Annotated in this window: 44 protein-coding genes and 2 pseudogenes (1 of these 46 cut by a window edge); 20 read left to right on the forward strand and 26 right to left on the reverse strand. The window is 73.2% G+C overall.

Features of this window, described 5'->3' with window-relative positions; genetic code table 11:
* Nucleotides 1-942, reverse strand: the 5' portion of a protein-coding gene (locus tag QA634_RS09085) for an ABC transporter substrate-binding protein (protein WP_043701007.1). 273 nt of this gene lie to the left of the window's left edge; 942 of the gene's 1,215 nt are visible here — the first part of the coding sequence; the start codon lies at nt 940-942; its stop codon lies beyond the left edge, outside the window.
* A gap of 299 nt (nt 943-1,241) precedes the next feature.
* Here QA634_RS09085 and QA634_RS09090 point away from each other — a divergent pair, with 299 nt between their 5' ends.
* Nucleotides 1,242-2,054, forward strand: a complete 813-nt coding sequence (locus QA634_RS09090) for an ArsR/SmtB family transcription factor (protein WP_012331695.1) — start codon at nt 1,242-1,244, stop codon at nt 2,052-2,054.
* Between the two features lie 258 nt (nt 2,055-2,312).
* Here the strand turns inward: QA634_RS09090 and QA634_RS09095 are convergent, their stop codons facing one another.
* Both QA634_RS09095 and QA634_RS09100 read right to left on the reverse strand, forming a co-directional pair.
* On the reverse strand, nt 2,313-3,194 hold the full coding sequence (locus QA634_RS09095) for a hypothetical protein (protein ID WP_265576566.1): 882 nt from the start codon (nt 3,192-3,194) through the stop codon (nt 2,313-2,315).
* A 184-nt stretch (nt 3,195-3,378) separates the two neighbouring features.
* Nucleotides 3,379-3,879, reverse strand: a complete 501-nt coding sequence (locus QA634_RS09100; protein WP_012331697.1) for a hypothetical protein — start codon at nt 3,877-3,879, stop codon at nt 3,379-3,381.
* A 433-nt stretch (nt 3,880-4,312) separates the two neighbouring features.
* Here QA634_RS09100 and QA634_RS09105 point away from each other — a divergent pair, with 433 nt between their 5' ends.
* Complete coding sequence (locus QA634_RS09105) at nt 4,313-4,633, forward strand: hypothetical protein (protein ID WP_018261954.1); 321 nt, start codon at nt 4,313-4,315, stop codon at nt 4,631-4,633.
* Between the two features lie 151 nt (nt 4,634-4,784).
* Here the strand turns inward: QA634_RS09105 and QA634_RS09110 are convergent, their stop codons facing one another.
* From QA634_RS09110 to galU, 3 genes are all read right to left on the reverse strand, one after another.
* Nucleotides 4,785-5,573, reverse strand: a complete 789-nt coding sequence (locus QA634_RS09110) for an SDR family NAD(P)-dependent oxidoreductase (RefSeq protein ID WP_012331699.1) — start codon at nt 5,571-5,573, stop codon at nt 4,785-4,787.
* A complete protein-coding gene (locus tag QA634_RS09115) occupies nt 5,570-6,016 on the reverse strand; it encodes a cupin domain-containing protein (protein ID WP_012331700.1) in 447 nt (148 codons plus the stop codon). Before QA634_RS09115 ends, QA634_RS09110 begins: the two co-directional genes overlap by 4 nt.
* A gap of 257 nt (nt 6,017-6,273) precedes the next feature.
* A complete protein-coding gene (galU, locus tag QA634_RS09120; RefSeq protein WP_026190816.1) occupies nt 6,274-7,140 on the reverse strand; it encodes a UTP--glucose-1-phosphate uridylyltransferase GalU in 867 nt (288 codons plus the stop codon).
* A 147-nt stretch (nt 7,141-7,287) separates the two neighbouring features.
* On the opposite strand from galU, the gene galE reads away from it, so the two are divergent.
* The 3 genes from galE (at nt 7,288) to QA634_RS09135 (ending at nt 11,005) form a co-directional block, all read left to right on the forward strand.
* Nucleotides 7,288-8,280, forward strand: a complete 993-nt coding sequence (galE, locus tag QA634_RS09125; RefSeq protein WP_012331702.1) for a UDP-glucose 4-epimerase GalE — start codon at nt 7,288-7,290, stop codon at nt 8,278-8,280.
* Between the two features lie 4 nt (nt 8,281-8,284).
* On the forward strand, nt 8,285-9,460 hold the full coding sequence (locus tag QA634_RS09130) for a lytic murein transglycosylase (protein WP_012331703.1): 1,176 nt from the start codon (nt 8,285-8,287) through the stop codon (nt 9,458-9,460).
* Between the two features lie 99 nt (nt 9,461-9,559).
* The gene (locus QA634_RS09135; protein ID WP_012331704.1) at nt 9,560-11,005 is read left to right on the forward strand and encodes an SGNH/GDSL hydrolase family protein; all 1,446 of its coding nucleotides are present in this window, start codon (nt 9,560-9,562) and stop codon (nt 11,003-11,005) included.
* 192 nt (nt 11,006-11,197) lie between these two features.
* Here QA634_RS09135 and QA634_RS09140 read toward each other — a convergent pair whose 3' ends face one another.
* Nucleotides 11,198-13,981: a PAS domain-containing hybrid sensor histidine kinase/response regulator gene (locus QA634_RS09140; RefSeq protein ID WP_012331705.1), complete on the reverse strand. Its 2,784-nt coding sequence runs from the start codon at nt 13,979-13,981 to the stop codon at nt 11,198-11,200.
* A gap of 377 nt (nt 13,982-14,358) precedes the next feature.
* Between QA634_RS09140 and QA634_RS09145 the strand changes: the two genes are divergently transcribed.
* Nucleotides 14,359-15,039 (forward strand): DUF599 domain-containing protein, encoded by a 681-nt coding sequence (locus QA634_RS09145; RefSeq protein ID WP_026190815.1) that lies wholly within the window; start codon nt 14,359-14,361, stop codon nt 15,037-15,039.
* A 54-nt stretch (nt 15,040-15,093) separates the two neighbouring features.
* Here the strand turns inward: QA634_RS09145 and QA634_RS09150 are convergent, their stop codons facing one another.
* Together QA634_RS09150 and gltB are read right to left on the reverse strand one after the other, a co-directional pair.
* Nucleotides 15,094-16,524, reverse strand: a complete 1,431-nt coding sequence (locus QA634_RS09150) for a glutamate synthase subunit beta (RefSeq protein ID WP_012331707.1) — start codon at nt 16,522-16,524, stop codon at nt 15,094-15,096.
* A 316-nt stretch (nt 16,525-16,840) separates the two neighbouring features.
* Nucleotides 16,841-21,535 (reverse strand): glutamate synthase large subunit, encoded by a 4,695-nt coding sequence (gltB, locus tag QA634_RS09155; RefSeq protein WP_012331708.1) that lies wholly within the window; start codon nt 21,533-21,535, stop codon nt 16,841-16,843.
* A gap of 619 nt (nt 21,536-22,154) precedes the next feature.
* On the opposite strand from gltB, the gene QA634_RS09160 reads away from it, so the two are divergent.
* The 3 genes and pseudogenes from QA634_RS09160 to QA634_RS09170 all read left to right on the forward strand — a co-directional run bounded on the left by QA634_RS09160 (nt 22,155) and on the right by QA634_RS09170 (nt 26,348).
* Nucleotides 22,155-23,216, forward strand: coding sequence for a threonine aldolase family protein (locus tag QA634_RS09160; protein WP_012331709.1), 1,062 nt, complete (start codon nt 22,155-22,157; stop codon nt 23,214-23,216).
* Between the two features lie 151 nt (nt 23,217-23,367).
* Nucleotides 23,368-25,514, forward strand: a pseudogene (locus QA634_RS09165) (TonB-dependent receptor).
* A 69-nt stretch (nt 25,515-25,583) separates the two neighbouring features.
* Nucleotides 25,584-26,348 (forward strand): slipin family protein, encoded by a 765-nt coding sequence (locus QA634_RS09170; RefSeq protein ID WP_012331710.1) that lies wholly within the window; start codon nt 25,584-25,586, stop codon nt 26,346-26,348.
* Nucleotides 26,349-26,416: 68 nt separating this feature from the next.
* Here the strand turns inward: QA634_RS09170 and QA634_RS09175 are convergent, their stop codons facing one another.
* The 7 genes and pseudogenes from QA634_RS09175 to QA634_RS09205 all read right to left on the reverse strand — a co-directional run bounded on the left by QA634_RS09175 (nt 26,417) and on the right by QA634_RS09205 (nt 33,550).
* Complete coding sequence (locus QA634_RS09175) at nt 26,417-27,031, reverse strand: TetR/AcrR family transcriptional regulator (protein ID WP_012331711.1); 615 nt, start codon at nt 27,029-27,031, stop codon at nt 26,417-26,419.
* A gap of 201 nt (nt 27,032-27,232) precedes the next feature.
* Nucleotides 27,233-27,460, reverse strand: a complete 228-nt coding sequence (locus QA634_RS09180; RefSeq protein WP_012331712.1) for a hypothetical protein — start codon at nt 27,458-27,460, stop codon at nt 27,233-27,235.
* A gap of 4 nt (nt 27,461-27,464) precedes the next feature.
* Nucleotides 27,465-27,623, reverse strand: a complete 159-nt coding sequence (locus tag QA634_RS09185) for a hypothetical protein (RefSeq protein ID WP_012331713.1) — start codon at nt 27,621-27,623, stop codon at nt 27,465-27,467.
* An 81-nt stretch (nt 27,624-27,704) separates the two neighbouring features.
* Nucleotides 27,705-29,165 (reverse strand): methyl-accepting chemotaxis protein, encoded by a 1,461-nt coding sequence (locus QA634_RS09190; RefSeq protein WP_012331714.1) that lies wholly within the window; start codon nt 29,163-29,165, stop codon nt 27,705-27,707.
* Nucleotides 29,166-29,677: 512 nt separating this feature from the next.
* Nucleotides 29,678-30,925 (reverse strand): DUF305 domain-containing protein, encoded by a 1,248-nt coding sequence (locus QA634_RS09195; protein ID WP_012331715.1) that lies wholly within the window; start codon nt 30,923-30,925, stop codon nt 29,678-29,680.
* A 13-nt stretch (nt 30,926-30,938) separates the two neighbouring features.
* The gene (locus QA634_RS09200) at nt 30,939-31,826 is read right to left on the reverse strand and encodes a manganese catalase family protein (protein ID WP_012331716.1); all 888 of its coding nucleotides are present in this window, start codon (nt 31,824-31,826) and stop codon (nt 30,939-30,941) included.
* 377 nt (nt 31,827-32,203) lie between these two features.
* Nucleotides 32,204-33,550 (reverse strand): annotated as a pseudogene (locus QA634_RS09205) (NAD(P)/FAD-dependent oxidoreductase).
* Nucleotides 33,551-33,800: 250 nt separating this feature from the next.
* Between QA634_RS09205 and QA634_RS09210 the strand changes: the two are divergent.
* Nucleotides 33,801-34,163: a hypothetical protein gene (locus QA634_RS09210; protein WP_012331717.1), complete on the forward strand. Its 363-nt coding sequence runs from the start codon at nt 33,801-33,803 to the stop codon at nt 34,161-34,163.
* Between the two features lie 164 nt (nt 34,164-34,327).
* Here the strand turns inward: QA634_RS09210 and QA634_RS09215 are convergent, their stop codons facing one another.
* Nucleotides 34,328-34,765: an Lrp/AsnC family transcriptional regulator gene (locus QA634_RS09215; protein ID WP_012331718.1), complete on the reverse strand. Its 438-nt coding sequence runs from the start codon at nt 34,763-34,765 to the stop codon at nt 34,328-34,330.
* Nucleotides 34,766-34,887: 122 nt separating this feature from the next.
* Between QA634_RS09215 and rocF the strand changes: the two genes are divergently transcribed.
* The 4 genes from rocF (at nt 34,888) to QA634_RS09235 (ending at nt 39,959) form a co-directional block, all read left to right on the forward strand.
* The gene (gene rocF, locus QA634_RS09220; protein WP_012331719.1) at nt 34,888-35,817 is read left to right on the forward strand and encodes an arginase; all 930 of its coding nucleotides are present in this window, start codon (nt 34,888-34,890) and stop codon (nt 35,815-35,817) included.
* A 1-nt stretch (nt 35,818) separates the two neighbouring features.
* Nucleotides 35,819-36,865, forward strand: coding sequence for an ornithine cyclodeaminase (locus QA634_RS09225; RefSeq protein ID WP_012331720.1), 1,047 nt, complete (start codon nt 35,819-35,821; stop codon nt 36,863-36,865).
* Between the two features lie 475 nt (nt 36,866-37,340).
* Nucleotides 37,341-39,050, forward strand: a complete 1,710-nt coding sequence (locus QA634_RS09230) for a putative bifunctional diguanylate cyclase/phosphodiesterase (RefSeq protein ID WP_012331721.1) — start codon at nt 37,341-37,343, stop codon at nt 39,048-39,050.
* Nucleotides 39,051-39,068: 18 nt separating this feature from the next.
* Nucleotides 39,069-39,959, forward strand: coding sequence for a BLUF domain-containing protein (locus tag QA634_RS09235; protein ID WP_012331722.1), 891 nt, complete (start codon nt 39,069-39,071; stop codon nt 39,957-39,959).
* A gap of 476 nt (nt 39,960-40,435) precedes the next feature.
* Here QA634_RS09235 and QA634_RS09240 read toward each other — a convergent pair whose 3' ends face one another.
* Nucleotides 40,436-41,176, reverse strand: coding sequence for a sigma-70 family RNA polymerase sigma factor (locus QA634_RS09240; protein WP_012331723.1), 741 nt, complete (start codon nt 41,174-41,176; stop codon nt 40,436-40,438).
* A 218-nt stretch (nt 41,177-41,394) separates the two neighbouring features.
* Here QA634_RS09240 and QA634_RS09245 point away from each other — a divergent pair, with 218 nt between their 5' ends.
* The gene (locus QA634_RS09245; protein ID WP_012331724.1) at nt 41,395-44,892 is read left to right on the forward strand and encodes a PAS domain-containing protein; all 3,498 of its coding nucleotides are present in this window, start codon (nt 41,395-41,397) and stop codon (nt 44,890-44,892) included.
* Here QA634_RS09245 and QA634_RS09250 read toward each other — a convergent pair.
* Entirely contained in the window at nt 44,825-45,532 is a 708-nt protein-coding gene (locus tag QA634_RS09250; RefSeq protein ID WP_012331725.1) for a glutathione S-transferase family protein, read from the reverse strand. The two genes, QA634_RS09245 and QA634_RS09250, sit on opposite strands and share 68 nt — an antisense overlap.
* A 149-nt stretch (nt 45,533-45,681) precedes the next feature.
* Between QA634_RS09250 and QA634_RS09255 the strand changes: the two genes are divergently transcribed.
* Complete coding sequence (locus tag QA634_RS09255; RefSeq protein WP_043701015.1) at nt 45,682-46,017, forward strand: hypothetical protein; 336 nt, start codon at nt 45,682-45,684, stop codon at nt 46,015-46,017.
* Here the strand turns inward: QA634_RS09255 and QA634_RS09260 are convergent.
* Both QA634_RS09260 and QA634_RS09265 read right to left on the reverse strand, forming a co-directional pair.
* Nucleotides 45,969-46,682, reverse strand: a complete 714-nt coding sequence (locus QA634_RS09260) for a Crp/Fnr family transcriptional regulator (RefSeq protein WP_012331727.1) — start codon at nt 46,680-46,682, stop codon at nt 45,969-45,971. The genes QA634_RS09255 and QA634_RS09260 overlap by 49 nt on opposite strands.
* A 58-nt stretch (nt 46,683-46,740) precedes the next feature.
* Nucleotides 46,741-47,466 (reverse strand): Crp/Fnr family transcriptional regulator, encoded by a 726-nt coding sequence (locus QA634_RS09265; RefSeq protein WP_012331728.1) that lies wholly within the window; start codon nt 47,464-47,466, stop codon nt 46,741-46,743.
* Between the two features lie 437 nt (nt 47,467-47,903).
* On the opposite strand from QA634_RS09265, the gene QA634_RS09270 reads away from it, so the two are divergent.
* The gene (locus QA634_RS09270; RefSeq protein WP_018261935.1) at nt 47,904-48,674 is read left to right on the forward strand and encodes a Crp/Fnr family transcriptional regulator; all 771 of its coding nucleotides are present in this window, start codon (nt 47,904-47,906) and stop codon (nt 48,672-48,674) included.
* A 63-nt stretch (nt 48,675-48,737) separates the two neighbouring features.
* On the forward strand, nt 48,738-49,088 hold the full coding sequence (locus QA634_RS09275) for a hypothetical protein (RefSeq protein WP_012331730.1): 351 nt from the start codon (nt 48,738-48,740) through the stop codon (nt 49,086-49,088).
* A 61-nt stretch (nt 49,089-49,149) separates the two neighbouring features.
* On the opposite strand, the gene QA634_RS09280 is transcribed toward QA634_RS09275, so the two are convergent.
* Nucleotides 49,150-49,821, reverse strand: coding sequence for an RraA family protein (locus tag QA634_RS09280; RefSeq protein ID WP_012331731.1), 672 nt, complete (start codon nt 49,819-49,821; stop codon nt 49,150-49,152).
* 233 nt (nt 49,822-50,054) lie between these two features.
* Here QA634_RS09280 and QA634_RS09285 point away from each other — a divergent pair, with 233 nt between their 5' ends.
* The gene (locus QA634_RS09285) at nt 50,055-51,329 is read left to right on the forward strand and encodes an allantoate amidohydrolase (protein ID WP_012331732.1); all 1,275 of its coding nucleotides are present in this window, start codon (nt 50,055-50,057) and stop codon (nt 51,327-51,329) included.
* A 50-nt stretch (nt 51,330-51,379) separates the two neighbouring features.
* On the opposite strand, the gene QA634_RS09290 is transcribed toward QA634_RS09285, so the two are convergent.
* The 3 genes from QA634_RS09290 to oxlT form a co-directional block, all read right to left on the reverse strand.
* A complete protein-coding gene (locus tag QA634_RS09290) occupies nt 51,380-52,072 on the reverse strand; it encodes a GntR family transcriptional regulator (RefSeq protein ID WP_012331733.1) in 693 nt (230 codons plus the stop codon).
* A 279-nt stretch (nt 52,073-52,351) separates the two neighbouring features.
* On the reverse strand, nt 52,352-52,510 hold the full coding sequence (locus QA634_RS09295) for a hypothetical protein (RefSeq protein WP_168169146.1): 159 nt from the start codon (nt 52,508-52,510) through the stop codon (nt 52,352-52,354).
* Nucleotides 52,511-53,345: 835 nt separating this feature from the next.
* Entirely contained in the window at nt 53,346-54,620 is a 1,275-nt protein-coding gene (gene oxlT / locus QA634_RS09300; protein ID WP_012331735.1) for an oxalate/formate MFS antiporter, read from the reverse strand.
* Between the two features lie 494 nt (nt 54,621-55,114).
* Between oxlT and QA634_RS09305 the strand changes: the two genes are divergently transcribed.
* On the forward strand, nt 55,115-55,666 hold the full coding sequence (locus QA634_RS09305) for a L,D-transpeptidase (RefSeq protein WP_012331736.1): 552 nt from the start codon (nt 55,115-55,117) through the stop codon (nt 55,664-55,666).
* A 193-nt stretch (nt 55,667-55,859) separates the two neighbouring features.
* Here the strand turns inward: QA634_RS09305 and QA634_RS09310 are convergent, their stop codons facing one another.
* The gene (locus tag QA634_RS09310) at nt 55,860-56,822 is read right to left on the reverse strand and encodes an alpha/beta fold hydrolase (protein ID WP_012331737.1); all 963 of its coding nucleotides are present in this window, start codon (nt 56,820-56,822) and stop codon (nt 55,860-55,862) included.
* Nucleotides 56,823-57,150: the final 328 nt, after the last annotated feature.

The raw sequence follows: 57,150 nt of genomic DNA on the forward strand, positions 1-57,150 counted from the left end.
CTGCGCGCCCGCCACCGGGGTCGGGATCTTGGAGACCTTGTAGGTGGCGTAGTAGCCCTCGAGGAAGGCCTTGCGCCGGGGCAGGGTCTTATCCTCGATGAAGGTCTGGGGCATGGTCACGCCGTTGCCGTTCGGCCCGGCGATGTCGATGAAGCTCTGCATCGAGGACGGCCACGAGGTGATCATCGGCACCTTCCAGCCGAGCTTGGCCATGCCGTTGGCGATCTGGCCGAGTTCCGGCCCGATCCCGTAGGCCAGGATCACGTCCGCGCCCGCCGCCTGCGACTTCAGCAGCTGGGGCGTCATGTCGACGTCCTTGATGTTGAATTTCTCTACGGTGACCGGGGTCACGCCCTTGGTCTTGAGATATTTCTCCAGATCCTCGCGCCCGAGCTGGCCGTAATTGGTGGAATCGGCCAGGATCGCGATCTTCTTGAAGCCGCGGGTGATCGCCTCGTCGGCCATCATGCCGGCCTGCAGCACGTCGTAGGCCGAGGTCCGGAACACGTAATTGGCGTCGTAATCCGGCGGGTTGAACTGGTTGGTGATGATCGTGCCGGTCGCCACGTTGTTGATCACCGGGATCTCGGCTTCCTGGTAGAAGCGCTGGGCCGCGAGCGCCACGCCGGTGTTGATGAAGCCGAGCGTGGCGACGACCTTCTCCTTGTTGATCAGTTCCTGGGCGACCTGGGCCCCGACCTCGTTCTTGGCCTCGTCGTCGCGCTCGACGATCTGGAGCTGGCGGCCGAGCACGCCGCCCTTCTGGTTGATCTCCTGCACCGCGAGCCGCACGCCGTCGCGCATCGACACGCCCATCGACGAGGATCCGCCCGTGAAGGGCCCGGACACGCCGATCTTGATGGGGTCCGCGGCCCGGGCCGGGCCGGCGAGGATCGTCGCGCAGGCGAGCGCCGCCGCGAGGGCGGTGACGGGCAATCGCATGAGGGTCTCCTCCGAGGTCGCTTCTTTGCTTGCCGGCCCGTTGGGATCGGACCTTGGGGCCGGGATGAAACGGGAATTGGCAGCGCTTGTCGACTGCGTCTTTAGATGTAGACGCTGGGGCCCGAGGCGTCCCGCGCGCCCTCGCGGCGCGCGACAGCTTGCGGATGTCACGCGCCGCGATGCACGCCCGCGGCGAGAACTCCGCGGGCGCAAGCAAAGCCGCCGGCGGCGCGGCGCGGGGCCGGGCGGCCGACTCCCCGGCCTTGACAGGTGACCAAGAAGTCACATAACCACGCGGCATGGATCGGGTCTTCGAAGCTCTGGCGCATCCGGCCCGGCGGGCGCTGCTCGATCTCCTGGTCGCGCGCGACGGCCGGACGCTGGCCGACCTGCACCGGAACGGATCCGCCCCGATGACGCGGTTCGGGGTGATGAAGCACCTGCGCGTGCTGGAAGAGGCCGGCCTCGTGACGGCGCGGCGGCACGGGCGCGAGAAACTCCACTACCTCAACCCGGCTCCCATCCAGCAGGTCGCGGACCGCTGGATCAGCCGGTTCGCCGCGCCGTTCGTGCGCACCATGGTCGACATCAAGGATCGGCTCGAAGGCAGCGATCCGCAGCACGGGAGATCTCCTGCGATGACCGAAGCGGCCCCGCGCCACGTCTACGAACTCTACATCGCGGCGACGCCGCAGGCGGTGTGGGACGTGCTGACGGACGACGCCAAGACCCCGCTCTACCAGCACTTCAACATGACCTCGCGCACCCAGTGGCGGGTCGGGGGCGCCATCACCTTCCTGATGGGCGAGCGCCCGGTGATCGTCGGCGAGATCGTCGAATTGTCGCCGCCGGGGCGCCTCGTGATGAGCTTCCACGCCCGCTGGTCGCCGGAGGTCGCCGCCGACGCGCCCTCCCGCGTCACCTGGGAGATCACCCCGGCGGGGCCGAAGGCCTGCCGGCTGAGGCTGATCCATGACGGCTTCGCCGGGGACACCGCCACCGCGCGGGCGGTCACCGCGGGCTGGCCCGAGACGCTGTCGCGCCTCAAGACGCTGATCGAGACCGGCACGCCCCTGGAGGTCGAGGCCGCCTACGCGCCGGCCGCCGGGTAGCGGGCCGGCACGGCGCAGGCCCGCTCACCTCCACGCGCCCGCCTGGAGCAGCGCCCGGTCACGGTGCAATCGGGCGCAGGTCTCGATCTTCGATCCTGCCGCCTTGTCTTCGACGGACCGGCATCCGCTTCGTCGGACAATGCTCTCCGCATCATTCGCCGAAGCGGTCACCGGTTCGGCGGCGAACCGAAGGACCGCGTCGGCGAGAAACGCCGCGAAGCCAAGAGACCCAAGCAGAAGTGCCCCATGCCATTCTGCTCAGGGGGCGGCCTTGCCCGCCTCGTCCTTGGCCGGGACCTGGGTGATGCCGCCGATCACCCGGACCGGACGGTTGCCGGAATCCGGCGGGGTCTTCCAGCCGGGATCGGCGGCGGGCGCGTTCGCCGCGACCGCGGGCTTGGCGGGCTCGGGCGCGGCGTCGCGCTTCAGGGCCGGCCTCGGCTCGACGAGGGCGGCCGGGCTCTCGACGGGCTTCGGCGCCGGCTTGGCGGTCCTGCGCGGCGCCGCGGGGCGGCGGATTGCGGGATTGTCGGGATTGAGTCCGAGCGGGTTCGCGTCCCGCGCGGCGCTCGGGGTCGGCGCCGGGCGCGCGGCCTGGGGCAGGCTCCGCTCGGGCTGCGGCAGGGGCCGGGCGGCGAGGCGGGGCTCCTCCGGCAGCGGCCCGCCGCGGCCGTAGGACGGGATGCGGGGAAGCGGCACGACCTCGGGGTCCCGCGGCAGCGGCCGGCCGAGGTCGCCGGGCGGCGCGATGCGGGCCTCGGCCTCGGTCCAGCCGTAGCCGGGGCGGCGCGCGCCCGGGACGATGCCCGGCGGGTAGAGGGGCGCCTCGATCCGGTCGCGGTCGAGCACGCGGCCCGAGCGCGCATCGACCGTGAGCCGGACCCGGTTGCCCCAGGGCGAATCGGCATCGAGCGTGTAGGTGTCGCCGTCGAAGCGCGGATGCGTGAAGCCCCGGTAGCCCTCGCGGCCGAGCCGCGCCAGCACGGCGCGGGGCGCGAGCACCGCGTCCACCTGCTCGGCCTCGTAGGAGACCTGCGCGCGGGCGGGCGAGGGCGCCGCGACGCCGAGCAGGGCGATCAGGCCCGCGAAGGCGAGCGCGGCCGCGGGGGCCGCGCTCCGAGTCGACCGCAGAGCGATCATGTCCCGCATTCCCTTGGTTTCGGGGCGGTGGGGTTCTCTCCCCGCATCCCCTTGTGCTCGGACCCGGCGAGTTAGACCTGCCGATTGGGGCGGGAATGCGGGGAGATCGCGACGCGCGTCCTCCCGCGGTCCCGCGCGGGCGGGGCCGCGGGAGACGCATCGCGCGGGACCGCGCCGGACGGCGTCAGAAGGCGCCGTCGCCGAAGGGCCGGTAGCGGCGAATCCCGGGCGAGCGGCGCGGCCCGAACGGGCGCTCCGCCTCGGGCGGGCGGTAATCGGCGCCCGGATGTCCCCGGCCGGGCCGGTACTCGGCACCCGGATGGCCCGCGCGCGGCCGGTACTCGGCGCCGTGCCGGTGGCGCCCCCGGGAGCCCGCGGCGCCGTGCCCGCCGAACTCGCCCCGGCGGATCCCGCCGCGGCCCGGCGCCCGCGGGCCGCCGTGGTGGCCGCGGCGAAAGCCGCCGAATCCGCCGCGGAAACCGCCGAATCCCCCGTGATAGCCGCCGCGGAAGCCGCCCCAGCCGCCGTGGAAGCCGCCGCCGTGGAAGCCGCCGCCGTGGAAGCCGCCGCCGTGGAAGCCGCCGCCGTGGAAGCCGCCCCCGTGGAAGCCGCGCGCCTCCGCCGATGGCATCGCGGCGAGGCCGAGGCCGAGCACGGCGAGTGTGATGATGACCGATCGGATCATGCGCTGTTCCAGACGTCTCCCGGACTTCCGTGTTCTGTCAGGCTGGCATCTCGGACGGATCCGTCGAGCGTCTTCAGCTGGACTGGTTAACCGGGCGCCGGTCGCGCGCTCCCGGGCGATGCCCCGGTGATCGCTCCGGCGCCCGGCGCGGCGCCGCGCGTCGCCTCGATTGCGGTCGAGCGGCGTCGCGCGACGGCGCACGGTCGCGCCGCCCGCTCCATCCTGTCCGCGCGCCCGTCGCCGCGATCTCGCCCCGATACGCTGGGACATCTCCGGCGATGCCCTGACGGACTCCGTTATGATCCCCAATGACTCAATTTTACTGAAGTTTAAGGTTTCATTAACACATCGTCACCCGTTTGGATGATGGCAGAATTACCCTGCCGTGATTTGATCACACGAGGTGATCGCAAGTCTGGACCATGAAATGGGGATGAAACCGTCCATCTGCACTGCCGACGATCGGGCCGGCGCGGCGAAACGCTGGGGCGCTCCGGCCGGGTGGGGGCGGGGGAGCCTCACGCGCCTCGCGCCCGGCGTGATCGCGCTCAGCCTCTCGCTGCTGACCTCGCCGGTCTCCGAGATCGTGCGGGACCGCTCGCCGCGGCAGGGGGCGTGCGAGGCGGCCCTGCACGATGTCGGCCTGCGCGAGGAATACGCTCATACCGACCCGCTCCTGATCGAGCAGACGATCGGGGACGAGGACGCGCTCCAGAGGGACCTCGACGCCCTGACGGCCGGCTGCCAGTCCTAGCCGCCTCGCCTCGTCTGGCCGACGCGCGACCGGCAGCGCTCCCGCGACGCGTCGGGCCATCGCCGCCTTGAGGGCAGGCTCCGCCCGGACCGCGCCGCCCCGCTTGGGCCGGCTCCGGAGCCGGCGCGAGGGGGGCGCGCCGGAACCGCGCTCACTCCCGCGCGCCCGCCGCCCGCCTGAGCGTCGGCAGCCCGATCCCGGCGGCGTCGAACCCGCCATCCACCGCCAGGATCTGGCCGGTCACGTAGGCGGCCCGCGGACCGGCGAGGAACAGGATCGCCTCGGCGATCTCCTCCTCCAGCCCGTAGCGGTTGAGCGGCACCGCGTCGTGGTAGTCGGCGCGGATCGCCGGGCTGTGCACGGCCTTCGCCATGGCGGTGTCGACCGGGCCGGGGGCGACGGCGTTGACCCGGATGCCGAGCCCGGCGAGCTCGACTGCCTGCTGCTTGGTCAGGTGGGCGAGCCCCGCCTTGCTGGTTCCGTAGGCGACGCGCAGGGTCGAGGCGCGCAGCCCCGAGATCGACGTGATGTTGACGATCCCCCCGCCGCCCGTGCGGGCCATCACCGGCGCGGCGGCCCGGGCGCAGAGGAACGGCCCGGTGAGGTTCACCGCGAGCACGCGCGCCCACTCGGCCGGGCTCGTGTCGAGGAGCGGCTTGAACACCGCGACCCCGGCATTGTTCACCAGGGCGTCGAGCCGGCCGAAGCGGTCGGCCGTGGCCGCCACCGCCCGCTCGACCCCGGCCTCGTCGGAGACGTCGCAGGTGAGGGCGAGGACGCGCTCGGGCGCGTCGAGCCCCGACGCGGCCGCGGCCAAGCCCTCGGCGTCGATGTCGAGGAGCGCCACCCGCCAGCCGTCGCGCAGGAAGAGCCGCGCCGTCGCGAGCCCGATGCCGCGGGCGGCGCCGGTGACGAGGGCGGTGCGGGCGGGCTCGGTCATGCGGGATCTCCGGAGGGGGATGGCGGCGCGTTGCGCGCCATGAAGGTTTCGGGCGAGCCCTGCGCCGCGTCCACGAAGACGACGTCGGTCGGTGCCCGGCGCGGCGTGTCGATCGAGAGGAAGACCACGGGCTCGGCCAGGATGCGCGGCAGGGCGTGCACGGTGCCGCGCTCGAAGACCAGCAGGTGGCCGGGCCCGAACTCCGCCTCGGCCGCCGGGTCGCCGATCCAGAAGGTGCCCCGCCCCGAGACCACGTAGAGGTACTCGTCGCATTCCCGGTGGAAGTGCGGCGGCGTCGGCCGGTAGACGCGGAAGACCCGCGCGCTCGCCGCCTCGCGGTCGGTCAGGTAGGTGTCGGCCAGCATCGTCTCGGCGGTGGCCGGCAGCGCCAGCGCCTCCGCGATGATGTCGAACCGGCCCGTGGCGGGCGTCCTCTCGGCCATCGTCTCCTCCCGCGGCCAGAGTGGACGCTCGGCCGCCCGCGCACAACCGGGGCGCGCCGATGCCCGGCGGACCGGGTTGTGGAGCGGGCCAAAAAAAAGGCCGCTCTCGCGAACGGCCCGAAGTCTAGGGAGGAAACGCCCAAGGAGGGCTGCGAGACCGCGACGCCATCGCGATCTCGCAATGCAACATTTAAGGCGCGCTGCAAAAACCGCAAGCGGAATTTAATGCGCGCCCCCGCTTCGCGCGCATGGCCGCCTCACGCTGTGCGCAGCAGCTCGGCTATTTCGCGCTTGAGGTCGTCGCGCAGGTCGTCGCGCGCGAGGGCGTAGGCGAGGTTGGCGACCAGGAAGCCGAGCTTCGAGCCGGTGTCGTAGGTCTTGCCGCGGTAGCGCATCCCGTAGAAGGCCTGGGTCTCGGCCAGCCGCTTCATGCCGTCGGTGAGCTGGATCTCGCCGCCCGCGCCCTTCTCGCCCCGGCCGAGGATGTCGAAGATCTCCGGCTGCAGGATGTAGCGGCCCGAGATGATGAGGTTGGAAGGCGCGGTGCCCCTCGGCGGCTTCTCCACCATGCCGGTGATCTCGAACGTGTCGCCGAAATCCTCGCCCACGCTGACGATGCCGTACTGGTGGGTCTGGTCGTGGGGCACCTCCTCGACCGCGATGACGTTGCCGCCGTGGCGCTCGTAGGCGGCGAGCATCTGCCGCATCGAGTCGCGGCTCAGCATGTCGGGCAGGATCACCGCGAAGGGCTCGTCGCCGACGATCTCGCGGGCGCACCAGACCGCGTGACCGAGGCCGAGCGGCGCCTGCTGGCGGGTGAAGCTGGTCTGCCCGGCCTGCGGCAGGTCGCGCTTCAACTCCTCGTAGGCTGCCTGCTTGCCGCGCTCCTGCAGGGTGCGGTCGAGCTCGAAGGCGATGTCGAAATGGTCCTCGATCACGCCCTTGCCGCGGCCGGTCACGAAGATGAAGTGCTCGATTCCCGCCTCCCTCGCCTCGTCGACCACGTGCTGCACCACCGGCCGGTCCACGACCGTCAGCATCTCCTTGGGCACCGCCTTGGTCGCCGGGAGGAAGCGGGTGCCCAGACCCGCGACGGGCAGGACTGCTTTGCGAATGGGCTTCATCATGCGTGATCCGGTGAGACGAGGTGGGTCGGGCGAGGCCCCGCGCCGCTTAAGGCATAGCGCGCCGCGCCGCTACGGGACAGTTCATTGACGTGCGAGCGTCCGGCGTTAGTGATCGACCACGATGTGAAGCGGGGAGAGAGCGAGATGGCGGTTCTGGTGACGGGCGGCGCCGGCTACATCGGCAGCCACATGGTTCTGGCGCTGCTCGATGCGGGCCAGGACGAGGTCGTGGTGCTCGATGACCTCTCGACCGGCTTCGCCTGGGCGCTGCCGCCGGAGGTGACCCTCGTGCGGGGCGACATGGGCGACCAAGCCCTGGTTGCCGAGACGATCCGTCGCCACCGGGTCGACGCGATCGCGCATTTCGCCGCCAAGATCGTGGTGCCCGACTCGGTCGCCGATCCGCTCGGCTACTACCTCAACAACACGGTGAAATCGCGGGCGCTGATCGAGACCGCTCTGCGCGAGGGCGTGCGCCACATCATCTTCTCCTCCACGGCCGCCGTGTACGGCGAGCCCCCCATCGTGCCGGTGCCCGAGGACCTGGTCACCAACCCGATCAACCCCTACGGCCGCTCGAAGCTGATGACCGAGTGGATGCTGGCGGACGTGGCCAGGGCGCACGGGCTCACCTACGTGGCCCTGCGCTACTTCAACGTGGCGGGGGCCGATCCGCGCGGCCGCTCGGGCCAGTCGACGCCGAACGCCACCCACCTGATCAAGGTCGCCACCCAGGCCGCGCTCGGGCGCCGCAGCCACCTCGAGGTGTTCGGCACCGACTACCCGACGCCGGACGGCTCCTGCCTGCGGGACTACATCCAGGTGTCGGACCTCGCGGACGCGCATCTCGTGGCGCTGAACCACCTGCGCGGCGGCGGCGAGAGCCTGACCCTGAATTGCGGCTACGGGCGGGGCTACTCCGTCCTGGAGGTGATCCAGGTGGTCAAGGAGGTGTCGGGCAAGGATTTCGAGGTGCGGCTGTCGCCGCGCCGGCCGGGCGACCCCTCGCAGATCATCGCGGCGGCCGACCGCATCCGCGCGCGCCTCGGCTGGCAGCCCAAGCACGACGACCTGCGCGAGATCGTGTCGCAGGCCCTGGCCTGGGAAGAGGCGCTGGCGCGGCGCAACCAGTCCTGACCCGATGCGGCGCGCGCTCCCGGCGGCCCTCGCCCTCCTCCTCGGCCTCGCTGCCGCCCGGGCCGAGGACGGGTTCCGCGGCTTCATCGAGGGACTTCGGCCCCTCGCGACCGCCCGGGGCGTCGCGCGCGAGACCTTCGACGCCGCCTTCCGGGAGGTGACGGCGCCGGATCCGGCGGTGCTCGCGCGCCTGCGGCGCCAGGGCGAGTTCAGCCGCCCGGTCTGGGAGTACCTCGCCGGATCCGTCTCGACCGCGCGCGTGGCGCGCGGCCGGGCCGAGGCGGCGCGGCGGGCCGAGCTCCTCGCCGGCCTGGAGGCGCGCTACGGGGTGCCGGGGCCGGTCCTCCTCGCCGTCTGGGGCATGGAATCGGATTTCGGGACGGGGACGGGCAGCGTCCCGACGGTGCGCGCGCTCGCCACCCTGGCGCAGGCGGGGCATCGCGGCGACCTCTTCCGCGACGAGCTGCTGGCCGCCCTCGACATCCTGCAGCACCACGACGTCGGCCCCGAGGGGCTGAAGGGCTCCTGGGCGGGGGCGATGGGGCAGACGCAGTTCCTGCCCTCCGTGTACCTGCGGGCCGCGGTCGATTTCGACGGCGACGGGCGGCGGGACATCTGGAATTCGGCGCCGGACGCGCTCGCCTCGATCGCGAACTTCCTGCGCCAGGCGGGCTGGCAGCCGGGGCTGCCCTGGGGGCTGGAGGTGCGGCTGCCCGCGGGCTTCGACCTGTCGCGCCACCGCGGTTCCCTGGCGGAGTTCGCCGCCCGCGGCGTGGCGCGCGCGGACGGGGCGGCGCTGCCGGCCGCCGGCGAGGCGAGCCTGTTCCTGCCCGGCGGCCTCGGCGGGCCGGCCTTCCTGATCACCGTCAATTTCGAGGCGTTCCGCGCCTACAACACCTCGGACGCCTACGCGCTGGCGGTCGGCCACCTCGCCGACCGCATCGCCGGCGGGGGGCCGCTCGCGGCGCCCTGGCCGATCCGGGCGCCGCGCCTCGACGCGGCCGGCCTCGCGGCGCTCCAGCGGGGGCTCGCCGCGCGCGACCTCTACGCGGGTCCCCTCGACGGGCGGGCCGGGCCGAAGCTGCGCGAGGCCGTGCGCCGCTACCAGACCGCCGCCGGGCTCCCGGCGGACGGCTACGCCACGCCCGCCCTGCTCGACCACCTGCGGCGCGCGCCCTGACCCGGGCGCCCGTGCGGGCCCGGTCCGGCGGGTGCCAGTCCGGCCCTCATGCGTTATCGTGCGCGCTCACCGGTCGAGCGAGGCGGAGATGGTCGGCGCATGAGGTGGCGGAGGATCGCGGAACTCGGACTGCGCGGCCTCGTCTGCGGCGGGCTGCTCGCGGGCGCCGGTCCGGCCCGCGCGCAATGGTGGGGCGGCGACGAGGGCTACCCGCGCCAGGATCCTTACGGCGCCCGCTCCCGCGGCTACGACGACGGCTACGGGGGACGGCAGGGCTATGCGCGGCGCCCGCCCGCGCCGGCGCCGCAGCCGCAGCCGCAGCGCTACCGCTGGCCCTGGGAGGACGACCCGGCCCCGCAGGCCGCCCCGCCGCCGCCGCCCGCGCAGGGCGGCTATTACGGCGGTTACCGCACCCCGCGGCCGCGCTTGCGCGAGGCGCCCCGCGACGTGCGCGAGGCCCCGCGCGAGGCCCGTCGCAGCCGCGAGGGGCGCTCGGTCCAGCGGCCGAAACCCCGGCCCGCGCCGGTCGTGGCGGCGGCGCCCGCCCCGAAGCCCAAGACCAACCCGTCGGTGCAGATCGCGGTCTTCGGCGATTCCCTCGCCGACCTGCTCGGCAAGGGGCTGGAGGCGGCCTACGAGGCGAATCCCGACATCCTGGTGATCCGCAAGGCCAGGGGCGACAGTGGTCTCGTGCGCAAGGACGTGGTCGATTGGCCGAAGGCCGCCGAGGATTACCTCAAGGCCAACCCGAAGCTGACCTACGCGGTCGTCATGGTGGGCGCCAACGACCGCCAGTCCCTGCGCGACGGCGACGCCACGGTCGATCCGCTGAGCGATCGCTGGAGGGCGGTCTACCGCGACCGGGTCGACGCGCTGCTCAAGGTCTTCAGCGACGCCAAGGTGCCGGTGATCTGGGTCGGCGAGCCGCCGATGAAGAACGAGGGCCTGTCGGCCGACCTGATCTCCATCAACGAGATCGACCGCGACCGGGTGCAGCGGGCGGGCGGGGTCTACGTGGACATCTGGCCGGCCTTCGTGGACGACCAGAACCGCTACGCCGCGAGCGGGCCGGACCTGGAGGGCCAGACCGCGAAGCTGCGCACCGCGGACGGCGTGCACTTCACCCAGGCCGGCGCCCGCAAGGCGGCCCATTTCGCCGACGTCGAGATCAAGCGGCTGATGGAGCAGCGGGGCGGCGCCCCGAGCGTGCCGGACGCGGTCGCGGCCGCCCCCGCACCGGCTCCGGCGCCCGCCGACCCGGCGGCGGCGCGCCTCGACGACGACGCGGCGATCGACCGGCTGCTGACCGCGATGCTGCCGAGCCTGCCCGAGCCGCCGGGCATCCCGGCCCTGCCGGTCAAGCCGCCGGCCGGGCCGGTGGTCCCGCTCACCCGCAACGAGGTCTCGCCGGGCGGGCAGCTCGTCAGCGGGCGCCCGCGGATCGAGGGCGAGGCCGGCTACACGGTGGAACGCGCGCTCACCCGGGGCGCCCCGCCGAGCCCGCAGCCGGGGCGGGCCGACGATTTCCGCTGGCCGCGCAGCTGAGGACCGCCCCGGCGGAATCGCCCGCGCGCTCCCGCGGGCGCCGGCGCGCTCCCGCGGGGCCCGGTGCGGCCCGCGTCATACGACATCCGGTTGAGTGCTTCGCTATGCGGATGTCGGCTTCGCTCAGGCGCCGCGCTCAGGCGCCGCGCAGGCGCGTGATCCGGGATCCGCTTCGATCAAGCCGATCCCGGATCAGGGCGTCGCCAGCTGGGCGAGGCGCGCGGCGAGTTCGTTCTTGCGGAACGGCTTGGTGAGCCGCGGCAGGTCGGCCGCGACGCCGTCGCTCTCCGCGTAGCCCGAGACCAGGAGCACGGGCAGGCCAGGCCTCGCGTGCCGGAGCGCCCGGGCGAGTTCGGTCCCGGTGATGCCCGGCATCAGGTGGTCGGTCACGAGCAGGTCGAAGCGCTCGCCGCCGCGGACGAGGCGCATCGCCTCCTCGCCCGATGCGGCCTCGATCACCGCGTAGCCGAGGTCGCCCAGCATGTCCGCCGTGCTCATGCGCACGAGGTCCTCGTCGTCGACCAGGAGCGCGGTCCCGCGCGGGGACGCCGCCGCGGAAGGCTGCGGCGCGGGCTCGGCCAGGTCCGGGGCCGCGTCGCTCCGCGGCAGCCAGAGCTCGACATTGGTGCCGAGCCCCGGCCGGCTCTGGATGGTGAGCGCGCCGCTGAGCTGGGAGGCGAGGCCGTGCACCATCGAGAGGCCGAGCCCCGTGCCCTTGCCAACGCCCTTGGTGGAGAAGAAGGGCTCGACCGCCCGCGCGAGCGTCGCCTCGTCCATGCCGGTCCCGCTGTCGGCGACCGACAGGCGGATGTAGGGGCCCGGCCGGAGCGTGGTGCGGTGACCGGGCCCGACCGTCTCCGCGCGGGCCGAGATCCGCAGCGTGCCGCCCTCCGGCATGGCGTCCCGCGCGTTCACGCAGAGGTTCAGGAGCGCCATCTCGATCTGGTTCGGGTCGGCCTTCGCGGGCGGCAGGGCGTCGGGCGCGTCGACGGCGACCCTGATCTGCGGGCCCATCGTGCTCGCCACGAGGTCGCCCATCCCGGTCACCAGCTTGGCGACGTCGACGGGGATCGGCTGCAGCGGCTGCCGCCGCGCGAAGGCGAGGAGCCGCTGCACCAGCGTCTTCGCCCGCTCGGCCGACTGCATGGCGCCCGCGATGAGGCGCTGCTCCCGTTCGCCGCCCAGGCCCCTGCGCTGGAGCATGTCGAGGGAGCCGACGATCGGGGTGAGGAGGTTGTTGAAGTCGTGCGCGACGCCGCCGGTGAGCTGGCCCATCGCCTCCATCTTCTGCGACTGGCGCAGCGCCTCCTGTGCGGCCTCCAGCTCGGCCCGGCGCTCCTTCTCCTCGGTGACGTCGCGGGTGACCGAGTAGAGCTTGCCGCCCTCCGGCACGGCCACCCAGGACAGCCAGCGCCAGCCGCCGTCCCGGGTGCGGTAGCGGTTCTCGAAGTGCAGGACGGGGCTGCCCTGCCGGATGGCGTCGAAGGCCGCGAGGCTCGCGCCGACATCGTCCGGGTGCACGAGTTCGGCGTAGGGCCGTCCCTCGATCTCGCTCGTCGGCCAGCCGAGCGCCGCCGTCCAGGCCGGGTTGGCCGCGGCGAAGGCCGCCGTGTCAATGTCGATGACCGAGAGCAGGTCGAGGCTGAGCTGCCAGATCAGGCCGCGCTCGCGGGTGCGCGCGACCACCTCCCGCTCGAGGTCGGCGTTGAGCGCCAGCAGCGCCTCCTCGGCGAGCTTGCGGTCGTGGATGTCGACCGAGGCCCCGAACCAGCGCACCACCTCGCCGGTGACCGGATCGCGGGAGGGCTCGGCGCGGACCAGGAACCAGCGGTAGGTCCCGGCGGCCGAGCGGATGCGGTGCTCGACCAGGAAGGTGCCGCCCGATCGCCTGGCCTCGCCGAAGGCCGCCATCGTGGCCTGCGCGTCGTCCGGGTGGACGTGGGCGGCGGCCACCGCGGCGGCCGTCGTCGGCGCGTAGGGCGCGCCCGTATAGGCCGTCCACTGCCTGTTGAAGAACTCGGTGCGGCCCTCGGCATCGGTGATCCAGACGATCTGGGGCACGGCGTCCGCCATTTGCCGGAAGCGCGCCTCGCTCTCGCGCACGCGCTCCTCCGCCTCCCTCGTCGCTGTCACGTCCCGGGACACCGCGAGGAGCTTCTCCGGCCGGTCGTCGGGCCCGTCGATCGAGGTGACGATCACGTCCCACCACCGCGGCGTGCCCCTGGCGGTGGTGGCGAGGCCCTGGAAGCGGCCCGTGCCGCCGCGCCGGGCCTCCCGGATCGCCGCACGGGCCTGGTCGCGCCCCTCGCCCTGCCAGAAATCGGGCCAGTGGGCGCCGCGGATCAGGCCGAAATCCTCGACCGCCATCGCGCACATGCCGCCCTCGCTCATGAATTCGAGGCGGCCGTCGAGGCTGAGCACCTTGATGCAATCGGCCGAGCTCGCGAGGATGCGGCGGTTGAACTCCTCGCTGGCGCGCAGCCGCTCCTCCGCCAGCACCTGGCCGGTCGTCTCCGTGCAGGCGCAGAACATGCCCACGACCGCGCCCTCGTCGTCGCGCAGGGGCGAGTACGAGAAGGTGAACCAAGTCTGCTCGTCGTGGCCGCGCCGGTTCATGACCAGCGGCAGGTTCTCGGACCAGGTCGCCTCGCCGGCGAGCGCCGCCGCGATCAGGGGTTCGATCTCGGCCCAGATCTCCGTCCAGATGTCGCGGAAGCGGCGACCGAGCGCGGCCGGGTGCTTGTCGCCGAGGATCTCCGCGTAGGCGTCGTTGTAGAGGAAGCCGAGGTCCGGCCCGAAGGCGACGAACATCGGGAAGCGCGAGCCGAGCATCAGGCCGACCGCCGACCTCAGGCATTGCGGCCAGGTCGAGGGCTCGCCGAGCACCGATCCCGACCAGGGCCGGGCGCGCATCGCGGCGCCCATCACGCCGCCGCCGGTCAAGAAGGCGGGGGCGTCCCCGTCCCGCCCAGGCATCCCCCTCCGCACGGCCCCCTCCGCCCCAGGCCCCGCCGCCATGCTGACAGGCGTCGCGCTGGTCCCCGGGGGAGATCTTGGGCGCTCGCCGGCCTCATCAAGGTCCGGCCCTCCCGGGCGTCCCGCACCCCGCCCGGCACGCCCCGCGAATGCGCGGATCGTGCTCGCGTCCCCGGACAAGCCCGGTCGGAGACCCGCGCTTCCCCCTCGCGAGGCAATCCCAAGTTGCCCATTCGCGGCAACTCGCCTACGGCCGCAGCGATGCGCTCCTCTCCCGAGGCGTGGACGGCCCCGCGCGATCCCGGCATCGGCACGGCATGAACGGGCACGGCACGGGCGGGCAGGACACCGGCGGGCAGGACACGGGCGGGCACGGCATGGGCGACCTCTCGGTTCTCGACTTCGCGGCGCTCGCGGCCTTCCTCTGCGCCTGGGTCGGTTACGGCCTCGCCCTGGAGCGCGTCGGCGGCACCCGCACCAGCCTCAACCGGATGATGAACCGCTACCGCCACGCCTGGGCCGAGCAGATCGCCACGCGCGAGATCCGGGTGGTCGACACCACCATCAACGCCTCGCTGCAGAACGGCACCGCCTTCTTCGCCTCGACCTCGCTGATCGCGCTCGGCAGCGTCCTCACCCTGACGCGCTCGACGGACGAGGTGCTGACCCTGTTCTCGACCCTGCCCTTCGGCATGCAGACCACCCGCGCCACCTGGGAGATCAAGGTGACGGGGCTGGCGCTGATCTTCGCCTACGCGTTCTTCAAGTTCGCCTGGGCCTACCGGCTGTTCAACTACGGGGCCATACTGATCGGCGCGGTGCCGCCGCGGGGCGGCGACCCGGACGCGATCCGCCGGGCCGTCCGACGGGTGGCGCGCATGAACGTGGTCGCGGGCAAGCACTTCAACCGGGGCATGTACGCGTTCTTCTTCGCGCTGGCCTATCTCGGCTGGTTCGTCGGCCCCTCCGTGCTGCTCATGACGACCGCGGGCGTGCTCATCGTGATGTGGCGGCGCCAGTTCAGCTCGAGCGCCCGCGATTCCCTGTCGGACGTCTGATCCGGGATCCGGTTGATCGAAGCGGATCCCGGATCGCGAGCCCGCGCCGGCGCCTCACAGCGGCAGCGTCGTCGCCCCCATCAGGGCCTCGTCGATCGCCCGCGCGGCCTGCCGGCCCTCGCGGATCGCCCAGACCACCAGCGACTGGCCGCGGCGCATGTCGCCCGCCGCCCAGACCTTCTCGTTCGAGGTCCGGTAGCTGGTCTCGTCCGCCTGCACGTTGCCGCGGCGGTCGCGCGCGACGCCGGATTCCTCCAGCAGGCCCCGCGCCACCGGACCGGCGAAGCCGATCGCCAGGAAGACGAGGTCGGCCGGGAGCAGGAACTCGGTGCCGGTGATGGGCTGGCGCTTCTCGTCGACCCGGGCGCAGACCACGCCCTTGACCCTTCCCTTCTTGCCCTCGATGCGCAGGGTCGCGGCCTGGAACTCGCGCTCGGCGCCCTCGGCCTGGCTCGACGAGACCCGCAGCTTCGTCGCCCAGTAGGGCCACACGGCGAGCTTGTCCTCCTTCTCGGGCGGGCGGGGACGGATGTCGAGCTGGGTCACCGACAGGGCGCCCTGGCGGAAGGCGGTGCCGACGCAGTCGGAGGCGGTGTCGCCGCCGCCGATCACCACCACGTTCTTGCCCGCCGCCAGGATCGGCGCCTCGGCGGCCAGCGCCTCGTCCTCGGATCCGACCCGGCGGTTCGACTGCACGAGGTAGGGCATCGCGTAGTGCACGCCTTCCAGGTCCTGACCCGGGAGCTGCGGGTTGCGCGGTTCCTCGGCCCCGCCGGCGAACAGCACCGCGTCGAACTCGTTGTGCAGGCTCGCGAAGGAGCGCGTCACGCCGACATTCACGCCGTAGTGGAACTGCACGCCCTCGGCCTCCATCTGCCGCACCCGGCGGTCGATGTGGCGCTTCTCCATCTTGAAGTCGGGGATGCCGTAACGCAGCAGGCCGCCGGCCTTCGCCTCGCGCTCGAAGACGTGGACCTCGTGACCGACCCGGGCGAGCTGCTGGGCCGCCGCGAGGCCGGCCGGGCCCGAGCCGATGATCGCCACCCGCTTGCCCGTCCGCAGCTGCGGCGGCTCGGGCACGACCCAGCCCATGCTCCAGGCCTTGTCGGCGATCGCCTGCTCGATCGTCTTGATGGTGACCGGCTGGTCCTCAAGGTTGAGGGTGCAGGCCTCCTCGCACGGCGCCGGGCAGATGCGCCCGGTAAATTCCGGGAAGTTGTTCGTCGAGTGGAGGTTGCGCGACGCCTCCTCCCAGTCGGCGTTGTAGACGAGGTCGTTCCAGTCCGGGATCTGGTTGTGGACCGGGCAGCCCGTCGGACCGTGGCAGAACGGGATGCCGCAATCCATGCAGCGGGCCGCCTGCTTCTTCAGGTCGTGCTCGTCGAGCGGCAGGGTGAATTCGAGGAAGTGGCGCACGCGGTCGCCGGCGAGCTGGTACTTCTGCTCCTGGCGGTCGTATTCGAGGAAGCCTGTGACCTTGCCCATCGGTAAACTCGGAGGAAAGAAGGGGAGAGGGCCGCGCGGCTCAGGCGAGCGCGGCGGCCGGTGAGAATGCACTTGGCGGGCCGGGGGCCCGGACGCGACGCCCGAGCCACCCGCGCGAGGCCGCGCCCGGGCCGGGACGGGGCCCGCCCGCGCGTCGCGCGGCCGGGATCTGGCCGCGGATCGGGTCGCCGAAGAGCTGCACCGAGAGCTGCACCGGATTCTTCCTCGGGAACCGGCCGGGGCCGGCAACGGGGTGGGTGCCGGCCGCGCGGCCCCGCCCGGGAGAGGGAGGCGCCGCGCGGCCGGCGAGGCCGGCCTACTCGGCGGCGATCGGCATCCGGGCCCGCTCCATCTCGCGCAGGGCGCGCCGGTACTCGACCGGCATCACCTTCACGAACTTGGTCCGGTAAGTGTCCCAGTTGTCGATGATCGCCTTGGCCCGCACCGAGCCCGTGTACTTCAGGTGGTTGTTGATCAGCCCGACGAGGCGCTCCTCGTCGTGGCCCGACATGTTGGCCAGGATGTCGATGCGCCCCTTGGTCTCCAGGTCGCCGTCCTGGTGGAAGCGGCGCATGAACTCGTCCTCCTCCTCGACCGGTTCGAGGTCGACCATCGACAGGTTGCAGCGCTTGGCGAACGTCCCGTCCTCGTCGAGGACGTAGGCGATGCCGCCCGACATCCCGGCCGCGAAGTTGCGCCCGGTCTCGCCGATCGACACGACCACGCCGCCGGTCATGTACTCGCAGCCGTGGTCGCCCATGCCCTCGACCACCGCAATGGCGCCCGAGTTGCGCACCGCGAAGCGCTCGCCGGCCGCGCCCCGGATGTAGGCCTCGCCCGCGATCGCCCCGTACAGCACGGTGTTGCCCACCATGATGGTGCGCTCGGCCGGCGCCTTGAGGCCGTCGGAGGGCCGCAGGATCAGCTTGCCGCCCGACAGGCCCTTGCCGACGTAGTCGTTTCCGTGGCCGGTCAGGATCAGCGTCACGCCGGCCGCGAGCCACGCGCCGAAGCTCTGGCCGGCGGTGCCGGTGAGCCTCACGGTGATCGTGTCGTCGGGCAGCCCCTCGTGGCCGTGCGCCTTGGCGACGAGGCCGGAGAGCATGGCGCCCGCCGCGCGGTCGGAGTTGCGGATGACGTCCTCGACCACGCTCGGCTCGCCCGTCTCGATGGCGGTCCCGAGCGCCGCGATCAGCCGGCGGTCGAGCACGTGGTCGATCGGGTGCTTCTGCGCTTCGACGTGGCGGATCGCCACGTGGTCCGGCACCTCCGGCTTGTGGAACAGCCGGGCGAAGTCGAGGCCCTTCGCCTTCCAGTGCGAGATCGCCGCGAGCTTGTCGAGGTAGTCGGAGCGCCCGATCAGCTCGTCGAGCTTGGTCACGCCCAGCGCCGCCATCAGCTCGCGCACCTCCTCGGCCACGAAGAAGAAGTAGTTGATGACGTGCTCGGGCGTGCCCTTGAAGCGCTTGCGCAGCACCGGGTCCTGGGTCGCGACGCCGACCGGGCAGGTGTTGAGGTGGCACTTGCGCATCATGATGCAGCCCGCCGCGATGAGCGGCGCGGTCGAGAAGCCGAACTGGTCGGCCCCGAGCAGCGCCGCGATCAGCACGTCGCGCCCGGTGCGGATGCCGCCATCCGCCTGCAGGGCGACGCGGCCGCGCAGATGGTTCAGCACCAGGGTCTGCTGGGTCTCGGCGAGCCCGATCTCCCAGGGGCCGCCCGCGTGCTTGATCGAGGTGAGCGGGGCCGCGCCGGTGCCGCCGTCGAAGCCCGAGATGGTGATGTGGTCGGCGCGCGCCTTGGCGACGCCGGCCGCCACCGTGCCGACCCCGACCTCGGAGACCAGCTTCACCGAGACCTCGGCGTCCGGGTTGACGTTCTTGAGGTCGAAGATGAGCTGGGCGAGGTCCTCGATCGAGTAGATGTCGTGGTGCGGCGGCGGCGAGATCAGGCCGACGCCCGGGGTCGAGTGGCGGACCTTGGCGATCTTGGCGTCGACCTTATGGCCGGGCAGCTGGCCGCCCTCGCCGGGCTTGGCGCCCTGCGCCACCTTGATCTGCATCATGTCGGAATTGACGAGGTACTCGGTCGTCACGCCGAAGCGGCCGGAGGCCACCTGCTTGATCGCCGAGCGCCGCGAGCGGCCGTCCGGCAGCGGCCGGTAGCGCTCGCGCTCCTCGCCGCCCTCGCCCGAATTCGAGCGCCCGCCGAAGGAGTTGAGGGCGATGGCGAGGGTCTCGTGCGCCTCCTTGGAGATGGAGCCGTAGGACATCGCCCCGGTGGCGAAGCGCTTGACGATCTCGGCGGCCGGCTCGACCGCCTCGATGGCGACGGGCCTGCGCCCGATCTCGGTCGCTCTCTTGATCCGGAACAGGCCGCGCAGGGTCTTGAGGTGGTTCTCCTGCTCGTTCACCAGCCGGGCGAATTCCCGGTAGCGCTCGGGCAGGCGCAGGCGCACGGCGTGCTGGAGCGTCGCCACCGTGTCGGGCGTCCAGGTATGGGCCTCGCCGCGCAGCCGGTAGGCGTATTCCCCGCCGACGTCGAGGGCGTTGCGGTAGACCGGCGCGTCCCCGAACGCGTCCTGGTGACGACGCACCGTCTCCTCGGCCACCTCGGCCATGCCGATGCCCTCGATCGTCGTCGCGGTGCCGAAGAAGTCCCGCTCCACGAACGAGGAATTCAGGCCGACCGCGTCGAAGATCTGCGCGCCGCAATAGGACTGGTAGGTGGAGATGCCCATCTTGGACATCACCTTGAGCAGCCCCTTATCGATCGACTTGATGTAGCGGTAGACGATCTCGTCCTCGGAGAGCTCGGGCGGCAGCTCGTCCTTCATGGCGAGCAGGGTCTCGAAGGCGAGGTAGGGGTTGATCGCCTCGGCGCCGTAGCCGGCAAGGCACGCGAAGTGGTGCACCTCGCGCGGCTCGCCGGACTCGACCACGAGCCCGACCGAGGTGCGCAGGCCCTTGCGGATCAGGTAATTGTGCACCGCCGCGGTGGCCAGCAGCGCGGGGATCGGGACCCGGTCCGGCCCGGTCGCCCGATCGGAGAGCACGATGATGTTGTAGCCGCCGCGCACCGCCGCCTCGGCCCGGTCGCAGAGCCGGTCGACGGCCCCGTCCATCCCCGCCGCGCCGAGCTCGGCCGGGTAGGTGATGTCGAGGGTCTTGGTGTCGAACCGGTCCTCGAAATGGCCGATGCAGCGGATCTTCTCCAGGTCCGCATTGGTCAGGATCGGCTGGCGCACCTCCAGCCGCTTCTTGCGGGAGGTGCCCTCCAGGTCGAGGATGTTCGGCCGCGGCCCGATGAACGAGACGAGGCTCATCACGGCCTCCTCGCGGATCGGGTCGATCGGCGGGTTCGTCACCTGCGCGAAGTTCTGCTTGAAGTAGGTGTAGAGGAGCTTGGGCCTGTCGGAGAGCGCCGAGAGCGGCGTGTCCGTGCCCATCGAGCCCACCGCCTCCTGGCCGGTCACGGCCATGGGTTGCATGAGCAGCCTCAGGTCCTCCTGCGTGTAGCCGAAGGCCTGCTGCCGATCGAGCAGGGAGACGTCGGTGCGCGACTCGCGCGGCTGGACCGGGCGCAGGTCCTCCAGCACGATCTGGGTGCGCTTCAGCCAGTCCGGATAGGGATTGGCGGCGGCGAGTTCGCGCTTGATCTCCTCGTCGGAGACGATCCGGCCCTTGTCGAGGTCGATGAGCAGCATGCGGCCGGGCTGCAGGCGCCAGGATTCGACGATCTCCTCGTCGGGAATCGGCAGCACGCCCATCTCGGAGGCGAGCACGACGAGCCCGTCCTCGGTCACCACGTAGCGGGCGGGCCTGAGGCCGTTGCGGTCCAGGGTGGCGCCGATCTGGCGGCCGTCCGTGAAGCAGACCGCGGCCGGCCCGTCCCACGGCTCCATCAGCGCCGCGTGGTACTCGTAGAAGGCGCGCCGCTCCTCGCTCATCAGCGGGTTGCCGGCCCAGGCCTCCGGGATGAGCATCATCATGGCGTGGGCCAGCGAGTAGCCGCCCTGCACCAGGAATTCGAGCGCGTTGTCGAAGCAGGCGGTGTCGGACTGGCCCTCGTACGAGATCGGCCACAGCTTCGAGATGTCGTTCCCGAACAGCTCGGAATCCACGCTCGCCTGGCGCGCCGCCATCCAGTTGACGTTGCCGCGCAGCGTGTTGATCTCGCCGTTATGCGCCACCATCCGGTAGGGGTGCGACAGGCGCCAGGTCGGGAAGGTGTTGGTGGCGAAGCGCTGATGCACCAGGGCCAGGGCCGAGCTGAAGCGCTCGTCCTTCAGGTCGAGGTAGTACTGGCCGAGCTGGTGCACCAGCACCATGCCCTTGTACACGATGGTGCGCGAGGACAGCGAGACCGGGTAGAATTCCTTGAGCTTCGGGTCCTTGAGCGTGTAGACCGCGTTCGAGATGACCTTGCGGCAGAGATAGAGCCGGCGCTCGAAGGCGTCCTGGTCGGGGCTGGAGGCCGGCCGGCCGATGAAGACCTGCCGGTGGCGCGGTTCGCTGAGCTTGACGCTCTCGCCGAGGTCGCTCGGATCGACCGGCACGTCGCGCCAGCCGAGGAGCGTCAGCCCCTCGTCGGCGATCGCCTTCTCGACGATGCCGACGACGGTGCGGAATCCCTCCTCGTCGCGCGGCATGAAGAGCTGCCCGACGCCGTAATGCCCGGCCTCCGGCAGGGCGAGGCCGAGGCGCTGGCCTTCCGCCGCAAAGAAGTCGTGCGGGAGTTGCACCAGGATGCCGCAGCCGTCGCCCATCTTCGGGTCGGCGCCGACCGCGCCCCGGTGGTCGAGGTTCTCCAGGATCTGCAGGCCGCGCTGCACGATGCTGTGGCTGCGGCGATTGTGCATGTCGGCGATGAAGCCGACGCCGCAGGCATCCTTCTCGCGCTTGGGATCGTAGAGCCCCTGCTCCGCCGGCAGGGCCGGATCGCGCACGACGAGGGCCGGTGCCGCCGGCCCGCGGGTGGGGTGCTGGGAGGGGTCCAGGCCGCTCATCATCTCGTCTCCCGTCCGCGCCCGCCTTCGCGGCGCGCCTGTCTGCCACGCCGCCGGCGGTGAGGCCGGCGCACCATTCCGGAGGCCCCTCCCGGGCGCAGGCGCCGGCGGGCGGGTTCACGCTCGGCGGGGCCTAGCATGGGCCGCCGCATCGTTCTCTTGGAGGTTCGGTCGCGTCTCGCGTCAGGGGAGCGCCCGCACCTCGCGGACGCCTCGCGGCCTCGTCAGCCGGCGCGCGTCCGCACCGCCCGCGGGGCGGTGTCTTTCGGATCTCGTTTGGTCACCGTGCAAGCCATGGACCAGCGAGCCACCAGCCAGCGCCCTTCAGGAACCCGGGCCGCGCGGCCCGCACGAAATGGGACAGCGGTACTGTCCTATTTCCGGAAGTTGCCAGATTTCCCCCGCGCCAGCAAGGGCCGTGCCCACGCCGCCGCGTCATTTTCTTGCGTTCTGCGGCCGCGCGCCGCAACGGACGTTCAATTCGCGCCCGGGCGGCGCAGTTTTTCCGCCGGGCGGCCCGGTGACGCCGGGACCGCGCATGCCCGTCATGATGGTGCCTCGGTCGCGGAGGCGGGGCCGGCGCGGCATTGTGGCGCCGGCTGATTCGGCGGGAGCGGACCTGATGAACTTCGCGAGCGACAACGTGACCGGCGCGAGCGCCCCGATCCTCGACGCGCTGGTGCGCGCGAATGCAGGGCCCATGCCGGCCTACGGCGCCGACCCGCTCACCGCCGGGCTGCGCGACCGGTTCCGCGCCCTGTTCGACCACCCGGACCTGGTGATCTTTCCGGTCGCGACCGGCACGGCCGCGAACGCGATCGCCCTCGCCGCGATGGTGCCGCCCTACGGCCTCTGCCTCTGCCACGAGGAGGCGCACGTGATGGGCGACGAGTGCGGCGCGCCGGAATTCTTCACCCACGGGGCCAAGCTCGCCGGCCTGCCCGGGACGGGCTCGAAGATCGACCCGGCCGCCCTCGAGGCCACGCTCGCGGCGATGCCGCGCCACGTCAAGCAGATGCCGGCCCGCGCCCTGACCCTGTCGCAGGCGACGGAGAGCGGGCTCGTCTACGGCCCCGACGAGGTGGCGCGCCTGTCCGGCCTCGCCCACCGGCACGGGCTGGCCGTGCACATGGACGGCGCGCGCTTCGCCAACGCGGTCGCGGCGCTCGGCTGCTCGCCCGCGGAGGTGACGTGGCGGGCGGGCGTCGACATCCTGTCCTTCGGGGCGAGCAAGAACGGGGCGCTCGCCGCCGAGGCGATCGTGGTCTTCCGTCCCGACCTCGCCGAGACGATCGAGTACCGGCGCAAGCGGGCGGGCCACCTCCTGTCGAAGGGGCGCCTGCTCGCCGCGCAGCTCCACGCCTACCTGGAGGGGGACCATTGGCTCGCCAACGCGGCGAATGCCAACCGGATGGCGGCCCGGCTCGGGCGGGGCCTCGCGGCCATCCCGGGCGTGCGCCTCGCCTGGCCGGTGGCGGCGAACGAGGTGTTCCCGATCCTGCCGGCGCATCTGGAGCGGGGGCTGAAGGAGGGCGGCGCGGTGTTCTACGGCTGGCACTCGACCAGCTTGCCGCCGGGCGAGGCCGTGCGCGAGGACGAGCGCTTCGCCCGCCTCATCACCGCCTTCTCGACGACCGAGGCCGAGGTCGACGCCTTCCTGGCCCTCGCGCGCGCCTGCGCCTGAGGCAGGGCGGGACCGCGGGCCGGAGCCGCCCCCGCCCGGGCGGGGTGTCGCCCCCCCGCCCGGGCGGGGTGTGTTGTAATATCGTTACGCTTCGGCGCGCCGTGTGAGCGCGGCCGCCCAGGACCTTGCGCAGGGTCAGCCCGCTCGGCCAATGAAACAGGATAACGTTTCATGGAGGCTGGCGGTGGCACACGGACGGGCAGGGCTCGCGATCCTCGGGATCCTCGCGGCGGGAGCGGCGCGGGCCGAGGAGATCCGCCTCGACGAGATCACCGTCACTTCGCCGAGCCCGATCGTGGGCCCCGCCGCGGCGCGGCCCAGCGGGGGAGGGGGGCCGGGCGTGCTCCCGGTCGTCACCGACACCTTCTCGCCCGTGACCGTGATCACCCGCGGCGCGCTCGCGAGCCGCCAGCCGCTCACACTCGGGGACGCGCTCCTCGACCGCCCGGGCCTCTCCGCCACCACCTATGCCCCGGGCGCCGCGAGCCGGCCGATCATCCGCGGCCTCGACACGGCGCGGGTGCGCATCCAGGAGAACGGGCTCGGCGTGCAGGACGTCTCGGATCTCGGCGAGGACCACGCGGTGCCGGTCAACCCGCTCGTGGCCGAGCGCATCGAGGTGATCCGCGGCCCCGCCACCCTGCGCTACGGCAGCCAGGCGATCGGCGGCGTGGTGAGCGCCGAGACGGGCCGCATCCCCCGCCTCGCGCCGCCGAACGGCATCGCCGGCGAGGTGCTCGGCGGGTTCTCCTCGGTGGATCTCGGCCGCAACGGGGCCGCGCGCGTCGAGGCGGGCGGCGAGACCGTGGTCGTCCACGCGGACGGCTTCCGCAGCGCGCAGGACAGCTACCGCACGCCGCTCGGCCTCCAGCGCAACTCCGCCGCCGAGTCCCAGGGCGGTGCGGTGGGCATGTCCTACCTCCTCGACCGCGGCTTCGTCGGCCTCGCCTTCAGCCACTTCGACGCGCTCTACCGGATCCCGGGCGGCGACGCCGCGCGCGGCCGCACCCGCCTCGACCCGACCCAGGACAAGCTCCAGAGCCAGGGCGAGGTGCGGCCCGTCGACGGGCCGATCGAGGCGATCCGCTTCTGGCTCGGCGGCTCGATCTACCGGCACCACGAGATCGGGATCGGGGAGGACGGGATCGACGGCATCCAGTCGACCTTCAGGAACCGCGAGGCGGAGGCGCGCCTGGAGATCCAGCACGTCCCGGCGATCCTGCCCTTCGGCACCCTGACGGGCGCGCTCGGCGTCCAGGCCGAGCGGCGGGTGCTCGGCACGTCGGGCGAGGCCGGCACGCTGCTCGCCCCCACCGATTCGCGCAGCAACGCCCTCTACCTGTTCGAGGAGCTGGCGCTCGGCCAGGGCACGCGCCTCCAGGCGGCCGGGCGGATCGAGGGCGCGCGCGCGACCGGCACCGCCACGCTCTTTCCCGGCGACTACCTCCCGGTCGCGGGCGAGGATCCGCTCTCCTACGGCCGCCGCCGCCGCTTCGCGCCCAAGAGCGCGAGCTTCGGCCTCCTCCAGGACCTGCCCTACGGCCTCGTGGCGAGCCTGACCGGCTCCTACGTCGAGCGGGCGCCCTCCGCCTTCGAGCTCTACTCGCGGGGGCCGCACGACGCGACCGGGACGTTCGAGATCGGCGACCCGAGCCTGCGGCTGGAGCGCGCCCGCACCGTCGAGGCGAGTCTGCGCCGCGGCGTCGGCCCGCTGCGCTTCGAGGCCACCGGCTACGCGACGCGCTACACCGGCTTCGTCTACAAGCGCCTGACCGGCGCCCGCTGCGACGACGATTTCGCCAGCTGCGGGACCGGGACCGAACTCGACCAGATCGTCTACACGCAGCAGAACGCGGCCTTCCACGGCGCCGAGATCGCCGGCCAGCTCGATCTCCTGCCGGTCGGCAACGGGTTTTTCGGGCTCGACGCGCAGTACGACTACGTGCGGGCGACCTTCGACGACGGCACCAACGTGCCGCGCATCCCGCCCCACCGGGTCGGGGGGGGCTGTTCCTGCGGACGGAGGGCTGGTTCGCGCGGGTGAACCTGCTCCACGCCTTCGCCCACACCGAGACCGCGCCCTACGAGACGCGGACCCCCGGCTACGACGACCTGCGCGCGGAGCTGAGCTACGCCAAGGCCCTCGATCCGGCGGTGGACGGGCTCTCCGAGATCCGGGTCGGGCTCGTCGGCACCAACCTCCTCGACGCGGTCATCCGCAACTCCGCCTCGTTCAAGAAGGACGAGGTCGTGCTGCCGGGCCGCGGCGTCCGCCTGTTCGTGACGGCCCGGTTCTGACGGCCCGGTTCCGAGGGCGCGCGGGCGCCGCGCGCCGTATAGGGAGGGGAACCGGCACGGAGCCCGTCGATGCCCATCGTCCTCCTGATCCTCGCCCTCCTCGCCCTCGCCGCCCTCCTGGCGAGCCTGCGCATCGCCAACCAGTACGAGCGCGCGGTCGTGTTCCGGCTCGGGCGCTTCCACGGCACCAGGGGCCCGGGCCTCTACTGGCTGATCCCCCTCGTCGAGTGGCAGAGCACCGTCGACCTGCGCGTCGTCACGGCCCCGGTCGAGCAGCAGGAGACGATCACCAAGGACAACGTGCCGATCAAGGTGAACGCCGTGATCTGGTACCGGGTGGTCGATCCCGGACGGGCGCGGCTCGAGGTGCGGGACGTCGGCACGGCGGTGATCCAGGTCGCGCTGACCACGCTGCGCATCGTGCTCGGCCAGCACACCCTGGACGACGTGCTCAAGGAGCAGGAGGGCATCTCGCGGGTGATGCAGCAGAAGATCGACGCCGTGACCGAGCCCTGGGGCGTCAAGGTCGAGCGGGTCGAGATGAAGAACGTCGAGATCCCCGAATCGATGCAGCGGGCGATGGCGCAGGAGGCCGAGGCCCTGCGCGAGAAGCGGGCCCGCCTGATCAAGGCCCAGGCCGAACTCGAGGCCGCCGAGCAGCTGCGCGCCGCCTCCGAGACGATCATGCAGAACCCGGCCGGCCTCGAATTGCGGCGGATGCAGATGATCACCGAGGTCGGCGCCGAGCAGAACACGACGACGATCATCATGATGCCGTCCGAGTTCGTGAACGTCGCCGGGAAGATCGCCGAGACCCTGGCCCGCAAGGGCTGATACGCCATGGGCTTGCGTCGACCCTTCGAGCGGGTCGACGGCCCGACGCGTCGGCATCCCGGGCCGCCTCAGGTCGCCCGGATCGCCTGCATCTGGCTGACGAAGAGGCGCTGCACCGCCGCCTCGGTCAGCCCGGTCGCCCGCACGAGTTCGGGGCCCAGCAGGGTCGCGCCGAGGGCGCCCGCGAGCAGCATGAAGGTGATCGGCCCGGTGCCGCGGGCGTGCGGGTCGGTCCCCGCGGGCTCGACCGCCCGCAGGAGCCGCACCGCGCGCTCGACGGCGGAGAAGAACGGTTCGAGGGTCGCGATGTCGCCCGAGGCGGCGAGCCAGGCCACGAGGCGCCCGTAGCCGCCGCGGTTCAGCGCCTCGAAGATCTCCGCCACCACCACGTCGGGGCCGATCGCGCCCGCCCGCATCGCCTGGACGCTGGCCTCGGCCTCGCGCGCCATCGCCTCGGCCATGTCGGCCACCAGGGCGGCGTGCAGGGCCGCGCTGGTGCCGAAATGGTGCGTGATGTTGCCGTGAGTCATGCCCACGGCGGCGGCCACCCCCTGCAGGGTGAGGGCCTGCGGACCCTTGTCGAGGAGCAGCCCCCGCGCGGCCTCGAGGACGACGCGGCGCGCCTCCTCGGGCGGGCGGCGGCGGCGCTTGGGACGGGTCTCGCCCGTGTGGGTGATGGCCATGCCTTCCGTGATGCGACGCGAACGGGGACGATCCGTCGGGCAGAAAGGCACAGGCCGAGAGCCGGCACAATTGCCGGGGAGGGGCAGTCGCCGATTTTGCGGGCAAGGGCCGCCTCGGCAGCCGGGGCCGCCTCGGCAGCCGGGGCCGCCTCGGCAGCCGGGGCCGCCATCGCCGCCGGGCCGCGCGGCGCCCCGGGAGCCTCAGCGCGGGACCTTGGGCGCGGTCGGCTCCGGCCGGCCCGTCCGGTCCACGGTCGGCCGGCCGGGCGCCCGCTCCGGACCCGGTCCCTCGTGGGAGCGGTCGGTCTGGCTCACCGGGCTCTGGCCGGCCGGCAGGGCCTGACGGTCGTCGCGGCCGGGCGGGGCGGCGTCCCCGGCGAGGGCCGGCGCCGCGATCAGGCCGGCGAGGGCGAGCAGGGCGAGGCGCACGCGCTCACCCCTCGGCCTTGTCGCCCTGGCCCTGCTTGGCGCCGCCGCGCGGGTCGGTCGCGTCCTCGCCCCCCTCCGCGGTGCGGCCCTGGGGCGTCAGGCGCGGCCCGTCGATGGACGGGAGATCGTCGCGCTCGCGCGGGGCGTCGGGTTGGTCGGCCATGGCCTGTCTCCGAGATGCGGGTCCGGGCCAACGTGCGGGGGAGCGGGCGGTTCGCGCCGCCGTCGCGATCCCGGCGGGCGCTCAGCTCGCCGCCAGGAACTTCTCCATGCTGGCGTTGAGCCCCTCCGAGTGCCCGGTGAGGCTCGCGGCGATGCGGCGGACCTTCTCGGCGAGTTCGCCCGTCGCCGCCGCCGCCGAGGAGACGGCCGCGATGTTGCTCGACACCTCCTGGGTCGAGGCCGCCTGCTGCTCGACGGCGCTCGCCATGGCGAGCGTCAGCTTCGAGAGTTCGGCCACCGCGAGGTTGATCGTCTCCATGGCCGCCACGGCCTCGCCGGTCGCGCCCTGGATGTCGCTGATGCGCTGCGTGATCTCGCCGGTCGCCTTGCTGGTCTCGGCGGCGAGCGCCTTGACCTCGCTCGCGACCACGGCGAAGCCGCGGCCCGCGGTGCCGGCCCGGGCCGCCTCGATCGTGGCGTTGAGGGCGAGAAGGTTGGTCTGGCCCGCGATGCCGCTGATCATGCCCACCACCGAATCCACCTCGCGGGCGGTCGTGGACAGCATCCGCACCGTGGCGTCGGTCGCCTCGGCCTGCGCGGCGATCTGCCGGGCGCGCTCGGAGACGCGCCCGACCTGGCCCGAGATCTCGTGGATCGAGGCGGTCATCTCCTCCGATCCGGCCGCCACCGTGGAGGCGCGCTGGCGCGCCTCGTCGGCCGCGCGCGTCAGGCCCTCGGCCGAATCCTGCATCTCGCCGACCGCCCCGGTCACGGCCTCGACGACCTGGGCGGCGTCCTCCGCGACGGCGACCTGCGCGGTCACCACGGACCATGTCAGCATCGGTCCGAGATAGGCGCCGTCCTGCCCGGCGATGGCCGAGATCTGAACGTCCAGGGTCTCCGGCCCGAGCGTGAGCCGCGCGCGCCGCGGCAGCCCGTCCGGCCGGGCCAGCGCGTCCCTCGGCGCGCCCGGCACCCGGTAGAAGGCGTCGAGCGGGGCCCCGAGCAGGTCGCCCGCCTTGACCGTCAGGTGCCGCTCGAGATCCGCGAGCATCCGCCGCGAGGTCGCGTTCATGTAGTCGATGCGCAGGTCGTGCTGCGGGTCGGCCGTCATCACGGCGATCGGCATGCCCTCGATCATCGTCAGCAGGCGGCTGACCTCGTTCTTCTTGCGGGTGATGTCGGCCGCGAGCTTCACCACCTTGAAGGGCTTCCCGTCCGGCCCGATGATCGGATTGTAGGTCGCCTCCAGCCACACGGGCCTGCCGCCCTTGCCGACGCGCTGGAACTCGCCGGCGAAGAACTCGCCCTGGCGCAGCCGCGCCCAGAACTGCGCGTAGTCCGGGGCCGCGGCCGCCTTCTCGGCCACGAAGATGCGGTGATGCCGCCCCTTCACCTCCTCCAGGTCGTAGCCGACGACCGTGAGGAAGTTCCGGTTGGCGTGCAGGATCGTTCCGTCGAGATCGAACTCGATGAGCGCGAGCGACCTGTCGAACGCGGCGAGCGTCGCTTCGGCCATGCTGGGCCGCTGCCTCCATAGCATCGGTCTGCTCCCTGAAATCCTGGTTGGCAATGCTCACGGTGCCGGGTCGGGGCTCGGTATGGCGCCCCAATCTCTCAGTGACCCTTGGTCATCGGCAAGGCCGAAAAAGGGACTAAACTCCTCAGGAGGCGTGTCGGCCGACATGCGTCGCGCCGCGCCGCGCGCGGCGGCTCCGCGCGAATTCAGGATTGGGCAAGGCGTGCGGGCACCGGGCACGGCCCGCTGCGCCGCGCGGCCCAGCGCGCAATTCACCCTTCCTCAACCCGGGACGGCCTAGGCCGTGCGGCGAGCGGACGCGGCCGGGAGGGCGCGCCCGCGGCCGCGGAGCCCGGATCCGGCCCCGGCGCGGGGTTTCCGGGGCCCGCCATGCAGGATCTCCCGCTCCCGTCCTTGATCTGGATCAGGACCGGTCCCTGTGGATGGGACGGGGCGCGACCGGTCCGCCGCCGCGGCCCCACCCCGGAGGGCTTAGGCATCGCGGGGCGGGCGAGGGCGCGGCGGGGAGGCCGGGCTCACGGATCCTGCGGGAGGACCGCGCGGGGGAGTTCGGCCCGCTGCGGCGCGCCGGGGGCGGGGTCCTGATCGCCGTCGGCCGGCGCCGCGCCGAGGCGCGCCACGAGGTTCCCGATCGCCGCCGCCGTGGCGGCGAGCCCCTCGCGGCCCCGCATCAGCTCAATCTCGCCGCGCTGGTTGTGCCGGATCGCCTGCGCCATCAGCCGCACGCGCAGGTCGCCCGCGCCGCGCAGGGCCGCGTCCGCCATCGCGATGGCGCCCCGGTGATGGGCCGTCATCAGGCGCACGAAGGCGGCGTCGAAGGCGTCGGGCGCCGCCCGGGCCAGGCCGTCGATCTCGGCCTCGCCGAGCATGCCCGGCATGGCGGCCCGCTCCCGCGGCCCGCAGACGGCGAGCGGGGAATCGAACCAGCTGCGCCACCACTGGTCGAGGATCGCGACCTCGCCCGCCTGCGCGGCCGCGATCAGCCGGGCGAGGGCGCGCAGGTGCGGGTCCCGCGCCCGCTCGGCGGCGAGCCGCGCCAGGACGATCCCCTGCGCGTGATGGCTCGCCATGCGCCGCATGAAGGCTTGGTCGCCCGCGCGGTCGCGTCCCGCCCAGGGCCATTCGCGGCCCTGGGCGCCGAGGGCGGCGAGGACCGAGAGGGCGAGCGCGAACCCGCCCGCGAGCCAGGCCCAGAGCCCGGCGGCGCGGGCGTTCGGCGAGGGACGCCGCGCCAGCCGGTCGCGCAGCCATGGGAAGAGCGGGTAGCAGAGCGCCGAGGTGACGTGGACGAGGAAGCCGATCCAGTAGGGCTGCTCCAGGGTGAAGATCGGCTGCCGGAAGGGGATCGCCGGCACCAGGAGGAGCCACTCGCTCGCCGAAGTGAGGAGCGCCCAGGGCAGGGCGAGGGCCAGCAGGACGCCCGGGCGCAGGCCCGCCGTCCAGCGCCCCAGGAGGCCGAAGAACACCACCGCCCAGGACAGATCCGCCCATTGGTGGAACAGGATGCCGCCCAGGATGGCGGGCCAGCCGGGATCCGCCTGCAGGGCCGGATCCCGGAACGGGATCGCCGCCACCACCATCCAGTCGACGGCGGCGTCGCGGCCGATCCGGGCCGCGGCGAGCTGGCTCACCAGCGTCGAGAAGGTGCTGCTGACGAGCCCGAGCAGGCAGGCGGCCCGCCAGTCGAGGCCGGCGGGGGCGCGGAGCGGGGCGCCCCGCGAGGGGAGCGCCCCGGATTCGGGTGCGGCCACGGGCCCGGCCATGCCGGCGGATCCGTCAGATCTTGCCGTGGGTGACCGGCGGCTCGGTCATCTGCTCCTTCTGGGCGCCCGAATCCGGTCGGGCCGGGCCGAGCACCGGCTCCTCCCCGAGCGGCTCGAAGGCCTTGAAGGTGAACTGGCCGCGGCCGTCCATCGAGGGTCCCTCGCAGTAGCGGCCGGGCGGCACCGGCGTGCCGTTCCGGTCGGTGCCCACGAACATGTAGCTGAATTCCTGCGCCTCCTTCGACTGATCGAAGCTGTTGGGCACCGGCAGCGACTCGCGCAGGCCGCCGAGATCCTCGATCACCGCGAGCCATTGCTGCTGGTGCATGGTGTCGCGGGCGCTGAGGAAGCGCAGCATGTCCTGCATGCCGGGATCGTGGGCGGCGTTGAACAGGCGCCCCGCCAGGGTGCGGCCGGTCGCCTCGGCGGCCACGTTGGCGAACATGTCGCCGACGAGGTTGCCGCTGGCGTAGACGTGCGAGCAGTCGAAGGGCAGGCCGTCGCCGTTCTCGGGCAGGGCCGCCATGCCGCTCGACAGGATGTGGCGGTGGAGCATGCCCTCGGCCACGTGCCGCGGGCGCTCGCCGCCCATCACGGCGCCGACGATCGGGTTCGCCTGCGCGGTCGTCTCCTGAAGGGTCGCGGGCGCATTCTCCAGGTTCAGCGCCACCGCGGTCGCCAGCATCTCGATGTGGCTGATCTCCTCCGTCGCCGTGTGCAGGAGCGCGTCGCGATACGTGTTGTCCGGGCCACGCGCGCCCCAGGCCTGGAAGAAGTACTGCAGGCAGACGCGGATCTCACCTTCGACCCCGCCGATCGCCTGCTGCAGCTGGCGGGCGAAGATCGGATCGGGCTTCTCGACCCGGACCGGATATTGCAGGCGCTTGTCGTGGCAGTACATCAGGCACTCCTGATCGGGCGGACCGGGCGCGCTCCCGACCTCATCGAGAGACTCAGCCTGAGTATGACGCCCTGCGGCTCAACGCGGCCTGCGCGGCCGGGTTCACGCTGCGTCGCCGGTAAAAGGTTGATTTCCGTGCCGACATCTCGCGGTCAAGCCGAGGATTGATTTCACATAAGAAGGATTCAGATCTGAAATGCGTCGATTTCGCGCCTGAATTCACATAAGTGAACCCGGCCTCTCTGCTCGCATGCGCGGGCCAAAAGAACGCCCCGCCGGCCGGGCCGGGGGGCGTGGAGGCGACTCGCAGGAGGGTCCGATGAAGGGTCAGCCTTCGTGGGGCCAACCCGCCGCCGGCGGGCGTTGTTCCGGCCGGTTCAGGCCCGCTGGTGGCGGGCGGCGCGGGCCTCGTCGCGCTCCGAGATCAGGCGGGCGCCGCGCTGGTAGGTGACGCAGGCCCACAGCCAGTGCAGCGTCACGACGAGGCGGTTCTGGAAGCCGACCAGCAGGTCGACGTGGGCGATGCCCCAGACCAGCCAGGCCGGGAAGCCCCTGAGCTTGACGCTGTCCCACTGCACGACGGCGCTGTTGCGCCCGATCACCGCGAGGTCGCCGCGCGAGCGGAAGCGGAACGGGGCGGGACGCTGCCCGGAGAGGAGGCGGGCGCGCAGGGCCTTGCCGAGGTAGCGGCCCTGCTGGTGGGCGACCTGGGCGAGGCCCGGCAGGGGCGAGCCGTCCTGCGCCCGGGCGAGGGCGACGTCGCCGAGCGCGTAGACGTCGGGCGCGCCCGCGACGGCGAGGTCGGGGCCGACCGGGACGTGGCCGGCGCGGTCGGTCTCGACGCCGAGCGACGCCCCCGCCGGGGAGGCGCGCACGCCCGCCCCCCGGACGATCACCGCCGCCGGGATGTGCCGGCCCGCCGCCGTCACCCCGGTCTCGTCCATGGCCTCGACCGGGGAGCCGGTCAGCACGGTGACGCCGAGGCGCTCCAGCGCCCGGGTCGCGTAGGCCGAGAGGTCCTCCGGGAAGGTGCCGAGGATGCGCGGGGCAGCCTCGATCAGCAGGATGCGGGCCTTCGTCGGATCGACGGCGCGGAAGTCGCGGGCGAGGGCTTGGTGCAACAGGCCCGCGATGGCGCCGGCCATCTCGCCCCCGGTCGGGCCGCCGCCGATCACCACGAAGGTGGTCAGGCGCTCCCGCGTTGCCGGGTCGGGCGCGCGCTCGGCCTGCTCGAAGGCGAGCAGGACCCGGGCGCGGATCGCCCGCGCGTCGTCGAGGGTCTTGAGGCCGGGGGCGAGGCGCTCCCACTCGGCGTGGCCGAAATAGCTGTGGGTCGCGCCGGTCGCCAGCACCAGGGTGTCGTAGGGGATCGCGCCCCCGTCCTGCAGCCGCACCTCCCTGGCGGCCCGGTCGACGCCGCTCACCTCGCCGAGCAGCACCCGGACGTTGCGGTGGCGGCTGAGGATGCGCCGGATCGGCTCGGCCACCTCGCCGGGCGACAGGACGGCGGTCGCCACCTGCTAGAGGAGGGGCTGGAACAGGTGGTGGTTGCGCCGGTCGACGAGCGTCACCCGGATGCCCGCGGCGCCGCCGAGTTCCTGCGCCACCGCGAGGCCGCCGAAGCCGCCGCCGACGATCACGACGTGGTGCTCGGCGCCCTCCGCCGGAACGGGTGCTCCGGATGCGGCAGCCTCGGGTTCGGCCGGGCGTGCGCGATCTGCCATGCTGTCCTTCGGGTGGCTGCTTGCGGGGGGCTGCTTGCGGGGGACTGCTCGCGGGTGGCTGCTCGCGTCCGGACCGGACCGGCGGGGGCTCGCGCCCCGGGGACCATCGGGCTCGACCGGACATGCCGGGCGGGGTGCCGGGCCCGACCGGGGACGATCTGCCCCGGAACGGACCTCCGGCCCGCCGGTTGGTCCGAGGCATCCGGCCGCGACGGCCGGCGGTGCGGCACGAGCCGGCGCGAGGCGGAGCATGGCCGAGACACGGACGGACCTTCCCCCCACCCACACGATCAAGCCGATCGACCCGCCGCCCGCCTCCGGCGCCACCACGGCCCAGCTCAAGGCCGACATCGACAGCGGGCGCACGGGCGACAAGACCGAGGTGTTCGATCCGGGCCTGTCGCCGCTCGGCACCGACGACGAGGCCGCGGGCCACCCGCCCTCCGCCGAGCGGGTGGCGCAGGCGCGCCGCAGCGAGGGGGCCGGGCGCTTCGAGGGCGGGGCCGAGAAGCCGTCCTACGCCCATCACCGCCAGAACAAGGCGCTGCCCTTCTTCATCGCCTTCATCGTGCTGGTCGCGCTGATCTTCGCCTCGGTGATGTGGTTCAAGTAGCAGGCCTCCCGGCCCGTCGCGGGGGGGCCCGCGTGCGGCCTCACGCCGACGGTCACGTCCCGTAGCCGCTGATTGCGTTCTCGATCCGCCGCCGAGCCGTCGGCGTGCGTCGACGAATCGTGACGGTCGACGGACCGATGCGTCGGCATCCTGGGCCGTCGGCATCACAGCCGCGCCCGCGTGCTGCGCGGGGTGGCGAGCAGCAGGTGGGTCTCGGAGGCGGTGACGCCCGGGATCAGGCGCACCCGGCGCAGGATCGCGTCGAGGTCGGTCAGGCTCCCGGCCAGGATCTCCGCCACGATGTCCCAGCGCCCGTTGGTGGTGTGCACGGCGCCGACCTCTGGGAATCCGGTGAGCGCCCCGATGACCTCGTCCGCCTTGCGGCCCTCGACCTCGATCAGGGTCAGCGCGCGCACGGAGGGCGCCGTCGCGTCCGCCCGCAGCACCACCGTGTAGCCGACGATCTCCCCCTCGCGCTCCAGCCGGGCGATGCGCGCCCGCACGGTCGCCCGCGACACGCCGAGATCACCCGCGAGATCGGAGATGCTGCGCCGCCCGTCATGGCGCAGGATGGTGATCAGGCGGCGGTCGAGGTCGTCCACGGCGCCTCCGGTTCGGGCGGCCACGCTTGCCGAAATGGTAGGAAGCGGCCGCCGATCTGCCAATCCGGGTCGTTCAAACCGCCGCGGCCGCCGCCTAGATTCGGTGTGCGAGGAGGTCGGGGATGCGCGGATCGCGATGCGTGCTGGTGGGGGTTCCGGTTCAGGCGGGGGCCGGCCGCCGGGGCTGCGACATGGGCCCGAGCGCCTACCGGGCCGCCGGGATCGCCGAGGCGGTGAGCGACCTCGGCTTCGCCGTGGTCGATGCGGGCAACCTCGCGGCGCCGCCCTGGCCGGCGCAGGTCCACCCGAACCCCGCCATCCGCCAATTGCCCGAGGTGGCGGGCTGGACCGCGACCCTCGCCGAGGCCGCCGAGCAACTCGCCGCCGAGAGCCTGCCGCTCTTCCTCGGCGGCGACCACAGCCTCTCGGCCGGCACCATCGCGGGCATGAGCCGGCGCGCCAGGACCGAGGGGCGGCCTCTCTTCGTGCTCTGGCTCGATTCGCACCCGGACTTCCACACCCTCGACACGACGCGCAGCGGCAACCTGCACGGGGTGCCGATGGCCTACGTCACCGGGCGGCCGGGCTTCGCCGGCTACTTCCCGCCCCTCGAGGCGCCCCTCGATCCGCGCCGGGTCTGCATGATCGGCCTGCGCAGCGTCGATCCCGACGAGCGCACGGCGCTGCGCGAGGCGGGCGTGACGGTGCACGACATGCGTACCATCGACGAGGAGGGCATCGCGCGCCCCCTCGCGTCCTTCCTCGACCAGGTCGCGGCGGCGGAGGGGCTGCTGCATGTCAGCCTCGACGTCGACTTCCTCGATCCCGGCATCGCGCCGGGGGTCGGCACCACCGTGCCGGGGGGCACCACCTTCCGCGAGGCGCATCTCGTGATGGAGATGCTGCACGACAGCGGCCTCGTGCGCGCCCTCGACCTCGTGGAGCTCAACCCCTTCCTCGACGAGCGCGGGCGCACCGCGCTCCTGATGGTCGACCTCGCCGCGAGCCTGCTCGGCCGGCGCGTCCTCGACCGTCCGACCCGGAGCTACTGAGATGCGGGCCCTCAACACCGTGCCCTTCGTCAGCGTCGAGAACATGATGCGCCTCGTCCTGGCGATCGGCGTCGAGCGCGTCCTGACCGACCTCGCCGCCTGCATTGAGGCCGATTTCCGGCGCTGGGACTCCTTCGACAAGACGCCGCGGGTCGCCGCGCACAGCGTCGACGGCGTCATCGAGCTGATGCCGACGAGCGACGGCACCTCCTACGGGTTCAAGTACGTCAACGGCCATCCGAAGAACCTGCGCAGCGGCCGCCAGACCGTGGCGGCCTTCGGCGTGCTGGCGGATGTGAGCCACGGCTACCCGGTGCTGCTCACCGAGATGACGATCCTGACGGCGCTGCGCACCGCCGCGACCTCGGCGGTGGCGGCCAGGGTCCTGGCGCCGCCGGGGGCCCGCACCATGGCGCTGATCGGCAACGGCGCCCAGGCCGAGTTCCAGGCCATGGCCTTCAAGGCGCTGCTCGGGATCGACCGCCTGCGCCTCTACGACATCGACCCGGCCGCGACGGCCAAGTGCCTGCGCAACCTCGCCGGGCTCGGCTTCGACCTCCAGCCCTGCACCAGCGTGGCGGCGGCGGTCGAGGGGGCCGAGATCGTCACCACGGCGACGGCCGACAAGCAGAACGCCACGATCCTGACCGACAACCTCGTCGGTCCGGGCATCCACATCAACGGCGTCGGCGGCGACTGCCCGGGCAAGACCGAACTGCATCCGGACGTGCTGCGGCGGGCCGAGATCACGGTCGAGTACGCGCCCCAGACCCGGATCGAGGGCGAGATCCAGCAATTGCCCCCGGACCACCCGGTGACGGAACTCTGGCAGGTCCTCGCCGGCCGGGCGCCGGGCCGGCGCGACGCGCGCGCCGTGACGCTGTTCGATTCGGTCGGTTTCGCGATCGAGGATTTCTCCGCCCTGCGCTACGTGCGGGAGGCGCTGGCGATCCACCCGTTCTTCACCGAGCTCGACCTCGTCGCCGACCCGGACGAGCCCCGCGACCTCTTCGGCATGCTGCTGAGGGCGCGGGCGCGGGCGGCGTGACGGGGCCGCTCCCCGGTCCCGCCGCGAGCCGGCCGCCAGGGCGACGGACGGCTGCGCGAACGGCATCGGACCACGAGAGGCGGCGTGGCCCGGGTCATCGATTTGGCCCGCCGAAGGTGGTCGTCCCGGGCCTCCCGGCACTCTGCGGGGCCGGATCCAGCTGCACCGCCCGCCGCGGCGGCGCCAAGATGTGCGCCGCGAAGTACGCAGGTCAAGTCCGGTTAACTCAAGGTCATGCGCGGACGCTGATCGCGCGCCGTTGCGGCGCGGCGCCGCGACGGCTGCTCCAGGCAGAAGATCTTCCGCAGCGGAATCCGGAGAGACCGGTCATTCACGCGTGTTGCCGGCGCGTGTCCCCGCCGGAGAGGCCCGGGACCGGGCCGTTTGATCAATCTTTCCTTAGGAATCCAGTCTTACTCCTGCCGAGTACTGCACGCTGGCCGCGGGGCAGGCTGCGATCCGGGGGCGGTCCGTCATGGCGTTGGGTGCGCATCGCGTCGAGAACACCCTCCGGGGCCCGACCGATCCGGAGCCCGCTTCCCCGCTGCCGCGGGCGCTGCTCCTGCGCTGCCTCGACGGCCTGCGCCACGGGCTGCTGATCCTGGACGAGGCGGGGCGCGTCGCGCTCTGCACCGAGCCGGCCCGGGCGCTGCTCGCCGCGCTCGCGCCGGACCTCACCGAGCCGCTCTCTCCGCGGCGCCTGATCGCGGCCCTGCGCGGGGCGGGCGCCCTCGCCAGGGCCGACATCCTGCGGGCGGCGCGGCGCCTGCGCGAGGAGGGCGCCGTCTCCCTCGACCTCTGCCACCGCGACCGCACCGTGCAGGTCTCCCTGAGCCGCGTCCCCGGCACCGGAATGGTCGCCACCCTGGAGGATATCAGCGCGCGGCGCGCCGCCGAGGCGAGCGCGGCCGAGACGGCGCGGCTCGATCCCCTGACCCGGCTCCCCAACCGCCTGCTCCTGCGCGAGCGCCTCGGCGCGGCCCTCGACCGGCTCGCGCGGCGCGGCGAGGGCTGCGCGCTCCTGCTCGTCGACCTCGACCGTTTCAAGCCGGTCAACGACACGCTCGGCCACCCGGTCGGCGACGCGCTGCTCGAGAAGGTCGCCGACCGGCTGCGCGCGACGGTGCGGGCCGAGGACACGGTGGCCCGCATCGGCGGGGACGAGTTCGTGGTCCTGCAATCGGCCGTGCGGGACGCCGCCGACACCACCGCGCTCGCCCAGCGCCTCGTCGACCTGATCGGCCGGGCCTACATGATCGAGGGCCACCTCGTCAGCATCGGGGCGAGCCTCGGCATCGCGCTCGCCCCGCAGGACGGGACCGATCCCGACCGCCTCCTCAAGAGCGCCGACCTCGCCCTCTACCGCGCCAAGCGCGACGGGCGCGCCACCTTCCGGTTCTTCGAGCCGACCATGGACGCGCAGATGCAGGCGCGCCGCCAGCTCGAGCTCGACATGCGCCAAGCGCTCGCCCGGCGCGAATTCGAGATCCACTACCAGCCCCAGCTCAACCTGCTGGAGGAGCGCCTCACCGGCTGCGAGGCGCTGCTGCGCTGGCGCCACCCCGTCCGCGGCATGGTCTCGCCCGCCGAGTTCATCCCGCTGGCCGAGGAGATCGGCCTGATCGTGCCGATCGGCGACTGGGTGATCCGCCAAGCCTGCCACGACGCCGTGCGCTGGCCCCGGCCGATCACGGTCGCGGTCAACGTCTCGCCCGCGCAGTTCAAGGGCGACCGCCTCGTCGACACCGTAGTCTCGGCCCTGGCGCGCTCGGGGCTGCCCGCCCCGCGCCTGGAGATCGAGATCACCGAGGGGCTTCTCCTGCAGGACGACGCCCAGACCCTGCGCACCCTGCACCGCCTGCGCGACCTCGGCGTGCGCGTCTCGATGGACGATTTCGGCACCGGCTACTCCTCGCTGAGCTACCTGCGCGCCTTCCCGTTCGACAAGATCAAGATCGACCGCTCCTTCGTCCGCGACATGGCCCAGAAGCCCGACGGCGACGCGATCATCCGGGCGATCGCCGGGCTCGGGCGCAGCCTCGGCATGACCACCGTGGCGGAGGGCGTCGAGACGCCCGAGCAGATGCGCCGCATCCGGGCGGAGGGCTGCACCGACGTGCAGGGCTACCTCGTGAGCCGCCCGATCCCCGCCGACGACCTCCTGGCCCTGCTCGCCCGCTCCTGATCCCCCACGGAGGCCCCGATGCAAGACCTTTACCGCCTCGTCTACGCGAGCCGGAACCTGCTGAAGCCCGACGAGGCGGAGGCGGCCATCGTGCAGATCCTGGCGGCCTCCCGCCGCAACAACGAGGCCGCCGGGGTCACGGGCGCGCTGATGTTCAACGCCGGCGCCTTCGCGCAGGTGCTGGAGGGCCCCCGCAGGAGCGTCGAGGCCACCTTCGAGCGCATCCAGCGCGACCTGCGCCACAGCGACGTCACGGTCCTGCAATGCGGCCCGGTGGAGGCGCGCGGCTTTGCCAACTGGGCCATGGCCTTCGTGGGCCAGTCCGGTCGCGGCCGGTCGCTGTGGAGCGGCATCGCGGCCGAGAGCGGGTTCGATCCGGAGCGCCTCGACGGCGATGCCGTCCTCGCCATGCTGCACGGCCTCGTGCTGGAGGAGGAGGACGTCTCCGACGCCCCGAGCCTGCTGCCCGGCGCCCCGGCGGCGGACGGCCCCCCGCCCGCCTTCGATCCCGACCGGCTGCGGGCGGAACTCGCGGCCCTGCAGCCGGCCGGGGCCGCGCCCGCCGGCGCGGCGCCCGCGCCCGATGCCGGGCGGCAGCTTCCGGAGGCCCGGGACCTGCCGGCGGCCGGGGAGCTGCCGGCGGCCGGGGAGCTGCCGGCGGCAGAGGGAGCCCTCGCCGTCCTGCGCGAGGCCCTGGCCGAGGAGCGCGCCCGCACCACGTCCCTGCGCGGCGACCTCGACGACCTGCGCGTCGCGCTCGCGCTGGTCCGGGACGAGGTCAAGGCCCTGCGGCGCGACCGGGACCGCTGGGCGGAGCGCGCGCGCCTCCTCGCGGCGGCCCTTCATCAGGAGGCCGAGGCGGTCGCGCCGGGGCCGGATCCGGCGCGAACCGGCCGAAAGGCCGCCTGACCCGGCCCGATTGAGCACAAAAGTGCCACCAACGGGAGCGTGCCGCACAATTGTGCTTGTGGGGGCCGACGCCTCCGGCTAAGACCCTCGGACCCAAGGCAGAAAAAAAGGCCGCCCTCGCGAGCGGCCCGAAGTCTAGGGAGGAAACGCCCCAAGAGGGCAATCGCCGCCGCGACGCCATCGCGGCGGCGACGTCGTTTTGTCCCACGCTGCACCGCACAACGCAACCGAGCTTGGCGGGGGACTGTCATGCTCGCGTGGCATGGAACGTTGCGGGAGCGGCGCCCAGGCGCGCCGCGCGAGGGGTTTTGCGACGGCGCGTGCGCCTGCGGCCACGAAAGCGAGACCGGTCCGCTCGCCCTTCATGAAGGGACAGGGTCCGCCGATCTGCGCGCGGCAGCGCGCAGACGAGGCAGGCCACGGGGTCGAGCGCGATCAGGACGGGCGATCAGGACGGGGTCCCGGGCGCGCCGCGCTCAGCCGCGCGGCATCCCCCGGTTCGTCATGGCGGATTGGATCATCGCGTCCGCCTGCAACTCCCGGCCCGTATAGCCGAGCAGGGCGGCGAGCCGCGAGCGGGCGCGGTTCACGCGGCTCTTGATGGTGCCGACCGCGACCCCCATCATGGCGGCGACCTGCTCGTAGGTCAGTTCCTGCACGCCCACCAGCACCAGCGTCTCGCGCATGTCGGGCGGCAGCCGCGACAGCGCCTCCTGCACCTCCACGAGGCTCACCCCGTGGTCCTGGCGCGGCGCCACCGCCAGCATCGCGGCGTACTGTCCCTCGTCGTCCTCCACCTCGCGCGAGCGCTTGCGCCGCAGCGAGTAGAAGTGGTTGCGCATGATGGTGAACAGCCACGCGTCGAGGTTGGTGCCCGGCGTGAAGCGCTCGCGGTTCTGCCAGCCGCGCAGGACGGTCTCCTGCACGAGGTCGTCGGCCTCGGCGGTCCGCCCCGCCATGCTGATCGCGAAGGCGCGCAGCGAGGGCAGCGCCTTCATCAGGCCGGCATGGAAGGCGCGCAGATCGGCGTCGGACTGCGCGTCGAGCGCCTTGGTGAGTTGGTCGAGAAGCGCCTGCAGCGAGGACGACAGCTCCGCCGTCTGGTGAGCCCCGTAGAGCTCCCGCAGCGCGTGACCGAGATGGTCGCGCACCGGCTCGGGCAGGAGCACGCTGTCGGTCGCCGCCGGGACCGCCGGGGCATCGGGGGACAAGAGCACTGGGCCTCCAAATACTAGATAGGAGTATTACTGGAAGTCCAGCTATGGCGAGCCGGGGCGGCGTCAAGCGGTCGGGCGCCCCGGACCGCGCCGCGGCATCCCGTGCCGCAGGCCGGCGCCGCCGGGCTGCGGGCGTCCACGCGGATTGACACGGCTCCCGCCGGCGACATCTTCGCGGTGACGCCGCGCGCGCCCCCCGAGAGAGGAGGACAGCCGCCGTGACCGTCGAGACGCGGCCGAAGGAGGTCATCGGGATCGCCGGAGGCGGCGCGCTCGGCGCGCTCGTCCGCGCCCACGACTGGGCGGCCACTCCCCTCGGGCCGATCGGGTCCTGGCCCGGCAGCCTGCGCACCGCCGTCGGCATCTTGCTGCTCTCCCCCGTGCCGATGGTGCTGCTCTGGGGCGAGGACGGCGTCATGATCTACAACGACGCCTACGCGGTGCTCGCCGCCGGCCGCCACCCGGCCCTGCTCGGCAGCCGGGTGCGGGAGGGGTGGCCGGAGGTCGCGGCCTTCAACGACCACGTCATGCGGGTGGTGCTCGCGGGCGGGACGCTCGCCTACAAGGACCAGGAACTCGTCCTCCACCGCAGCGGCCGGCCCGAGCGGGTCTGGATGAACCTCGACTATTCCCCGGTGCCCGACGAGGGCTGCCGTCCCGCCGGGGTGCTGGCGGTGGTGGTCGAGACCACGGCCCGCGTCCTGGCCGAGCGCCGGCTCGTCGCCGAGGCGAAGCGGCAGCGCCGGATCCTGGAGCAGGCGCCGCGCTTCATCTGCATCCTGCGCGGCCCCGACCACGTGATCGAGTTCGCCAACGCCGCCTTCCGCGCGCTGTTCGGCGCGCGGGAGGTCCTCGGCCGCAGCCTGCGCGCGGCCGTCCCGGACCTCGCCGGGCCGGGCGTCTTGGAGCGCCTCGACCAGGTCCGCGCCACGGGCGAGCGCCGCGCCGCCCGGGCCGCGCGCGTGCGCCTGCGGCCCGGGCCGGAGGGGCCCGCGCGCGATCTGCGCCTCGATCTCGTCTACGCGCCGGTGACGGACGAGGAGGGCCGGGTGGTCGGCGTGCTCTGCGAGGGCACCGACGTCACCGAGCGCCACCGGGCCCAGGTCGCCCTGAGGCGGCGCTCCCGTCAGCTGCAGCAGCTCGCCGAGGCGGCCCTCGGGGTGGCGCGGGCGCCGACCCTCGCCGCCACCCTCGACGCGATCACCCGGGCGGCGCGCCGGATCATCGGCGCCCGCCAGGCGGTGACGAGCCTCACGGGCGGGGAGGAGCGGAGCCGGGCGGTGAGCGCGCTCTCCCCGGACCGGCGCTGCGCCGCCCGGGGCCGCGACCTGCCGGCCCCTGACGGGACCGGCATCGACGCGATGGTCTGCGAGCAGAACCGCCCGGCGCGGATGTCCCAGGCGGAGCTCGAAGCCCATCCGCGCCGGCGCGGCGTCGGCGCCCAGGCCTGCGCCCCTCCGCCGATGCGCGGCTGGCTCGCCGCGCCGCTCATCGGCCGCGACGGGCGCAACCTCGGCCTGATCCAGCTCTCCGACCGGGTGGACGGCGGCGAGTTCGACGCCACCGACGAGGCGATGCTGGTCCAGCTCGCCCAGATCGCCTCCGCCTCGGTGGAGCGGATGCTGGCCGAGGCGGCCCTGCGCCGCAGCGAGGCGGCGCTCGGCGAGACCGTCTCGACCCTGGACGCGCTCCTCGCCCACGCCCCGATCGGCTTCGCCTTCTTCGATCCGCAGCACCGCTACGTGCGCCTCAACGCGGTCCTGGCCGAGATCAACGGCCTCCCCGTCGCGGCCCATCTCGGGCGCAGCATCGAGGAGGTGCTGCCGGTGAACGCGGTCACGGTCGGGCCCGCCCTCGACGAGGTCGTCGCCACCGGCCGCTCCCTCGACACGCTGGAGGTCGACGGGGAGACGCCGGCCCGGCCCGGGGAGCTCCGCTCCTGGCTCACCAGCTTCTTCCCGGTCTTCGGCCCGGACGGGGCGGTGGCCTATGTGGGCGTCACGGTGATCGACATCACCGAGCGGCGGCGCGCCGAGGCCGCCGTGCGGGACCTCGCCGAGAGCCTGGAGCGGCGCGTCCAGGAGCGCACCGCCGCCCTGGCCGAGAGCGAGCGCCGCTTCCGCGCCATCTTCGACACCACCTTCCAGCTCACCGGTCTCGCCGCCCTCGACGGCACCATCCTGGTGGTGAACCGCGCGGCCCTGGAGGCGGCGGGTGTCGCGCTGGCCGAGGTCGTCGGCGTGAAGATGTGGGACTCGCCCTGGTGGCGGGACCTGCCCGAGGAGGCCGCGCGGCTGCGGGAGGGCATCGCCCGCGTCGCGCGCGGCGCCTTCGTGCGCTACGAATCCCGCCATCGCCTGCCGATCGGCCTGCGCAGCTTCGACTTCTCGATGAAGCCCGTCCTCGACGAGGCGGGCCGACCGATCTTCCTGGTGGCCGAGGGCCGCGACGTCACCGACCAGCGCCGGGCCGAGGAGGCGCTGCGCCAGGCGCAGAAGATGGAGGCGGTGGGCCAGCTCACCGGCGGCCTCGCCCACGACTTCAACAACCTGCTCACCGGCATCTCCGGCTCGCTCGAATTGCTGCAGTCGCGCCTGGCGCAGGGGCGGGTGTCGGAGACCGGCCGCTACATCGACGCGGCGCAGGGGGCGGCCAAGCGGGCGGCGGCGCTGACCCACCGCCTCCTCGCCTTCTCGCGCCGCCAGACCCTCGACCCCAGGCCCATCGACGTCAACCTCCTGATCGCCGGCATGGAGGAGCTGATCCGGCGCACCATCGGCCCGGCGGTCAGCCTGTCGGTGGAGCCCGACCCCGCCCCCTGGACCATCCTGGTCGACCCGGGCCAGCTCGAGAACGCGCTGCTCAACCTGTGCATCAATGCCCGGGACGCGATGCCGGAGGGCGGGCGCATCGTCATCGCGACCGCCAAGCGCGAGCTCGGCCCGGGCGCGGGCGACCTGCCGCCCGGCGCCTACGCGACGCTCACGGTGACGGATACGGGCGCCGGCATGAGCCCGGAGGTGCTGGCGCGGGCCTTCGACCCGTTCTTCACCACGAAGCCCCTCGGCCAGGGCACCGGCCTCGGCCTGTCGATGATCTACGGCTTCGTGCGCCAGTCGGGCGGCCAGGTGCGCATCGACTCGGCGCAGGGGCGGGGCACCGCGGTCGCCCTCCTGTTTCCCCGCCATCACGGGCCGGCGCGGGCGCCCGAGGAGGTTCCGGACCGCGCGGCGCCGCCGCGGGCCCGGGACGGGGAGACGGTGCTCGTCGTCGACGACGAGGCGAGCGTGCGCCTGCTCGTCGCCGAAGTGCTGCAGGATCTCGGCTACCGGGCGCTCGAGGCGAGGGACGGGGCGGCCGGGCTCGCGCAGCTCCGGGCGGAGGGCCGGATCGACCTCCTCGTCACCGATGTGGGCCTGCCGGGCGGCATGAACGGCCGCCAGCTCGCCGATGCCGGCCGGGTGCTGCGGCCGGACCTGAAGGTCCTGTTCATCACCGGCTACGCGGAGACGACGGTGGTCGGCGCGGGCGACCTGCAACCCGGCATGGAGGTGCTCACCAAGCCCTTCGTGCTGGAGGAGCTGGCGCGGCGCATCCGCGGGATGATCGCAGGCGCCCCCGGCGCGGGACCGGGGGCGCCCGCCGCGCTCAGCCCGCCGGCTGCGCCAGGAAGCGGAACATGTGGCGGCGCGCCTCCTCGTCCATCTCGGCCTTGAAGGCGTGCCTGTCCTTGAGGGCGAGCGCGGCCTGCGCGGCCGGGCGGGCGGAGATCCCGTCGACGAGCCGCTTCAGGTGGGGGAACCCGGCCCAGGCCGAGTCGTCCGCGAGTCCGGCCCCGAGCACGAAGGGCACCATCCGGGCCCAGCCCCAGACCGCCATGTCGACGATGGTGTAGGTCTCGCCGAGCACGAAGGGCCGGTCCTTCAGCTGGGCGTCGAGGATCCCGTAATGGCGGCGCGCCTCGTAGACGTAGCGCGCCCGCGCGTAATCGTCCGGCGCCGGGGCGAAGTGCCGGAAATGCACCGCCTGGCCCGAATAGGGGCCGATCCCGGTCGCCACGAACATCAGCCAGGAGAGGAGGTCGGCGCGGGCGGCCAGATTCTGCTCGGGCAGGAAGCGCCCGGTCTTCTCGGCGAGGTAGAGCAGGATCGCGTTCGAATCGAACACCCGCACCCCGGCCTCCTCGTCGAGGATGACCGGCACCTTGCCGTTGGGGTTCAGGGCCGTGAAGGCGGGATCGTGCTGCTCGCCCCGGCGGGTGTCGACCGGCCGCGCCGCGTAGGGCAGGCCCATCTCCTCCAGGCAGAGGGCGACCTTCATCGGGTTGGGCGAGAGATTGTAGAAGAAGGTGATCACTCGGCATCTCCTCGCGTGCGGCACCCTTCCGGTGCGCGTCGGGCGTGACATGGCACGGCCCCGCGCCGCCCTGAAGGGGCCGCGGGGCTTTTCTCCCGCGGGCTGCGCCGGGTGGCCGGGACGGGTGGCCGCCCGGCCGCGATCGGCAGGTGCGGCTGATCCTCGGCGCCGCGGGAGGCCCGACCGCCTCGGGCTCGGGCGGCTCCTGCGGGGCGGCGCGTGCGGGCGCGGCCCTCTCCGTCGCCTGCGAGGCGCCGCGGCGCGAGCGCCTGGCGGGGACCGGGCTCGATCCGGAGAAGGCCGTCCTCGCGCGGGGCCGCGTCACGTCCGGCGGCCCTCAGGAGAGCCCGCGCCCTGACCCGCTCACCCTCGACACGCTGCGGCCCGGGCTCGGCGAGCCCGAGGCCGCGCCCGAGCCCGATCCGCCCCGACGCCGTCACGCCGCCTCGATCAGGCGGTCGTGCTCGGCCTCCGCCACGCCGTAGCCGTCCTCCGCCGCCGCGATCAGGCGCGGCCGGTCGAGGATCGTGATGCGCCCGCGCCGGGCGCGGATGAGCCCCCGTCCCTCCAGGCCCTGCAGGGCGAGGGTCACGCTGGTGCGCTGCACGCCCAGCATCATCGCCAGGAACTCGTGCGTGAGGACGAGTTCGTCGCCCTCGCTGCGGTCGCGGCACATCAGCAGCCAGCGGGCGAGGCGCGCCTCGATCTGGTGGGAGGCGTTGACGAAGGCGGTCTGGGCGGTCTGCGTCATCTGCACCTGCACGCTGCGCAGCAGCAGCAGGCGCAGGGACGGGCTGGACCCGACCGCGTCGAGCAGCCGCTCGGTCGGGATGCGCAGCATCGTGCCCTCGCCCTGGACGATGTGCTCGTAGGGGCCGCGATCGCTGCCGAGGAGCACGGGCGCGGCCCCCACGAGGCCCTCGCGGCCGATCACGCCGATCTCGCCCCGGCCGCGCGGGCCGACCGCCGTCATCGAGCTGAAGCCGGTCTCCGGGAAGTACAGCGCCTCGATCGGCGTGCCGGCCTGCATCAGAACCTGCCGCAGACCGGTCCGCACCGGCCGGAGGTGCGGCGCCACGCGGGCGAAATCGTCGGGTGCGAGCCGTCGGAGCAGGCGGTTGCGCAGCTCCTCTTGCGGGATCTCCGGCATCTCAAGCCCTCCCCGGCCCGGCCGGGATGCCCACGCCCCGGCCCGAGCGCCGCCTCCGTCACGCCCCGGGGCGTCCGCTCCCCGCGAACAGGCGTGCAGACTCGGCCTCCGGAATCCCGTAGGCGCCCCCGGCCAGATCCTCAAGGGCCCCGCGTCCCAGCACGGTGATCCGCCCGCGCCGGGCCCGGATCAGGTGGTGGCCCTCCAGGGATTGCAGCGCCAGCGTCACGCTGGTGCGCTGCACGCCCAGCATCAGCGCGAGCAGCTCGTGCGTGATCGGAAACTCGTCGCCGTCCGTGCGATCGTGGCACATCAGCAGCCAGCGGGCGAGGCGCGCCTCGATCTGGTAGGTGGCGTTGACGAAGGCGGTCTGCGCCGTCTGGACCAGCAGCACCTGCACGAAGCGCAGGAACAGCAGCCGCATCGCGCGGCTGCCCTCGGCCGCCTCGACGAGGCGGCCGGCCTCGATCGCCAGCGCCTCGCCGGGACCCTGGACGTAGTGCTCGTGGGGGGTGCTCTCGGCCCCGAGCAGCACCGGGGATGCCCCGACCAGGCCCTCGGACCCGATCAGGCCGACCTCGGTCCGGCTCCGTCCGGCGGTCACCACCGATACGAAGCCGCTCTCGGGAAAGTAGAGGCGCCGCACCGGCTCGTTCGGCGCGATCAGCACCTCCCGCATCCGGGTCTCGATCGGGTGGAGGTGGGGCTGCAGGGCGGCGAAATCGGCGGGGGAGAGCTGCCTGATGAGCGTGTTGCGAAGGGCAGTTTGCTGCAGCGAAGCCACGACTCGTTCCAACGCGGGCGGAAGCGCGGGTCGCGTTCCGTCTGCCCCTCGATCTCACCTGTCGAGGGGTAATCACCGCCTTATCGCCACGCCCATCGACGAAGGCAATTTTCGCTACTCTTCTGTGTGGTATCCGACAATTCCGTCTTTGTCGGGTATCATACCAAATCAGAGGTGTATCGTTTCCGGCATTGACGACGCTAAGCAGTTTTCGCCAGCTACGCGATGGCGGATCAACCGGCCGTCGCAGGATGCGGTCGGGACCAGTACTGCCTGGGTGTCGCGCGTAGTGTTGACGAGGACGACTTGCTGGCTGGGATGAATCGGTTCGGTATGGGGTGCGTAGCGTCGGGTGCGCGGGGATGCTGCGCGCCGCCTGTCCGGAGATCGCCGAGCGGAGGGCTGCGCCCGGGCTCGGCGCGCGCGGAGGCTCCCGCGTGCCGCGCGTGAGCGGTGACGAGGCGGGCGCCGCTGTCGGGGGCGAGCGGAACGGACACAGCGTCCTCGCCCGCCGGCTCTCCGCGCACAGGCCGCTGTCGGAGGCCGAGATCGGCGTCGTCAACCGCCTGAGCATGGCCTCGCGACCGGTCGGCCCGCGCACCGACCTCGTCCGCGAGGGGGAGGATCCGGGTGGGGCCTACGCGATCCTGGCCGGCGCCGCCTGCTGCTACAAGCTGCGCACGATCGGGACGCGCCACATCGTCGGTTACCTGCTCCCCGGCGACATCGCGGATGCGGACGCGGTCACGGTGCGCCGGGCCGACGCCTCGCTCGCCACCCTGTCGGCCTGCACGGTCGCCTTCCTGCCGCGCGCCCTCCTGGCCGAGATCCGGGCGGCGCATCCCGGCATCGCCTCGGCGCTGCGCGCCGCCAAGCTCGTGGAGGCGGCGATCCTGCGGACCTGGCTCGCCAATCTCGGCTGCCGCTCGGCCCTGGAGCGCACCGCGCACCTCTTCTGCGAGCTCCGGGCGCGGCTGCAGGTGGTGGGGCTCGCCGGCGACGCGGCCTACGATCTGCCGATGACGCAGATCGACCTCTCGCTCACCCTCGGCATGTCGACGGTGCACATGAACCGCACGCTGCACGAGCTGCGCCGCCAGGAGGCCGCCGACCTGCGCGGGCGCACCCTCCACATCCTCGACCGGGACCGGCTGGAGGGGATCGCCGAGTTCGACCCGAGCTATCTCAGGCCGGTCCTGATGCCCTGAGCCGCCCCTCGGCGCCGGCCCCCGCCGCGATAGATCACGCCGAGGAGCGCGCGGGAGGGGCGGATGGGGATCGGACGCGGGCGGGTGGGGCTGCTGGTCACCGCGGCGGGGATTTGCCTCGCACCCTGCCTCGCTCAGGAGCAGGGCGCGCGCCGCTACCTGCAGGCGGGCACCGGCGAGACCCTGCGCTTCGGCGCCGGCCGGGCCGTGACGACCTCGGCGCTCGGCGAGATGTCGGCGCAGGCCTGCACCTCGCCCCAGGCCAACCTGTGCCTGTCGGGGGCGACGGCGGTCTGCAGCTTCCGGATGGTCCTGCCGGGCGGTCCGGCCGGCGGCGTCGCCCTCGACCTCCTGGCCGGCAACCCGCCCGAGGCGTGCCGCCGCCTTGCCGGCCGCTACGAGGCGGCGCCCTGAGCCCCTTCGCCGAGGCGCTCACCGCTCCGGCCATGAGCCGAGAGCGGGGCGCCGAGACCGCTCAGCCGCCCGGGCGCGGCGCGGCGAGGCCGAACGTCTCGCGCAGCGAGAGGCCGGAGGAGAGGCTCGCCTCCCAGCCGGCCTCGCGGGCGAGCTTGGCCTCCGCGTCGCCGATGCGGGATACGGCGAGGTCGGGCGAGAGCACGACGAGCCCGTCATCGTCGCCGATCACGAGGTCGCCCGGCGCCACCCGCGCTCCCCCGACCACGGCCGGGGCGTTAACCGCGCCCCGCTCCGCCCCGGTCGGCCCGCGCGGCGTGACGAAGCGGGTGAAGACCGGGAGGTCGCCCCAGCCCGCCAGGAGGGCCACGTCGCGCACCGCGCCGTCGCAGACGAGCCCCACCCCGCCCCGCCGCCGCACCTGCCCGCCGACGATCTCGCCGATCATCGCCGTCCGCGCGTCGCCGCCCGCGGCGATCACCAGCACGTCGCCGGGCCCGATGAGGTCCACGGCGTGCAGCACCGCGCCGAAATCCGGCGGCTCGCACAGGGCCGTGACCGCGCGGCCGAACAGGCGCGGCTGGCGCCCGGCCGGGCAGAGCGGGCGGATCGCCGGGTCGATCTGGCCGTCCGCCGCGAGATCGACCGCAACGGCGACCGGCACGGCGCGCCAGCGGGCGATCACCTCGGCCGGCAGCGCGCCGGCCGGGGCGGCGTGAAGGGTCACGGGCATGGCTGCGTCCTCCTCCGCTGGCGGCCCGCCCGCCTCTCGCCGGGCGCGAACCGGGCCGCCTCTCCCAAGGGATGGCACGGCGCGGGCGGGATGTCTCGCCCCCCAGCCGGGTCTCCCGGCGCGGGGGTGGTTTTCCCCGCGGCGCGATCGCGCTACTCCCGGGAGCCCGGCGGGGCGCCCTGGCGCCGGATTTGCAGCCGCTGCCCTTTGGACCCGATGAACCGTACGAGCGCATGACCGAAGATCTCCGCAACCAGGATCTCCGCAACCAGGATCTCCGCCTGGGCGCCCGCGTGATGGCGCTGATCGACGACCTCGCCCGCCACACCGACGAGCCCGGGCGGCTGACGCGGCTCTACCTCTCGCCCGCCCACCGCGCCGCCGCCGAGACGGTGGCCGGCTGGATGGGTCGGGCGGGCTTCGCCGCCCGCATCGACGCCGCGGGCAGCGTGGTCGCCCGCCGGGAGGGCGCGGCGCCCGGCCTGCCGGCCCTGATCCTCGGCTCGCACATCGACAGCGTGGTCGATGCCGGGCGCTACGACGGCAATCTCGGGGTGATCTGCGGCCTCGTCGCCGCCGAGGAGATCCTGGCCCGCGGCGCGCCGCTGCCCTTCGCCCTCGAACTCGTCGCCTTCGGGGACGAGGAGAACGTGCGCTTCCCCACCAGCCTCTCGACCTCGAAGGCGCTCGCGGGCCGCTACCGGCCCGACTGGCTCGACGGCCGCGACAAGGACGGCACCCGCCTGCGCGACGCGCTCGTCGCCTTCGGGGGCGACCCGGAGGGCATCCCCGCCCTCGCGCGCGACCCGGCCACGGTGGCGGGCTTCCTGGAGGTCCACATCGAGCAGGGGCCCGCCCTCGAGGCCGCGGGGCAGCCGGTCGGGATCGTCTCGGCCATCGCCGGCATCACCCGGGCGCGCTGCGCCGTGACGGGCGAGGCGAACCACGCCGGCACGGTGCCGATGGGGATGCGCCGGGACGCGCTCGCGGGCGCCGCCGAAATGGTCCTCGCCGTCGAGCGGCTGGGCGCCGCGATGCCGGGCGCGGTGGCGACGGTGGGCGCCCTCGACGTCGCGCCGGGCGCCGTCAACGTGATCGCGGGCCGGGTGGACTTCACCCTCGACCTGCGCGCCCCCGACGACGCGGTGCGCGCCCGGCTCGTCGCCGAGGTCGAGGCGGCCTGCCGGGAGATCGCCGAGCGCCGCGGCCTCGGCTTCGCCGCCGAGACCTTCATGGACAATCCGGCGGTCGCCCTCGATGCCGGCCTGCAGGCGGCCCTCGAGGCGGCGGCCCGGCGTCACGGCTTCGCGCCGCCGCGCCTGCCCTCCGGCGCCACCCACGACGCCGCCGCGCTGGCGGCCATCGCGCCCGCCGCGATGCTGTTCGTGCGCTGCCGCGCCGGCATCAGCCACAACCCCGCCGAAGCGATCACCGTCGCGGACGCGGATGCGGCGACCCGGGTGCTGATCGACGCGGTGCTCGGGCTGGCGGAGAAGGCCGGGGCCTGACCCGGCCTTCTCCTTCGGCGGGGGGCCTCGGCGCCCGACCCGCCGGCCGCTCAGTCGAGGAAGTCGCCGTAGCGGTCGACGTGCTCGGCGAGGCCGAGGGCGTGGTCGCGCACGAGGCGCTCGGCCAGGGCGGCGTCGCGCGCCTCCAGCGCCTCGATGATGCGCAGGTGGTCCTGGATCGAGGTCTTGGCGCGGTCGCCCTGCGTCAGGGCGATGTTGCGCACCGCCCGCACGTGGATGAGGAGGTTGCTGGCGAGGCTCTCGATCACCTCGCAGCGGCCGAGCGAGATGATGGTCTGGTGGAAGCGGATATTGGCGTCGGAATACTCGGCGAGGTGCTCGGCCGGCGCGTCCTGGAAGAATTCCGGGAAGCCGGTCCGCAGCGACCGCAGATCCGCGTCCGAGGCGCGGGAGCAGGCGAGCCGCGCCGCCATGCTCTCCAGGCCCGCCCAGGCGTGGATCATCCCGATGATCTCCTTCTTCGTCTTCCTGACGATGAAGACGCCGCGGCGGGGCTCCGAGCGGACGAAGCCCTCCTGCTCCAGCACCGTGAGGGCCTCGCGCACCGGCGTGCGGCTCACCCCGAGATCCTGCGACAGCTTGCGCTCGTCGAGCCGGATCTCCTCGCCGCTGTTATAGATGTCCATGTTGGTGATCGCCGATTTCAGCGCCTCGTACGCCAGGGTGCGCAGGCTCGAATTCGTGACGATCGGTTTAACCGCGAAATTCTTGTCGCTTGCCATCGGCTGCACCTGACGCTTCCCGCGGCCGGCGCCCCGTGTCCCCGGCCCCTCCGCCCCGCCCCGGTTCCGGGACGACGCGAATCCTCATAAAGCAGGCATGCGTGGCATGCCAGCGAGACGATGCCCTCGTGTCGCCGGCGATGCAAGAGGGCGGGGCACGTTGCCACAACCGATAGTATCAGATGTCGGGCAGCGGCGCCTACATCTTGGGATGGTCACGGTGCGACTTGGGTTGCGACCTGGACCAAGGGGGTGACTTGGACTTTCGTCCGGCCCCGCTCAGGCGATGCCGACGTAGCGGCCGTTCGCGGGGACGGCGGGGCGCTCGGCCGTGCCGGTGCGGCCGGGGCCGGGCGTCAGCCGGTCGGCGAGCTTCACGACGAGGATCCCCTGCAGGCCGATCAGGGCGGCGAGGAAGGCGGTGGCGGAGACGATCATCGCAATGGCCTCGGTTATGGTGCGCCGCGATAAGTGCCATGCTGCGGCGCAACTTGGTATACCAGACACCACAACCGAGGCATTCCGCGGGTGCATGGGTGGCGTGGAACCTGCGACGAAGCGCCATTCCGCGGCGGGAGTGATCGGGTTCTGCGGCGGCGTGCTGCGCGGGCGGGACCGGCCTCGGCGCGGGGGCTGATCCGGGATCCGCTTGATCGAAGCGGATCCCGGATCACACGCCTGCGCGGCGCCTGAGCGAAGCCCCAATCCGCCATCCCGAAGGGATCAAGCGGATCACCAGCCCGCGCGGCGCCTGAGCGAAGCCCCAATCCGCCATCCCGAAGGGATCAAGCGGATTTGGGATAATTCGTCATCCCGGCGATCGGCCCGGTGTCGCGAACGCGCCGCGGGTCCGAGGTCGCGTCGGCATCGGACCGGCCTCTGTCCCGCCGCACCGACAACCGAGCGGGACGGCCATGCCGCCCCCGTCCAGAGCGAGAGGAGGGGGGTTGGATGCCGCACGCGGTGAGAGACGTCCGTCGAGGGACCGCGGGACACCGTCTCGCTCGCCCGGGCGCGCACGGCCGGGCCCTCGGGCGGGGGCCTCGCCAGGGCAGCTTCCTGCCGCGGCGGCCCGCTCGGCCCGAGGGAGCGGCCCGCCGCCGGCCTGGTCGCGCGGGAGGACGGTTCCCCCGCGTCGCCTGCTCCGCGGGGGCGGGGCCGGGGGCCGTCGCCGAACCGTCGGCCGGGCCCCGGGGAACGATCGCTGCGGACGCGAAAACGGCGCCGGGGGTGCCGGCGCCGTCGGTGGGGTGGTGCGGGGCCGGGGCCGGCGTCAGGCGGCCGGGGCCGGCGTCAGCACGGCGGCGGACTTGGTGTAGGCCGCCCGCATGGGCTTGAGCACCAGGACTGCCATCAGCGCCGCCACGATGTTGAGCGCGGCCGCGGCGATGAAGACCGCGTGCCAGCTGCCGGTCCAGGTCGTGAGCAGGCTGGTATAGGGCACGATCAGGGCCGCGGTGCCCTTGGCGGTGTAGAGCAGGCCCGCGTTGGTCGCCGCGTACTTGGTGCCGAACGTGTCGCCGCAGGTGGCCGGGAACAGCGAGTAGATCTCGCCCCAGGCGAAGAACACGAGGCCCGTCAGGATCACGAAGGCGACCGGGTCGCTGCCGAACACGCTGAGCGCGTAGATGCCGAGGCCCTCGATGGCGAAGGACAGGAACATCGTGTTCTCGCGGCCGATATGGTCGGAGACCCAGCCGAAGAAGGGCCGCGTCACGCCGTTCAGCACCCGGTCGAGGGTGGCCGCGAAGGTCAGCGCCGGCAGCGTCACGCCGAGCAGGCTCACCGGCACGTCGGCGATCTTGAAGTCCTTGGCGATCGGGCCGAGCTGGGCCGTCGCCATCAGGCCGCCCGCCGCCATCATGACGAACATGGCGTACATCACCCAGAAGATCGGGGTGCGCACCATCTCGCCGGGCGTGTAGTCGCGCCGGCTCTGGCTGACCCGGGCCACCTCCGGCACCTCGCCCTTGCGGGGCGCGACCAGGAAGAGGGCGAGCAGGCAGACGACGAGGCCCTGGCCGATGCCGAAGTAGAAGAAGGCGGACTCGTAGCCCTGCGTCTTGATCATCCACTGGATCGGCACGACGGTCAGGGCAGAGCCCGCGCCGAAGCCCATCGCGGTGATGCCGGCCGCGAGGCCGCGGCGGTCCGGGAACCACTTCAGCGAGTTGCCCACGCAGGTGCCGTAGACGGCGCCCGCCCCGGTGCCGCCGATCGCGGCCGCGATGTACAGGACGGTGAGGGACGTCGCGTAGGAGTTGATCACCCAGGCGATGGCGCAGAGCACGCCGCCGATCAGCGTGACGATCCGCGGGCCGTACTTGTCGACGAACCAGCCCTCGATCGGCACCAGCCACGTCTCAGTGACGACGAACAGCGTGAAGGCGACCTGGATCGCCGCGCGCTCCCAGCCGTGCCGCTCCTGCATCGGATTGACGAAGAAGGTCCAGCCGTACTGCATGTTGGCGATCATGCACATGCAGATCACCCCGAAGGCGAGCTGCAGCCAGCGCCCCCCTCTGGCGTTCTCCTGTGTCCCTGACATCGGCGTCTCTCCTGGTCGTGTTGGTTAAGAGGTCTTCGCGCGCCGCCGCGACTCTGCGTTCGCTGGCCGGCGCCAACCCGGTGCGCGGCGCCGGTCCCCGGTCGCCTCGCCTCTCCGTCCTAGGTCGACGGTATACCAGATGAGTGTGGTCCGAGGTCGAGGCCGCTGTCAATCGGTCGCATCAAGACCAAGGATGAATCCACGGACTCGATCCGCGTTCCCGCGCCCGCCGGAGCAGTCATGCAACGTGTTCAACTGAACGAACGTTCGCTTTCATGCTGCATTGCACGCGTACTCCGCTCCGTTCCGCCGCCGGGGATTGGTGCAGCCTGGCGCGACATGGCCGGGAGTCACATCACAGGCGGCCGGCCGCAACAAGGCCGGACAATGGTCCCGGGCGGCCGCTGCCGGCTTGACCTGAGGCCCGGGGAGCGGGAACCTCGGCCGTGTCCGGCCGTCTTCCCGGTGAGCGACGCGGCGAGGGGAGGGGCGGAATGGTCCGGATCGGTGTCATCGGGGCGGTGCTCCTCGGCCTCGGCCTCGGCCCCGCCCGGGCCGACCTGCTGGTCGCGGTCGACAAGGCGGCCCAGCGCATGACGGTCACGGTGGACGGGCAGGAGCGCTACACTTGGCCGGTCTCGACCGGCGCCGCGGGCTACGCGACGCCCTCGGGCTCCTTCGCCCCCTCCCGCCTCGCGCGCGAGCACTACTCGCGGGAGTGGGACGACGCGCCGATGCCCTTCTCGGTCTTCTTCACCGATGCGGGCCACGCGATCCACGGCAGCCGCGCCGTCGGCCGCCTCGGCAGCCCGGCCTCCCACGGCTGCATCCGGCTCAGCCCCGGCCACGCCCGGATCCTGTTCGGCCTCGTCCAGGCCCAGGGGCTCGGGCGCACCCGCATCGAGGTGAGCGGCACGGAGGCGATCGCGTCGGGCGGGGATGCGAGCCCGGCCGCCCCCCTCGATTACCGGCGCCTCACCAGCTTCAACCCGCTCGTCTCCGGGATCATCGCGGGCGAGCCGGGGGCGAAGCCGCGGGCGCCGTGAGCCGGCGGCCCCGCGCCGCTCGGCCGCGCCGGCGGGCCGCGCCGCCCGATCGATCGCGTCGCGCCGCGCGACCGGCGCCGCGCATCGCTCGGCCGCGCCGGCGGCCGGAGCGTTCGTCCGAAACCCGGATCGTCCGCCATCCGACGGATTGCTTCGCCATCTCCCATTTCGGCCATGCGGATGTCGGCTTCGCTCAAGCGCCGCGCGGGCTCGTGACGCTGTCCGGGCGTGATCCTCCGGACAGCGCATCAGCCCCCATCCGCCCGCCGAAGAACCGCGCGATCGCCTCGGCGGCGAGGTCGGGAGCCTCGACGTGCACGAAGTGGCCCGCCTCCTCGGCGCGGCCCGCCTCCAGGTCCGAGAAGGTCTCCCCGAGGGCGTCCATCCACTCCACCCGGATGATCGGGTCGCGGGCGCCCCAGAGCACCCGGGTCGGCACCGGGATCGGCGGCAGGCGCGGCGCCTCGCCGGCGATCACCTGCTGGCGCCCCGGCGCGGCCGAGAGGTACCAGTCGAACCCGCCCTGGAGATTTCCCGGCCGCATGAAATTGTCGATGAAGCGCTCCATCATCGGCGCGAAGGCCTCCGGGTCGGCGCTCCAGTGGCGCAGGAAATGCCCGATATAGGCGGCACAGGATTCGCGCGAGGCGCCCACCAGCGCGGCCGCGAAGGGCTGCTGGTGGAAGTACTGGTACCAGGTCTCCTTGAGGTGGGCGGCGGCGGCCCAGCGCGGCCCGATGCCGGTGGTGGGGCAGTTGAAGAAGAACAGGCCCGCGAGCCGCTCGGGGTGGCGCCGGGCGAAGGCCTGCATCACGTAGGCCCCGACATCGTGCCCGACGAGCCCGACCCGGGCGAGCCCGAGCGCGTCGAGCAGGGCGAGGAGGTCGGCCGCGTGCGCCTGCGCATCCACGGTCGGGTCGGGCGGGGCCGCGGGATCGCGGCCGGTCTCGCCGAAGCCGCGCAGGTCCGGCGCGATCAGGCTGAAGCGGTCGGAGAGCCGGGCCATCAGCGGCTCGAAACTCGTCCAGAATTCGGGCCAGCCGTGCAGCAGGACGAGGGGAGGGCCCTCGCCCGCCCGCGCCACGTGCTGGCGCAGGCCGGGCAGGTCGAGGATCTCGTGGCGGATCTCCGCCGCCCGCGGCGCCGATGCGCCCATCGCTCGGGTCATGGGGTCTCCTCCGGGGCCGGGGAGCGGTCCGCCGGGCCCCGGACCGCCCAGCGTTACCACGCGGGGCGGCCGCCGTCCCGGTCCGGCCCGCCATCTGCCCTTATGCCAGTCTTTCTCGGATCACTTTAATGATCAGGCAGAGTCCTGATCCTATGAAGGCTGCCATGACGCACGCCCGAACGGCCAGGATCTCCGCTGAATCTCAGGTGCTCATGCGTTCGACATAGGCCGTATGCACGTCGAGAGAGCGCCGCCCTAACTCGAACAGCACGGTTAACGCCGTGCTCCAGCTTGCGCAGAATTGTCGAATGTTCGG

Origin of the sequence: Methylobacterium sp. CB376 (assembly GCF_029714205.1) — a bacterium.
Classification (GTDB): domain Bacteria; phylum Pseudomonadota; class Alphaproteobacteria; order Rhizobiales; family Beijerinckiaceae; genus Methylobacterium.

Bases quoted from the DNA above. Each gene is read 5' to 3' on its own strand.
- QA634_RS09130 (WP_012331703.1), top strand. From the start codon at position 8,285: ATGCGGCGCGCGCTCCCGGCGGCCCTCGCCCTCCTCCTCGGCCTCGCT.
- QA634_RS09200 (WP_012331716.1), bottom strand. From the start codon at position 31,826: ATGTACTGCCACGACAAGCGCCTGCAATATCCGGTCCGGGTCGAGAAG.
- QA634_RS09260 (WP_012331727.1), bottom strand. From the start codon at position 46,682: ATGCCGGAGATCCCGCAAGAGGAGCTGCGCAACCGCCTGCTCCGACGG.
- QA634_RS09150 (WP_012331707.1), bottom strand. From the start codon at position 16,524: ATGGGCAAGGTCACAGGCTTCCTCGAATACGACCGCCAGGAGCAGAAG.
- rocF (WP_012331719.1), top strand. From the start codon at position 34,888: ATGCGCGGATCGCGATGCGTGCTGGTGGGGGTTCCGGTTCAGGCGGGG.
- QA634_RS09145 (WP_026190815.1), top strand. From the start codon at position 14,359: ATGGGCGACCTCTCGGTTCTCGACTTCGCGGCGCTCGCGGCCTTCCTC.
- QA634_RS09110 (WP_012331699.1), bottom strand. From the start codon at position 5,573: ATGACCGAGCCCGCCCGCACCGCCCTCGTCACCGGCGCCGCCCGCGGC.
- QA634_RS09140 (WP_012331705.1), bottom strand. From the start codon at position 13,981: ATGCCTGGGCGGGACGGGGACGCCCCCGCCTTCTTGACCGGCGGCGGC.
- QA634_RS09290 (WP_012331733.1), bottom strand. From the start codon at position 52,072: ATGGCAAGCGACAAGAATTTCGCGGTTAAACCGATCGTCACGAATTCG.
- QA634_RS09170 (WP_012331710.1), top strand. From the start codon at position 25,584: ATGCCCATCGTCCTCCTGATCCTCGCCCTCCTCGCCCTCGCCGCCCTC.
- QA634_RS09115 (WP_012331700.1), bottom strand. From the start codon at position 6,016: ATGGCCGAGAGGACGCCCGCCACGGGCCGGTTCGACATCATCGCGGAG.
- QA634_RS09090 (WP_012331695.1), top strand. From the start codon at position 1,242: ATGGATCGGGTCTTCGAAGCTCTGGCGCATCCGGCCCGGCGGGCGCTG.
- QA634_RS09105 (WP_018261954.1), top strand. From the start codon at position 4,313: ATGAAACCGTCCATCTGCACTGCCGACGATCGGGCCGGCGCGGCGAAA.
- QA634_RS09160 (WP_012331709.1), top strand. From the start codon at position 22,155: ATGAACTTCGCGAGCGACAACGTGACCGGCGCGAGCGCCCCGATCCTC.
- QA634_RS09095 (WP_265576566.1), bottom strand. From the start codon at position 3,194: ATGATCGCTCTGCGGTCGACTCGGAGCGCGGCCCCCGCGGCCGCGCTC.
- QA634_RS09210 (WP_012331717.1), top strand. From the start codon at position 33,801: ATGGCCGAGACACGGACGGACCTTCCCCCCACCCACACGATCAAGCCG.
- galE (WP_012331702.1), top strand. From the start codon at position 7,288: ATGGCGGTTCTGGTGACGGGCGGCGCCGGCTACATCGGCAGCCACATG.
- QA634_RS09295 (WP_168169146.1), bottom strand. From the start codon at position 52,510: ATGATCGTCTCCGCCACCGCCTTCCTCGCCGCCCTGATCGGCCTGCAG.
- QA634_RS09225 (WP_012331720.1), top strand. From the start codon at position 35,819: ATGCGGGCCCTCAACACCGTGCCCTTCGTCAGCGTCGAGAACATGATG.
- QA634_RS09305 (WP_012331736.1), top strand. From the start codon at position 55,115: ATGGTCCGGATCGGTGTCATCGGGGCGGTGCTCCTCGGCCTCGGCCTC.
- QA634_RS09285 (WP_012331732.1), top strand. From the start codon at position 50,055: ATGACCGAAGATCTCCGCAACCAGGATCTCCGCAACCAGGATCTCCGC.
- oxlT (WP_012331735.1), bottom strand. From the start codon at position 54,620: ATGTCAGGGACACAGGAGAACGCCAGAGGGGGGCGCTGGCTGCAGCTC.
- QA634_RS09230 (WP_012331721.1), top strand. From the start codon at position 37,341: ATGGCGTTGGGTGCGCATCGCGTCGAGAACACCCTCCGGGGCCCGACC.
- QA634_RS09195 (WP_012331715.1), bottom strand. From the start codon at position 30,925: ATGGCCGGGCCCGTGGCCGCACCCGAATCCGGGGCGCTCCCCTCGCGG.
- QA634_RS09100 (WP_012331697.1), bottom strand. From the start codon at position 3,879: ATGATCCGATCGGTCATCATCACACTCGCCGTGCTCGGCCTCGGCCTC.
- QA634_RS09190 (WP_012331714.1), bottom strand. From the start codon at position 29,165: ATGCTATGGAGGCAGCGGCCCAGCATGGCCGAAGCGACGCTCGCCGCG.
- galU (WP_026190816.1), bottom strand. From the start codon at position 7,140: ATGAAGCCCATTCGCAAAGCAGTCCTGCCCGTCGCGGGTCTGGGCACC.
- QA634_RS09310 (WP_012331737.1), bottom strand. From the start codon at position 56,822: ATGGGCGCATCGGCGCCGCGGGCGGCGGAGATCCGCCACGAGATCCTC.
- QA634_RS09135 (WP_012331704.1), top strand. From the start codon at position 9,560: ATGAGGTGGCGGAGGATCGCGGAACTCGGACTGCGCGGCCTCGTCTGC.
- gltB (WP_012331708.1), bottom strand. From the start codon at position 21,535: ATGATGAGCGGCCTGGACCCCTCCCAGCACCCCACCCGCGGGCCGGCG.
- QA634_RS09185 (WP_012331713.1), bottom strand. From the start codon at position 27,623: ATGGCCGACCAACCCGACGCCCCGCGCGAGCGCGACGATCTCCCGTCC.
- QA634_RS09280 (WP_012331731.1), bottom strand. From the start codon at position 49,821: ATGCCCGTGACCCTTCACGCCGCCCCGGCCGGCGCGCTGCCGGCCGAG.
- QA634_RS09275 (WP_012331730.1), top strand. From the start codon at position 48,738: ATGGGGATCGGACGCGGGCGGGTGGGGCTGCTGGTCACCGCGGCGGGG.
- QA634_RS09175 (WP_012331711.1), bottom strand. From the start codon at position 27,031: ATGGCCATCACCCACACGGGCGAGACCCGTCCCAAGCGCCGCCGCCGC.
- QA634_RS09235 (WP_012331722.1), top strand. From the start codon at position 39,069: ATGCAAGACCTTTACCGCCTCGTCTACGCGAGCCGGAACCTGCTGAAG.